We start from the raw sequence: 47,308 nt of genomic DNA, 5'->3' as shown, positions 1-47,308 counted from the left end.
GGTCAGTTCGGCGGTGATCAGGTCGTGCAGGGGCGCGGCGGCGGGGCCCAGGGCGGCCGAGGCCTGGTCGGAGGAACTGCGCGGTCACCTGGAACAGGCGGACCGCGCCGGGCTGCGCCCCGTGCTCGACATGGCGCACGTCCAGCTGGGCGGCGCCGCCGTGCTGCGCACGCTCAGCGAGACCACCCGGGCCCGCACCGGACGCCCGGACCTGATCATCGTCCGCGCCCGGCCCGGCGTCCGCGAGGCGGTGCACCTGGCCCGCCTCGACGGCGTCCGGCTGTACGCCACGCTCGACGAGGCGCTGCGCGAGCTGGCCCGCGCCGCCGCCCGGGTGGAGGAGCTGCCCGCCTGGCACTCCCAGATGGCGGACCCGCTGCGCCCCTCGTACGACGACCTGCACAAGGAGGTCCGCGCGCTGCGGGCCCGGGTGCGCACCGCCCCGGTGATCGGCATGGCGCAGGGCACGCTCATGGTCCGGTACGGCCTGCCGGACTCCGGCAGCGCCTTCCGGGCGCTGCGCGAGGCCTCGCAGCGGTTCAACGTGCCGCTGCGGGTCCTGGTCTCGGCCGTCGTGGTGGCCCGGCCACCGGACGGCGAGGTGTGGTTCCCCGGGCGCCGCGCCCTGCCGGTGCCCCGGCTGCGGATCCTGGCCCGGAGCGGCCGGGACCCCCGGTGCCGGCGGCAGATGATCGACGCCGTGCTGCACGAGGCGCTGGCCATCGGCCAGGCACCCGCCGGTTACGTGCAGTTCGTGGACCCGGCCGTGCACGCCCTGATGCTGGAGACCCACCACGGCTGTGCGGAAACGTTCCTGGACCACCTCGTGGGCGGCCGGGGCGACGGCACGGCCGACGCGGCGGCCCGCGTCCGGGGCCGCCAGGTGAGCGTGCCCGACGTCACCGCCGACCCGCGGCTCTCCGACGACAGCCGGCACGCCCTGCTGGCCACCGGCGCCCACGCCGTGCACAGCGTCCCGGTGCTCTCCTCCGCCGGCTCGTGCACCGGCGTGATCACCCTGCTCCGGCCCGACGCCGGCCACCGGCCGACCGCCGCGCAGGCCGAGGCGTTCGCCCTGCTGGCCGCGGACACCTCGGCGTGGCTGAACTGGTACCACCGCTCGGTGCTCCTGGACGCCCTCGAACATCTGCACCAGGCGCTGACCCGCCCCGCCCCCTGAGCCGTCCGCGGACGGCGTGCGTCACCCGCGCAGCCCTGGGAACCCGGACCCCGCACGGAAACACGCACCACCGGAGGGAGTCCGGCGCATGAGCAATCCGCAGCAGCCCGAACAGCGCCGCAGCGACAAGGGCGGCGCCACCCCGCAGGACGTCGGCGAGCTCAAGGCCCGTCAGCAGGCCCGCCGTGACACGGGCGGCCGCCCGCACGGCACGGACAAGGGCGCCAAGGGCGGGGGAGAGGGCGGCGGCGTGCCCCCGGCACAGCAGCCCGACCACCCCTGACCTCCCCTCGCTCCGCCCGGTTGAACGGCCCCCAGCGGGCCGTTCGGCATGTCCGGCGACGGGCAGGCGTTACCCTCCGTGGTATGCGGATCTCCGTCTCCTCCGACATGGACGAACCCGTGGCCCGGCTGCTGGTCGCGGAGCTGCGCCGGCGCGGTCACGACGTCCGGGAGCACGGCGCGCTGCGGCCCGGCGCCGACGCGCAGTGGGCGGCCTGCACCGAGGCCGCCGCCCGGGAGGTGGCCGACGGCGACGCCGACCAGGCGGTGGTGTGCTGCTGGACCGGCACCGGCGCGTCCATCGCGGCCAACAAGGTGCCGGGCGTGCGTGCCGCGCTGTGCACGGACGCCGCCACGGCCGACGGCGCGCGCCGCTGGAACGACGCCAACGTCCTCGCGCTCAGCCTGCGGCTGACCTCCGAACCCGTCCTCAAGGAGATCCTCGACGCCTGGTTCCGGGCCGAGCCCAGCCAGGATCCGGAGGACCGGCAGAACGTGGCCCGCGTCGGCCGCCTGGACGCCGCCCGGACGACGACCTAGGTCCGGGGGCGTACGGCGGTCCGGCGCGGGCCGGGGTGCCGGAGGCTGTGCGGCGGGGGCCGTGCGGCGGGGCTTTTCAGTGGGCGCCGAGTCCGCCGCCGCCGAAGGAGCCGCTGGAGCCCTTGCTCCAGCGCGGACGCTCCTCGGACTCGCTCGGCCTGCTGTCCATGTTGCTCAGCTCGTACGGGGTGAGCGGGCGGTCGCCCTTGGCCGTCCGGGGAACCTCCGCGGACTCCCTGTTCTGCCGGATCTCGCGCACCGGACCGTCCTCCGGCAGCTTCGGCTGCTCATCGGGGCGCGGGCGCGGGGACTCGTTGGACCTGACGCGGGAGGTCATCCAGAAGCCGCCGGCGAGCAGCGCGAGCACGCCCACGGCCACGATGAACATGAAGAGGCTCATCAGGCCGCTCGCCGCGGCCAGCTGCATCGATGCGGTGTTCATAGAACAGGAATACCCCACTCGGAACCGGACGAACCCGGACACTATGGGTTACGGCGGGGAGTGTGCGTGGCCGTTTTCCGGTGTTTGCCGCCGCCCGCCCCGGCTACCCGCACGGTGTGACATCCCCGACTTCACAGCAGCAGCTCTACCGGTTCCTGGAGGACCGCTTCACCTGCGCCCAGGCCTGCACGGAGTGCGCCCGGGCCTGCGCCGTGCGCGCGAGCCTCGTCGACCCTGACGGCACCGAGCGGCAGGAGCGGGTGCGCCGGCTGGGCATCATGTGCGCCGAGGTGTGCGACGCGACCTGCCGGGTGCTGTGCGAGGAGGGCCGGCAGGACGAGGAGACGATCCGGGTCCGGGTGGACTGGTGCCGCTCGGTGTGCCTGGAGTGCGCCCGCGCCTTCGACGAACACCCCGGCGCCGAATCGGCCGCGGCCACCTGCCGGGCCTGCGCCGCCGCCTGTACCGACTTCCTGGAGACCCTCAAGTAAGGACCCGCAGCGCGATTCGCCCGGGCCCCGGCATTCCCAATTTCTGGAACACGTTCTACGGTGTGCGCCGTCAGGACCGCCTTGGGGAGCCTGGAGGCGCCGTGCACCTCGACCACACGCCCGAGCAGCAGCGGCTGCGCACCGAGCTGCGCGCCTACTTCGCCGAGCTGGTTCCGGACAACGCCTACGCCCGGTACGCGGACCCGGCCGCGCAGAAGCGGTTCTACCGCGAGACCATCCGCCGCCTCGGCACGGACGGCTGGCTCGGTGTCGGCTGGCCCGAGGAGTACGGCGGGCGCGGAATGACGGCGATGGAGCAGTTCATCTTCTTCGACGAGGCCGCCCAGGCCGGCGTACCCCTGCCGCTGATGGCGCTGAACACGGTCGGGCCGACCCTCATGCGGTACGGCACCGACGAGCAGAAGGCGTACTTCCTGCCCCGCATCCTCTCCGGCGAGATCGACTTCGCGATCGGCTACAGCGAGCCCGGCGCCGGCACCGACCTCGCCTCGCTCAGGACCCGCGCCGTACGCGACGGCGACGCCTACGTCGTCAACGGGCAGAAGATCTGGACCACGAACGGCGACACCGCGGACTGGGTGTGGCTGGCCGTGCGCACCGACCCCGCGGCCCCGCCGCACAAGGGCATCACCATGCTGCTGGTGCCGACCTCCGACCCCGGCTACTCCTGCACCCTCATCCGCACCCTCGCCTCCCACGACACCACCGCCAGCTACTACGAGAACGTCCGCGTCCCCGTCTCCCGCCGCGTCGGCGCGGAGAACGAGGGCTGGCGGCTGATCACCAACCAGCTCAACCACGAACGCGTCACCCTCGCCGCCCACGGCACCATGGCGATCCGCGCCCTGCACGACGTACAGCGCTGGGCGATGGAGACCAAGCTCGGCGACGGCCGGCGGGTCGCCGACTTGCCCTGGGTGCGCCGGCTGCTGGCCCGCACGCACACCCGGCTCGACGCGCTCAAGCTCCTCAACCGGCAGATGGTCTCGGCCGTCCAGGACGGCACCCTCACCCCGCAGGACGCCTCCGCGGTCAAGGTCTACGGCTCCGAGGCCCGCCGGGACGCCTACGCCTGGCTCATGGAGATCCTCGCCGCCGCCGGCCCGCTGAAGGAGGGCTCGGCGAGCGCCGTCCTGCACGGCGAACTGGAGCGCGGCTACCGCTCGGCGGTCATCTTCACCTTCGGCGGCGGCAACAACGAGATCCAGCGCGAGATCATCTCCTGGATCGGCCTGGGGATGCCCCGGGTGCGGCGCTAGGGTCTCCCTTCCGGATCAGGCCGGCCCCGAGCGACCGCGCCAACTGGCCGACCGAGCCCCGCGACACCGGCAAGATCCGGAAGAGAGGCAACGTCGACGCGATGGGCTCCCGGCGCACGCACGACGAGCGCCTGTGTCTGCTCGGCGAGGCGGGCGTCTCCGCGGACCGGCCGGCCCGGCTGCACTTGCCGGGACACGGCATGATCCAGGCCGGCCTGGGCAGGGATGCTCCACAGACCCGTGTGGCGACAAGAGGTGACGTCCAGTGGCTGTGGTCCCACCCGCGGGCCGGGGCGACCCCGGGCTGTTCACCCCCGCGTCCGTCACCTGGCAGCTGCACGGCGACCCCATGATGTGGGTCGCCGGCATCCGCGCGCTTTACCTCCAGGCCCTGCACCCGCGCGCGGTCCGCGGTGTCACGCAGAACTCCGACTTCCGGCGGGACGCCTGGGGGCGGCTGCTGCGGACCGCGGACTTCGTCGGCACGACGACCTACGGCACGACCGAGGCCGCCGAACGGGCCGGCGCCCGCGTCCGGAAGATCCACGGCATGCTCACCGCCACCGACCCGGACAGCGGTGAGCGGTACGGCGTCGACGAGCCCGAACTGCTGCTCTGGGTGCACTGCGCGGAGATCGACTCCTACCTGCACGTCCTGCGCCGCTCCGGCGTCCCGCTCACCGACGCCCAGGCCGACCGGTACATCGCCGAACACCGGGCCGCCGCCCGGCTGGTGGGGCTCGACCCGGAGACCGTACCGGCCGGCCGGGCGGAGCTGGCCGCCTACTTCGACCGGGTCCGCCCGCACCTGGCCGCCGGACCCGAGGCGCGCGAGGTGGACGACTTCCTGCTCCGCCCGCCGGTGCACCCCCTCCTCGTCCCGGCACGCGCACTGCTGTGGCGGCGGGTGGCCCTGCTGGCGTACGCCGCGCTGCCGCCGTACGCCCACGAGCTGTACGGCAGACCGGCCCCCGCGCCCGCCGCCGTCACCCGGAGGCTGCGCGCCACCGGCGCCCTGCTGCGCCGCATCCCGGCCCGGCTGCGCTGGCAGCTCCCGCCGAAGCACATCCTGCGCGCCATGGCACGCCTCGGCCCGGACGCCCGCCCGGCACCGGCGAGACTGCGCCCGTGACCGGCGCCGGGCCCGCCTCTGGCCGTCGCCGATCACCGCGTGCTACGAAGGACCATGTCCGCGAACGAGACACCCCGCGCGTACGACGCCGTCATCGTCGGCGCCGGCCACAACGGCCTGGTCGCCGCCGCCTACCTGGCCCGGGCCGGCCGCTCCGTGCTGGTGCTGGAACGGCTGGACCACACCGGCGGCGCGGCCGTCTCCACCCGCCCGTTCGCCGGGGTGGAGGCCCGGCTGTCCCGCTACTCCTACCTGGTCAGCCTGCTGCCCGAGAAGATCGTGCGCGACCTCGGGCTGGACTTCCGCGTCCGCACCCGCACCATCTCCTCGTACACCCCCGTGGAGCGGGCGGGGCGGCCCACCGGCCTCCTGGTCGGCGGGGGAGAGCAGCGCACCCGGGAGGCGTTCGCCCGGCTCACCGGCGGTGACCGCGAGTACGAGGCCTGGCAGCGTTTCTACGGCATGACGGGCCGCGTCGCCCAGCGCGTCTTCCCGACCCTCACCGAACCGCTGCCCACCCGCGACGCCCTGCGCCGCCGCATCGACGACGAGACCGCCTGGCGGACCCTGTTCGAGGAGCCGCTCGGCGTGGCCGTCGAGGAGACCTTCGCCGACGACCTGGTGCGGGGCGTCGTCCTCACCGACGCGCTCATCGGCACCTTCGCCGACGCCCACGACCCCTCCCTCGCCCAGAACCGCTGCTTCCTGTACCACGTCATCGGCGGCGGCACCGGCGCCTGGGACGTGCCCGTCGGCGGCATGGGCGCCCTCACCGACGCGCTGGCCGCCGCCGCGCGCACGGCGGGGGCGCGCATCGCCACCGGGCACGAGGCGATCCGGATCGACACCGACGGGCACACCGCCGAGGTCGCCTACCGCACGGCCGACGGCGAGGGCGTCGCCGCCGCCCGGCACGTCCTGGTGAACGCCTCCCCCCACGAACTGGCCGCCCTCACCGGCGATGCGGCGCCCGAACCCGCCGAGGGCGCCCAGCTCAAGGTCAACATGCTGCTGGAGCGGCTGCCCCGGCTGCGCGACCCCGACGCCGACCCGCGGGAGGCGTTCGCGGGCACCTTCCACATCGCCGAGGGCTACGCGGAACTGGCCGCCGCCCACGCCCAGGCCGCCGCCGGCGAACTGCCCACCGCACCGCCGTCGGAGATCTACTGCCACTCCCTGACCGATCCCTCCATCCTCGGCGCCGACCTCGCCGAGCGCGGCTACCACACCCTCACCCTGTTCGGCCTGCACACCCCGGCCCGGCTCTTCGACCGGGACAACGACGCCGTACGCGAGGAACTGCTCGGCTCCACCCTCGCCCAGCTCGACGCCCACCTGGCCGAACCCCTCGCCGACTGCCTGGCCACCGACGCCGACGGCCGCCCCTGCATCGAGGCGAAGACCCCGCTCGACCTCGAACGGGACCTGCGGCTGCCCGGCGGCAACATCTTCCACCGGGCCCTGTCCTGGCCCTACGCCCAGGAGGACAGCGGCCGTTGGGGCGTGGAGACGCGGCACGCGAACGTCCTGCTGTGCGGGGCGGGCGCGGTGCGCGGGGGCGGGGTGAGCGGGGTGCCGGGGCACAACGCGGCGATGGCGGTGCTGGAGCGCGGCTGACCGCCCGGCCCGGGCCCGCCAGGACGGCGTACCGTCCGGCCCGGCCCGGCGCCGACGCCGTACCGGCCGTCTCAGTCCGCCGAGGTCTGCCAGCCCGTCGCCGTGATCCGTGCCGCGTCCGCCGGGCGTGCCCCGTCGAACAGCACCGCCCCGCCGGTCCCGACCCGCAGCGCGTCGACGTACACGCCCCGGCCGACGTACCGCCGGTCGGTGGTGTACCGCCAGCGCAGGACCAGCCGCGGGCCGGCCGGCAGGGCCGCGGTCACCCGGTGCCAGGCCCGGCCCGACCAGCCGGTGACCGTGCCCGCCGGGTGGTGCTCGGGATCCCTGCCGTGCCGGGTGGTGGTGAAGGGCACCGGCTGCCAGGTGGTGCCGTCGTCCGTCGTGGCCTCCAGCACCACCGTGTCGGAGCGGGGCTCGGTGTCCCACCACAGGGCACAGCGCAGGCGGGCCGGGCCGGCGGAGGTGTCCAGCGCCGGCAGGGTCAGGGTCGCGGTCGTGGCGTCGGCCATGCCCGAGAACCAGGCCGCGCGGCCGCGCGCCGGGCGGACCGGCACCGCGCGGGCGAGCCGGTTGCCGGCGGCGACCCGGGGCGCGGAACCGGACCGCCAGGTGCGCACCGGGTGGACGGAGTTGCCGAGGACCACCAGGAACGAGTCGGTCGAGGGATCGAGCACGAGCGAGGTGCCGGTGAAGCCGGTGTGGCCGGCCGTGCGCGGGGTGGCCATCGCCCCCATGTACCAGTGCTGGTACAGCTCGAAGCCGAGTCCGTGCTCGTCGCCGGGAAAGGCGGTGTTGAAGTCGGTGAACATCAGCTCCACCGACTCCGGGCGCAGGATGCGCGCCCGGCCGTGGCGGCCGCCGTCGAGCAGCGTCCGGCCGAGCACCGCGAGGTCCCACGCGTTCGCGAAGACACCCGCGTGCCCGGCCACACCGCCCAGGCTGTACGCGTTCTCGTCGTGCACCTCGCCCCACACCAGCCCCCGGTCCAGCCCGGACCAGGGTCTGCGCGCGTCCTCGGTGGCCGCGATCCGCGGCCGCCAGGAGGCGGGCGGGTTGTAGCGGGTGCTGTCCAGGCCGAGCGGTCCGGTGATCTCCTCGCGCAGCAGGGTGTCCAGGGTGCGGCCGGTGACCTCCTCCAGGACGAGTTGCAGGGAGATCAGGTTCAGGTCGGAGTAGAGGTAGGCGGTGCCCGGCGGGGCGAGGAGTGCCTCGTTCCAGATGAGCTGGAGCTTCTCCTCGTACGTCGGCGCGTTGTACAGCGGGATCCAGGAACGGAAACCCGAGGTGTGGGTCAGGAGCTGACGGATGGTCACGTACTGCTTGCCCGCGCGCCCGAAGTCGGGAAGGTGGACGGCGACCTCGCCCTCCAGCTCCAGCGCGCCCCGCTCGATCTGCTGGACGGCGAGGATCGAGGTGAACAGCTTGGAGACCGAGGCCAGGTCGAACACGGTGTCCCGGGTCATGGGGAGCTGCCGCTCCGGAGGCAGTTCGATGCCGGTGTCGGTCTTCTCGTCGTAACCGGCGTAGCGCACCGCCATGCCGATCGGCTCGTGCAGCGCCACGGTGTGGCCGCGCCCGGCGAGCAGGACGGCGCCCGCGTACCAGGGGTGCCGGGGCGAGGGGGCGAGGAACGCCTCGGCGTCCGTGACGAGTTGCCGCAGGTGGGCGGGGAGCAGCCCGGCGCGTTCCGGCGAGCCGTGGCGCAGGGCGGGGTGGCGGCCGGCGGCGGGTGCGGCGGCGGCCGGGCCCGCCGGGAGCGCACCGAGGGCCAGCGCGCCGCCCGTGGCCAGGGAGCCCACCACGAGCCGCCGGCGGGTCGGTCCGCCCGTTCGTCCGCCTGCCACGTCGTCCGTCATGCTGCGGCCCTCCCGCCTGAAAGAATCTTTCCGGGCTTGCCCTGCGTCGTGAAACTTTCCTGTCAGGCGGGGGGTGTGTCAACGGGGCGCGAGACCTTCCGAGGAATCTGACGGAGTATCAGAAAATGTCTTCCGTCGTCCGGCCCGCTGCGGCATCCTGCGCCCATGCAGACGGAGCTGAGCAGGAAACTGGGAATCGAGCACGCCGTCTTCGGCTTCACGCCGTTCCCCGCCGTCGCCGCGGCCCTCAGCCGGGCCGGCGGCTTCGGCGTGCTCGGCGCGGTCCGCTACACCACCCCCGACGACCTCAAGCGCGACCTCGACTGGCTCGACGCACACGCCGACGGCCGGCCCTACGGGCTGGACGTGGTCATGCCCGCCAAGAAGGTCGAAGGCGTGACCGAGGCGGACGTCGAGGCGATGATCCCCGAGGAGCACCGGCGGTTCGTACGGGACACCCTCGCCGCGCACGGGGTGCCGGAACTGGCCGACGGCGAGGCCTCCGGGTGGCGCATCACCGGCTGGATGGAACAGGTCGCCCGCACCCAGCTCGACGTCGCCTTCGACTACCCGATCCGGCTGCTGGCCAACGCTCTCGGCTCCCCGCCCGCCGACGTCGTCGCGCGCGCCCACGACCGGGACGTCCTCGTCGCCGCCCTCGCCGGCAGCGCCCGGCACGCCCGCAAACACCGGGAGGCGGGCATCGACGTCGTCGTGGCCCAGGGCTACGAGGCCGGCGGCCACACCGGGGAGATCGCCACCATGGTCCTCACGCCCGAGATCGTGGATGCCGTCGACCCGCTGCCCGTCCTGGCCGCCGGGGGCATCGGCAGCGGCCGGCAGGTGGCGGCCGCGCTGGCTCTGGGCGCCCAAGGTGTATGGCTGGGCTCTCTATGGCTGACCACCACGGAAGCGGACCTCCACTCGCCCGCCCTCACCCGCAAGCTGCTCGCCGCCGGCTCCGGGGACACCGTCCGCTCCCGCGCCCTCACCGGGAAACCCGCCCGCCAGCTCCGTACCGGGTGGACCGACGCCTGGGACGACCCGGCCGGCCCCGGCACCCTGCCCATGCCGCTGCAGGGACTGCTGGTCGCCGAGGCCGTCTCCCGCATCCAGAAGTACGAGGTCGAGCCGCTGCTCGGCACCCCCGTCGGCCAGATCGTCGGCCGGATGACCGCCGAACGCAGCGTCCAGGAGGTCTTCGACGACCTCACCCGCGGCTTCGAGGAGGCCGTGGACCGCGTCAACCGCATCGCCGGAAGGAGCGGCCAGTCGTGAGCGCCCCCGCGAACACACCCCCCGCCGGTTTCTGGGCCCAGGCCACCCGGGACCCCGGCCGAACGGTCCTGATCGCACCGGACGGCGAGGAGTGGACGGCCGGACGGCTGCACGCCGCCGCCAACCGCCTCGTCCACGGCCTGCGCGCCGCCGGCCTCCGGCGCGGGGACGCCTTCGCGGTCGTCCTGCCCAACGGCGCCGAGTTCGTCACCGCCTACCTCGCCGCCAGCCAGGCCGGCCTCTACCTCGTCCCCGTCAACCACCACTTCGTGGGCCCGGAGATCGCCTGGATCGTCACCGACTCCGGCGCCAAGGTGCTCATCGCCCACGAACGGTTCGCCGGCCCGGCCCGCGGGGCGGCCGACGAGGCCGGGCTGCCGGCGAGCCACCGGTACGCCGTCGGCACCGTCGAGGGCTTCCGGCCGTACGCCGAACTCCTCGACGGCCGGCCCGGCTCGGCGCCGGAGGACCGGGAACTGGGCTGGGTCATGAACTACACCTCGGGCACGACCGGACGCCCGCGCGGCATCCGCCGCCCGCTGCCCGGCAAGCGCCCCGAGGAGGCCTACCTCGGCGGCTTCCTCGGCATCTTCGGCATCACGCCGTACGACGACAACGTGCACCTCGTCTGCTCTCCGCTGTACCACACCGCCGTCCTCCAGTTCGCGGGCGCCTCCCTGCACATCGGGCACCGCCTGGTGCTGATGGACAAGTGGACGCCCGAGGAGATGCTCCGTGTCATCGACGCACACAAGTGCACACACACCCATATGGTCCCCACCCAGTTCCACCGGCTGCTGGCCCTGCCCGAGGAGGTGCGGCGGTCGTACGACGTCTCGTCCATGCGGCACGCCATCCATGGGGCCGCGCCCTGCCCCGACCACGTGAAACGCGCGATGATCGACTGGTGGGGCGACTGTGTGGAGGAGTACTACGCCGCCAGCGAGGGCGGTGGGGCGTTCGCCACCGCCGAGGACTGGCTGAAGAAGCCCGGCACGGTCGGCAAGGCCTGGCCCATCAGCGAACTGGCGATCTTCGACGAGGACGGCAGGCGGCTGCCGCCCGGTGAACTCGGCACCGTGTACCTGAAGATGAACACCGGCGGCTTCTCGTACCACAAGGACCAGGCCAAGACGAGGAAGAACCGCATCGGCGACTTCTTCACCGTCGGCGACCTCGGCTACCTGGACGAGGACGGCTACCTCTTCCTCCGCGACCGCAAGATCGACATGATCATCTCCGGCGGGGTGAACATCTACCCGGCCGAGATCGAGTCCGCCCTGCTCGCCCATCCCGCCGTCGCCGACGCCGCCGTCTTCGGCATCCCGCACGACGACTGGGGCGAGGAGGTCAAGGCCGTGGTCGAACCGGCCCCCGGTCACGAGCCCGGCCCCGAACTGGCCGCCGCGCTCCTGGACCACTGCGCCGGGCGGCTCGCCGGCTACAAGCGGCCCAGGAGCGTCGACTTCACCGCCGAGATGCCCCGCGACCCCAACGGCAAGCTGTACAAACGGCGGTTGCGGGACCCCTACTGGGAGGGACGTACACGTCCCGTGTGAGACGGGTGTGGTCCCGCCCCGTGGGGGACGGGACCACGGGTTCAGCGTTCCCGCACGTGGACGACCTCGAGCGCGGGGGAGGACAGGATGTCCTTCTCACAGAAGCGCGGGGTGACCCACTGCTGCCGGGAGAACAACCGGGTCTGGTCGCTGTAGTGCGGCGAGTTCGGGTCGGAGGACTGGGAGTAGGTCAGCAGCGTGCGCGCCACCGGACACCGGCTGCCGTCCCAGCCCACCGCCTGGATGTGGCTGGACCCCATCACCACCTCCGTGTACCCGCCGTGCGCCGGGTCCCACACCGGCTCGACCTTGTTCCACACGCCCAGCGCCTCCGTGCCGCCCGGCACGGGCATCCGCTCACCGTTGCGCACGACGAACTGGTGCTCGCCGAGCGGGGCGTCGAGCGGAATGCCGGCCCCCCGCAGCTCCGTCACCGCGTCCGCGAGGGCCGTGGCGAAACCCGGCGCACCGGTGTCGAGCGTGTTCGGGGTGTGCACCGGGTCCGCCGCCGAGAACGGCACCTTCCACCGCTGGGCGTTCGGCACCAGCGCGCCGATCCGCCGCCAGAGGCGGTCGAAGAGCAGTGCTCCCCGGCTGCCGGTGCCGGCGGTGCGGTCCCAGCCGGCGAGCACCGGGCACGCCGCGGAGACGTCGACCTCCTTGCCGTCCTTGGTCCTGGCGAGACCACCGGGCAGCGCGGCGCACGCCCGTGCCGCGTCCCCGGCCGCCAGAGCGCCCACGGTCACCCGGTTCGCGAACTGCTGCCGCTGCAGGTCCCGCACGGTCAGACCGCCCCGCCGCGCCATCGCCGCCACGGCGTCGAGCGCGCCCCGGGTGCGCGGCGAGCGCGGGGTGCCGACGGTGCCGAAGATCCGCTCGTACCCGGTGAGCGGCCGGTCGGCGTTGGCCAGCCAGGCGCTGTCGTTGGAGTTCTCCGCGTACGGGGCGTCCTTCAGCGTCGGCATGCGGGCGGGCCCGAACGTCCCCGGCTGCACGGCGTCGGCGTCGCGGCCCGGGGCGCAGGCGCCGCGGGAGCCGTCGAGGACCGCGAGCCCCGCCGCCGGGTAGGTGGCCCTGCCGAGATCCGTGGAGCAGCGCGCCGCCAGGTCGTCGGTGATCCGGGGCAGCACCTGCGACTGGGTGAACAGCGAGTGCCCCGAGGAGTCCGCGGCGATCGTGTTCACCCAGGGCAGGCCCTGGTGCCGGGCGAGGGACGCCAGGACGTCCGCCGTGTTCCGTGCCTTCCCGAAGCCGAGCGAGGTGTCGGCGAACCGCATGTTCGCGGCGTTGGGGTCGTTCAGCGCGAACGCCGTCGTGGTGGTCCAGGGCAGCGGGAGGTCGCCGTCGCCGGAGGCCACGACCGGCCCGTACCGGGTCCACCACTGGGTGCGGGTCACCGGCGGGCCGTCCTTGACCGGCACGGTCACGGTCCGCCGCGTCATCCGCTCCGGCCGGCCGTCGACCAGGTAGACCGTCGGGTCGGCCGGATCCAGCGCCAGCTGCGTCAGGTTGAAGGGCACACCGGTGGAGACGGTGTGGCTCCACGCCACCCGGGAGTTGTAGCCGATGGAGACGGTGGGCGAGCCGAGCAGCGCGGCGCCGGCCACGTCCAGCTCGCCCGGGATGGTCTGCTGTACCTGCCAGAACCGGCGTCCGCCCTGCCAGGGGTAGTGCGGGTTGCCCAGCAGCAGGCCGCGGCCGTCGGCCGTGGTGCCGCCGGCGAAGGCGACCGCGTTCGACCCCATGTCCGCGTCGGCGGCCCGCCGGTCCAGGCCCCGTATCAGGGCCCGGGCGTCCGGCGCGGTCCCGGCGCCCCGGGCCCGGGCGGTGGCGGTGGGCGGCCGGGCCCCGGTGATGCCGTCCACGGCGTCGCCCTGGCCGCCGATCACGGCGAGGGCGTAGAAACGGGCCGCCACGTCCACGGTGCTGATCGGGCGCACCCAGGCGGCGCCCTTGCAGGCCGGGTCGGTGGTGCGGTGCTGCCGCAGCCAGGCGTCGTACCCCGCCGCGTAGCCCCGCATCAGGTCCTTGATCTGCCGGCTCGGGCCCAGCGGGGCCGGCTCGGCGAGCAGCTTCTCCACCGTGCCCGCCTCCCGGACGCCCCGGAAGTACAGATCGCTGGAGAGGTTGTCGCCGGCCGAGGACAGCGAGCCGTCGGGCGCCGCGTGCGGCCCGAAGTACCGCGAGCGTTCACCGCGCACGGTCACGAAGCCGTCGGCGAGGACGCACACCTGGTCGGCGGCCTGCGCCCAGCCGGTGCCGAAGCCGAGGTCCGCGTAGCTCCTCGCGCGGATGTGCGGAATGCCGTACTCGGTGTAGCGGATGACGGCCGACAGACCGCCGTGCGAGGGGTGTTCCTGGCGGCTCGGCCGCTCGGCCGCGGCGGCCGGCAGTGCGGCCGAGGCGGTGAGCAGGGCGACGGCCGCGACGGCCAGTCGTCTGAAGCGGTAACGCAAGTGGTGCCTCCCAACATCATTGAGGGAAGGTGCGGTTGAGCGTACCAACCGGTATGTGTCCGAGGCCCCCGGGTGCTTGACCCGCACCGCTGACGGACCGAGGATCATGAGTCATGACGCAGGGACAGGGCAGCACGGTTGACGGGGTGCTGCGGCGCAGCGCCCGGCGCACCCCGGCGCGGACCGCGGTCGAGTACGGCGACCGCGCCTGGACGTACGGGGAACTGGACGAGGCCGTCTCCCGTGCGGCGAGCGTCCTGCTCGGACAGGGCCTCACCGCCGGCGACCGGGTCGGCTCCTACGGCCACAACTCGGACGCCTACCTGATCGGCTTCCTGGCCTGCGCCCGCGCCGGCCTCGTGCACGTGCCGGTCAACCAGAACCTGACCGGTGACGACCTCGCGTACCTCGTCGGCCAGTCCGGCAGCTCCCTGGTCCTCACCGACCCCTCCCTCGCCGACCGGCTCCCCGACGGCGTCCGCACGCTGCCGCTGCGCGACGCCGAGGACTCGCTCCTGTCCCGGCTCGCGACGGCACCCGTGTACGACGGGCCGGAACCGCGCACCGAGGACCTGGTGCAGCTGCTCTACACCTCGGGCACCACCGCGCTCCCCAAGGGCGCGATGATGACGCACCGCGCCCTGGTGCACGAGTACCTGAGCGCGATCACCGCCCTCGACCTGAGCGCCGGCGACCGCCCCGCGCACTCCCTGCCGCTGTACCACTCCGCGCAGCTGCACGTGTTCCTGCTGCCGTACCTGGCGGTCGGCGCCACCAACCTGATCCTCGACGGGCCCGACGGGGACCGGCTGCTCGACCTGATCGAGGCGGGGCGCGTGGACAGCCTGTTCGCGCCGCCGACGGTGTGGATCGGCCTGGCGGGCCGCCCGGACTTCGCGACCCGGGACCTGTCCGGGCTGCGCAAGGCCTACTACGGCGCCTCGGTCATGCCGGTGCCGGTCCTGGAGCGCCTGCGTGAGCGGCTGCCGGGGCTCGGCTTCTACAACTGCTTCGGCCAGAGCGAGATCGGCCCGCTGGCCACCGTCCTGGCGCCCGACGAGCACGAGGGACGGATGGACTCCTGCGGCCGTCCCGTCCTGTTCGTGGACGCCCGGGTGGTCGACGAGGACGGCAAGGAGGTCCCCGCCGGCACGCCCGGTGAGATCGTCTACCGCTCACCGCAGTTGTGCGAGGGCTACTGGGACAAGCCCGAGGAGACCGCCGAGGCCTTCCGCGACGGCTGGTTCCGCTCCGGGGACCTCGCGGTGCGGGACGCCGAGGGCTACTTCACCATCGTGGACCGGGTGAAGGACGTCATCAACTCCGGTGGCGTGCTGGTCGCTTCACGCCAGGTCGAGGACGCCCTGTACACCCACGAGGCGGTCGCGGAGGCCGCGGTGATCGCCCTGCCCGACGAACGGTGGATCGAGGCCGTCACCGCGGTCGTCGTCCCGCGCGGCGAGGTGACGGAGGAACAGCTCATCGCGCACGTGAAGGAGCGGCTCGCACCGTTCAAGGCGCCCAAACGGGTGCTGTTCGTGGACGAGTTGCCCCGCAACGCCAGCGGCAAGATCCTCAAGCGCGAGCTGCGCGACCGCTTCAGCGACTAGCCGGGGTCCGCTCCGGCAGCAGCACGTCGGCGGGCAACCGCCGGCGCCGGAGCAAGGCGCCGCCGACGTGTCGGAGTACGTCGATACGACCGCGCACGCGGGCCCGCGGGAACGGCGCCGGGACCGGTCGGGGCCGCCCCGGGCTCGCTATCCCTGTGCGCCGTCCCGTGGCCGCAGGTCCACGATGCGGCGGATCTTGCCCACCGACCGCTCCAGCGACTCCGGCTCCACGATCTCCACGCCGACCGACACGCCGATGCCGTCCTTGACCGCCGCGACGATGGCCCGGGCCGCCGCGTCCCGCACCTCCGGCGGCGCGTCCGGGCGGGCCTCGGCCCGGACGGTCAGCGCGTCCAGGCGGCCCTCCCGGGTCAGCCGCAGCTGGAAGTGCGGCGCCACCCCGGGCGTGCGCAGCACGATCTCCTCGATCTGGGTCGGGAACAGGTTGACCCCGCGCAGGATCACCATGTCGTCACTGCGCCCGGTGATCTTCTCCATCCTCCGGAACGCCCGGGCCGTGCCGGGCAGCAGCCGCGTCAGGTCCCGCGTCCGGTACCGCACGACCGGCATGGCCTCCTTGGTCAGCGAGGTGAACACCAGTTCCCCCCGCTCGCCCTCCGGCAGCACCTCGCCCGTGAGGGGGTCCACGACCTCGGGGTAGAAGTGGTCCTCCCACACATGGAGGCCGTCCTTGGTCTCCGCGCACTCCTGGGCGACGCCGGGACCGATCACCTCGGACAGCCCGTAGATGTCGACGGCGTCGATCGCGAACCGCTCCTCGATCTCCCGCCGCATCTGCTCGGTCCAGGGCTCGGCCCCGAAGACGCCGACCCGCAGCGAGGTGCCTCGCGGGTCCACGCCCTGCCGTTCGAACTCGTCCAGCAGGGTGAGCATGTAGGAGGGGGTCACCATGATGACGGACGGTTCCAGGTCCTGGATCAGCTGCACCTGGCGGGCCGTCATGCCGCCGGACGCGGGGACGACCGTACAGCCGAGGCGCTCGGCACCGTAGTGGGCGCCCAGGCCGCCGGTGAACAGTCCATAGCCGTACGCCACATGGACGACGTCTCCCGGCCGGCCGCCGGCCGCTCTGATCGACCGCGCCACCATGTCGGCCCACAGGGAAAGGTCGTTGTCCGTGTAGCCCACCACCGTGGGGCGTCCCGTGGTGCCGCTGGAGGCGTGCAGCCGGCGGATCCGCTCCCGGGGTACGGCGAACATGCCGTAGGGGTAGTTCTCCCGCAGGTCGGCCTTGGTGGTGAAGGGGAAGCGGGCGAGGTCGGCGAGCGAACGGCAGTCCTCCGGGCGGACGCCGGCCTTGTCGAAGGACTCCCGGTAGAACGGCACGTGCGCGTACGCGTGCCGCAGGGTGGCGCGCAGCCGCTCCAGTTGCAGCGCCCGCAGCTCCTCGGGCCCGAGCCGTTCGCCCGCGTCGAGCAGGTCCGTCACATCGGCCATCGCGACGTCTCCCTCACCAGCAGCACCTTCCGGCCGACCGATCATTCGGTCGATCTGTTCGGGGCCAGTAATACAGGCCACGCGGCCCCGGGCAAGAGGGCGGCGCGGATTTTCCGCACCGCGAAGGCGTTGCGGGCCGGCGGGGCCGGCCCCGATGATCACCTGCATGCCGACCTTCACCACCGCCGACGGCACCCGGCTCGCCTACCACCTGCGGGGCACGGGGGAGCCGCTCGCCGTGCTGCCCGGCGGCCCCATGCGGGCCTCCGCCTACCTGGGAGACCTCGGCGGGCTGACCGCCCACCGGCGGCTGGCCCTGCTCGACCTGCGGGGCACCGGTGACTCGGAGGTGCCGGCGGACCCGGCGACGTACCGCTGCGACCGGATGGTCGCGGACGTGGAGGTGTGGCGGGCCCACATGGGTCTGGAACACATGGATCTGGTCGCCCACTCGGCGGGCGCCGCCCTGGCGGTGCTCTACGCGGCCCGCCACCCGCACCGGATACGGCGGCTGCTCCTGGTCACCCCCAACCCGTCCGCCCTGGGCCTGCGGGCCACGCCCGAGGACCGGCTGGCCGCGGCCCGGCTGCGCGCCGACGAGCCGTGGTTCGCCCGGGCGTTCCCCGCCTTCCGGGCCTGGCTCGCCGGCGAGGCGGAGTTCGACGACGTCTTCCTGCCGTTCTTTTACGGCCGCTGGGACGACACCGCCCGGGCGCACGCGGACGCCGAGCTGCACCAGACCAACGACGAGGCGGGCGAGCGCTACTTCGCCGAGGGAGCCTTCACCCCGGACGCGACCCGCGCCGCCCTCGCCGCCCTGACCGCGCCGGTCCTCGTGTACGCGGGCGGACTCGACGGCGGTCCCCGCCCCGGCCTCGCCCGCCGCACCGCCGAGGCCTTCCCGCACGCCGAGTGCACCGTGCAGCCAGGTGCCGCCCACTACCCCTGGCTGGACGACCCGGAGCGGTTCGTGAGCCGTACGCTCGCCTTCCTCGACCGGTGAGCGTCCTCAGCCCGGCTGCGGGCCGTACGCCGTGAGGAACCGGTCCCGGAACGCGTCCATCGCCCAGACGGGGGCGTCCGCGGCCGGTGCGAGACCCTCGGTCCAGCCCCAGCCGGAGATCCGCTCCAGCACCTTCGGGTCGTGGGCGACGATCGTCACGGGCACGTCCTTGCGGGGGCCGGCCCCGGTGACCGCCGGGACGGGCTGGTGGTCGCCGAGGAAGACCAGGACGGTGCGCTCGTCGCCGTAGCGCCGCAGGTAGCCGATGAGGCTGCGCAGCGAGTACGTGATCGCGTCCCGGTACCCTGCGCGCAGCCGCTGCGGGTCCTTCCACACCTCCTCGGCGTCCCTGTCCTCGCTGCCCTCCCTGCCGTCCCCGCCGGGGCGGCGGAAGACGGAGCCGTCGCCCAGGCCGCGCCAGTCGGCCATGGGGGGCACCGGCGCCCACGGATGATGGCTGGACGTCAGGACGATCTCCGCCATCAGCGGCCCCCGGCCCCGCCGCCCGGACTCCAGCCGCCGGAACGCCTCCAGGGTGAACTGGTCGGGCACCTGCGACCAGCCGAAGCCCGGGCCGTGGTAGCCGAGGCGGGCCCGGTCGTGGACGTGGTCCAGGCCGAAGAACCCGCCCTCCGGCCACGCCCGGTCGATCCCGGGCATGACGCCGGCCGTCCGCCAGCCACCCGCCCTGCGGAAGGCGCCGGTGAGTGTGGTCCGGTCGCTGGTGGTGAGGGTGTGGAACCGCTGCTGGTTGCTGATCCACAGCCCGGACAGGAAGGTCGCGTGCGCCAGCCAGCTGCCGCCGCCGGTCACCGGCGAGCGCAGCCAGCCGCTGCGCGCCCGGAAGCCGGCCGCCCGCAGAGCGGCGGTGCCCTCGCCCAGGACCGCGCCGACCCGCGGGGCGACGGCCGGGTCCTCCAGGGCCGTACGGCCGTAGCTCTCGACGAAGGTGATCAGCACGTCCTTGCCGCGCAGCCCGGTCAGCAGCCGGCCGGGCGGGGTGTGCGCGAAGGCGTCGCGGGCGGCCTGGCGCCGGAAGACCCGCGCGTCGGCGAGGGACGTACGGACCTGCCGGACGCGGTCGCCGACGAGGTCCGCGTCGATCGTGGCGGCGACCGGTGCCCCGCCGGAGCGCAGTCCGAGCGTGACGCAGGTGGTCCAGGCGAGCGCCAGCACCAGGGTGACGCGGACGGCGTGCCGCCGGTGACGGGCCGTCACGGTCACCAGGCGCACCGCCGCCAGCGTGGTCAGGGCGAGGACGACGAGCGCGAGAGCGAGGACTCCGGCCGCGGCCAGCAGCGCGCCGGTCCGGCCGGACGTCTCCCGCAGGTAGTCGGCCGCGTTGCCCAGCAGGGTCCAGTCCAGCACCGGGTCGAACGGGCGCAGCAGCACCTCCTGGAAGCCCATGTCGACGCCCTTGAGCAGGGCGAGCAGCCCGGTCAGGAGGCCGCCGGCGGCGGCGCCGGCCCGCCTCGCCCGGGGCGGCAGCACGAGCAGCACCGCGGCGAGCGCGATGCCCTCGACCGGCAGGCGCAGGAACGCGGACGGGGTGAGGCCGTCGAGCCGGTCGGGCAGGAGCAGCGCGCCCAGCAGGACGACGGCCGCGAGCACGGTCGCCCCGACGGCCGCGCAGCGCGCCGGCCGCCCGGTCCGGCGGCGCCCGGCACCCGCCGGCGCCGCCCGCGCGGCACCGTACCCGGCCGCCGCCGCGCCGCTGTCCGGCGCCGCTGTGCCGTCCGGCAGGCGACCAGGCGTGAGGTGAGACACCCGAAGGTCCTTCCGTGCGGTCGTCACCATCCGTCAGCGAACGGCTCGACTGTGTGCACAGAGTAGTCGTCGGAGTGGTGCCGGCGGTGCGGGACACCCGGCCTACGGCCGCTCCGCCGCGACCGCCACCTCCCGCGCCCACCGGTAGTCGGCCTTGCCGCTCGGCGACCGCTGGACGGTGTCCGTGACCACCAGTTGCCTGGGGACCTTGTAACCGGCCAGGCGGGTACGGCAGTGGCGCTGGATGTCGGCGAGCGAGGGGCGCGGCGCCCCCGGGCGCAGCTGCACCACGGCCGCCACATGGCTGCCCCATCGGGCGTCCGGCACCCCGGCGACCAGCGCGTCGTACACGTCCGGATGCGCCTTGAGGGCCTGCTCGACCTCCTCCGGGTACACCTTCTCGCCGCCGGTGTTGATGCACTGCGAGCCCCGGCCGAGGACGGTGACCACGCCGTCCGCGTCGACCGTCGCCATGTCGCCGAGCAGCACCCAGCGCCGTCCGTCCTTCTCGAAGAACGTCTCGGCGGTCTTCGCCGGGTCGTTGTAGTAGCCGAGCGGCACGTGGCCGCACTGCGCGACCCGGCCCACCTCGCCGGGTGCCACGGGTTCGCGGGTCGCCGGATCCACCACGCGGGTGCGGGAGTTGACCCGGATGCGGAAGCCGCGCTCGGGGCCCGCGTCCTCGGTCGCGGTGCCGTTGAAGCCGGACTCGGAGGAGCCGAAGTTGTTCAGCAGCACCGCGTTCGGGAGCAGCTCGCGGAACTGCTGGCGCACCGTCTCCGACATGATCGCGCCCGAGGAGGAGACGCTGAACAGCGCCGAGCAGTCCGTGCCCTTGAGCGGCCCGGCGAGCGCGTCGATCAGCGGCCGGAGCATCGCGTCCCCGACCAGCGACATGCTGGTGACCCGCTCCCGCTCGACGGTCCGCAGCACCTCCTCCGGCACGAACCTGCGGTGCAGCACGACCCGTTGGCCGAAGTTGAAGCCGATGAAGGCGGTGAGCGTCGACGTGCCGTGCATCAGCGGGGGAGTGGGGAAGAAGGTGATCCCGGAACCGCCGGCGGCGACCCGCTCGGCCAGCTCCTGCGGCGCCTTCACCGGCTCCCCGGTGGGCGCCCCGCCGCCCAGCCCGGCGAAGAACAGGTCCTCCTGGCGCCACATCACCCCCTTGGGCATGCCCGTCGTGCCGCCGGTGTAGATGATGAACTGGTCGTCCCCGGAGCGCGGGGGAAAGCTCCGCCCGGCCGACCCGGCGGCCTCCGCGGCGGCGAACGGCACCGCCCCGCGCACCGCCTCCACGGCCGGGGTGCCCACCCGCAGCAGGTGCCGCAGCTTCGGCGCCCGCGGCAGCGCCCCCGCGACCCGGTCCTCGAACTCCGCGTCGAAGACCAGCGCGACCAGGTCCGCGTCCTGGTAGAGGTACACCAACTCGTCTTCTACATAGCGGTAGTTGACGTTGACCGGGACGATCCTGGCCTTCAGGCAGGCCAGGACCGTCTGCAGGTACTCGACGCCGTTGTACAGGTGGAGGCCGAGGTGCTCGCCGGGCCGTACGCCGCTGTCGGCCAGGTGGTGCGCGACGCGGTTGGCGGCGGCGTCCAGTTCGGCGTACGTCAGCCGGCGCTCCGCACCCGTGCCGGGATGGTCGAGGTAGACGAGCGCCTCGCGGTCCGCGGCCACGTCGACGACCGACTCGAACAGGTCGGCAAGGTTGTACTCCACCGCTTCCTCCTGACCCCGGCACGTCCCGGCGACGACAGGCGCATCCGTCGGCTCGCCGGTCATCAGAGCAAAGGGGGCGGCAAGTGGGAAGGGCCCGCACCAAGAAATCTGACTGTCTGTCAGAAAACCCTTGAAGTGCCCCCTCCGCTCCTGCAACCTGTTCTCGTTCCGACCGAGGGGAGATGGCCCATGGGTGGGACGGAACACCTCGCCGTGCAGCGGGAAGGCGCCACACTGGTGCTCACGCTCAACCGGCCCGACGCCAGGAACGCGCTCTCCCTGGCGATGCTGGTCGGCCTGTACGACGGCTGGCTGGAGGCCGACGCGGACGACTCGGTCCGCTCGATCGTCCTCACCGGGGCCGGCGGCGCGTTCTGCGCCGGCATGGACCTCAAGGCGCTGGCCGGCGGCGGCATGCAGGGCCAGGGGTACCGCGACCGGCTGAAGGCCGATCCCGACCTGCACTGGAAGGCGATGCTGCGCCACCATCGCCCCCGCAAACCGGTGATCGCCGCCGTCGAGGGCCACTGCGTCGCGGGCGGCACCGAGATCCTCCAGGGCACGGACATCCGGGTCGCGGGCGAGTCCGCGACCTTCGGCCTGTTCGAGGTCAGGCGCGGCCTGTTCCCGATCGGCGGCTCCACCGTCCGTCTCCCGCGCCAGATCCCGCGCACCCATGCCCTGGAGATGCTGCTCACCGGACGCCCCTACAGCGCCCGGGAAGCCGCCGGTATCGGCCTGATCGGGCATGTCGTCCCCGACGGCACCGCCCTCGCCAGGGCCCTGGAGATCGCCGAGCGGATCAACGCCTGCGGCCCGCTCGCCGTCGAGGCCGTCAAGGCGTCCGTGTACGAGACCGCGGAGATGACCGAGGCCGAGGGTCTGGCCGCCGAACTCGCCCGCGGCCGGCCGGTCTTCGACACCGCCGACGCGAAGGAGGGCGCCCGCGCCTTCGCGGAGAAACGGCCGCCTGTCTACAAGCGTGCGTGACGCTCCGCGGGAGGTGGGCGCACGCCGTTCGCAGGCTGCGGGCCGTCGTGGGCCGGACGCGCAGTCCCCGCGCCCCTACGGGGTGCGCCTTCACCGCCGATCTCCAAGGAGGCAGCCGATGCCCGAAGTCCTCGAAGCCCCCCTCGTCGTCGAGTTCCCCTTCACCCGCTCCGTCGGCCCCGTCCAGAGCGCCTTCCTCACCGGCCTGCGCGAACGGGTCGTCCTCGGCGTGCGCACCACCGACGGGCGCACCCTCGTGCCGCCCGTCGAGTACGACCCCGTCACCGCCGAGGAGATCCACGACCTCGTCGAGGTCGCCCCCACCGGCACGGTCACCACCTGGGCCTGGAACCACGCACCCCGTCGCGGCCAGCCCCTCGGCACGCCCTTCGCCTGGGTCCTGGTCCGGCTGGACGGCGCCGACACCGCCCTGCTGCACGCCCTCGACGCCCCCGGCCCCGACGCCGTCCGCACCGGCATGCGGGTGCGCGTCCGCTGGGCCGCGGAACGCACCGGCGCCATCACCGACATCGCCTGCTTCGAACCGTACGACGGCGAGGCGGACCGGCCCACGGGCCGCAGCCGCGAGTTCGCGGACGCGGTCAGCGGCATCGTCGCCCCCGCCCGGCTCGACTACACCTACTCCCCGGGACGCGCCCAGTCCGCCTACATCCATGCCCTCTCCGAGCGGCGCACCGTCGGCGAACGGTGTCCCTCCTGCCGCAAGGTGTACGTCCCGCCGAGGGGTGCGTGCCCCACATGTGGCGTCGCCACAGCCGAACAGGTCGAAGTGGGTCCCCGCGGCACGGTCACCACCTTCTGCATCGTCAACATCAAGGCGAAGAACCTCGACATCGAGGTGCCCTACGTCTACGCCCACATCGCCCTGGACGGCGCCGACCTCGCCCTGCACGCCCGCATCGGCGGCATCCCCTACGACCGGGTGCGCATGGGCCTGCGCGTCGAGCCGGTGTGGACCGAGGGCGCCCGCTACCCCGACCACTACCGGCCCACCGGCGAACCCGACGCGGACTACGAGACGTACAAGGAGCTGCTGTGACCAGCGCGGAAGCCCCCGGCCCCCGGGACATCGCCGTCGTCGCCTTCGCGCAGACCGACCACCGGCGCTCCACCGCCGAGTCCTCCGAGGTCGAGATGCTCATGCCCGTCCTGCACGACGTCCTGGCGCAGACCGGCCTGCGGACCGCCGACATCGGCTTCACCTGCTCCGGCTCCAGCGACTACCTCGCCGGCCGCGCCTTCTCCTTCACCCTCGCCCTCGACGGCGTCGGCGCCTGGCCGCCGATCTCCGAGTCGCACGTCGAGATGGACGGCGCCTGGGCCCTGTACGAGGCCTGGACCAAGCTGCTCACCGGAGACGCCGACACCGCGCTCGTCTACTCCTACGGCAAGTGCTCACCCGGCTCCGTCCGGGACGTGCTCACCCGCCAGCTCGACCCGTACTACGTCGCCCCCCTGTGGCCCGACGCCATAGCCCTCGCCGCCCTCCAGGCGCAGGCCCTCATGGACGCCGGACACACCGACGAACGCGCGCTCGCCGCCGTCGGCGCCCGTAGCAGGGCCGACGCCACCGCCAACCCGCACGCCCAGCTCACGGGCCGGATCCCGCAGGGCGACCACGTCGTACGGCCCCTGCGCACCGGCGACTGCCCGCCCGTCGGCGACGGCGCCGCCGCCGTGATCCTCGCCGCGGGGGAGCGGGCCCGTCGGCTGTGCGCGCGGCCCGCCTGGATCCGGGGCATCGACCACCGCATCGAGGCCCACGCCCTGGGCGTGCGCGACCTCACCGACTCGCCCTCCACCCGGCTCGCCGCCGAACGCGCGGGCGCCTTCGAACGGCCCGTCGACACCGCCGAACTGCACGCGCCGTTCAGCTCCCAGGAGGTGGTCCTGCGCCGGGCCCTCCGGCTGGACGACGGCGTGCGCGTGAACCCGTCGGGCGGCGCCCTCGCCGCCAATCCCGTCATGGCCGCCGGACTCGTCCGCATCGGCGAGGCCGCCGCCCGCATCCACCGCGGCGCCTCCGACCGCGCCCTCGCCCACGCCACCTCCGGTCCCTGCCTCCAGCAGAACCTGGTCGCCGTACTCGAAGGGGATCCACGATGAGCAAGGAACCCGTCGCCGTCGTCGGTATCGGCCAGACCAAGCACGTGGCCGCCCGCCGGGACGTGTCGATCGCCGGACTCGTCCGGGAGGCCGCCCGGCGCGCGCTGGAGGACGCCGGGTCGACGTGGGCCGACATCGACGCCGTCGTCATCGGGAAGGCACCCGACTTCTTCGAGGGCGTGATGATGCCCGAGCTGTACCTCGCCGACGCGCTCGGCGCCGTCGGCAAACCCATGCTGCGGGTGCACACCGCGGGCTCCGTCGGCGGGTCCACCGCGCTGGTCGCCGCCAACCTGGTCGCCGCCCGCGTCCACGGCACCGTGCTCACCCTCGCCTTCGAAAAACAGTCCGAGTCCAACGCCATGTGGGGCCTGTCCCTGCCCATCCCCTTCCAGCAGCCCCTGCTCGCCGGGGCCGGCGGCTTCTTCGCCCCGCATGTCCGCGCCTACATGCGGCGCAGCGGCGCCCCCGACTCCATCGGCGCCCTCGTCGCCTACAAGGACCGGCGCAACGCCCTGAAGAACCCGTACGCCCACCTCCACGAACACGACATCACGGTCGAGAAGGTGGTGGCGTCACCCATGTTGTGGGACCCCATCCGCTACTCCGAGACCTGCCCGTCCTCCGACGGCGCCTGCGCCATGGTCCTCACCGACCGCGCCGGAGCCGCCCGCGCGCCCCGGCCGCCCGCCTGGCTGCTCGGCGGCGCCATGCGCAGCGAACCCACCCTGTTCGCCGGCAAGGACTTCGTCTCCCCGCAGGCCGGCAGGGACTGCGCCGCCGACGTCTACCGGCAGGCCGGCGTCACCGACCCGCGCCGGGACATCGACGCGGCCGAGATCTACGTGCCGTTCTCCTGGTACGAGCCCATGTGGCTGGAGAACCTGGGCTTCGCCGCGGAGGGCGAGGGCTGGAAGCTCACCGAGTCCGGGGCGACCGCGCTCGACGGCGACCTGCCCGTCAACATGTCGGGCGGGGTGCTGTCCACCAACCCCATCGGCGCCTCCGGCATGATCCGCTTCGCCGAGGCCGCCCTCCAGGTGCGCGGCCAGGCCGGGGAACACCAGGTGGACGGCGCCCGCCGGGTGCTCGGGCACGCGTACGGCGGCGGCTCGCAGTTCTTCTCCATGTGGCTCGTCGGCTCCGAGCCGCCCGACTCCTGACCGGCCGGCCGCAGCGGCCCGGCCGGCCGGGCGGAAAGGTCGTCCCCACGTGCCCTGTCCGCCGTAGCGACCGGTCGCTAGGCTGACCCGCGGACGACGAACCGGGAGGAGCACGGACGTGGCCGAGACCACCACCCAGCAGCACCCGCTCGCGGGCTGGGACAAGCCGGAGCTGGATCTGACCAAGGCGGAGTGGCAGTCCAGCAGCCGAGGTCTGGGCGATGTCCAGATCGCCTTCGTCGAGGGCTTCATCGCGATGCGCAACAGCGGCCGGCCGGAGAGTCCCTCCCTGATCTTCACCCCCGCCGAGTGGGGTGCCTTCGTCTCCGGCGCACGGGAAGGCGAGTTCGACCTCACCTGACGCCGCGCCGGCCGCAGCGGATCTCACCTGAACCGGGGGTGTTGCGAGCGGATTCGCGGACACGCGACCAGCAGCGCCCTGCCGGGGCCCCGCCTGAGCCAGGCTGGCCCCCACAAGGGGAAGGTCGTGTTCCGGAGGTGAGAAGGATGAGCGCTGCGCCGGTCATCGCCGCGGTCGACGGGTCCGCGGACAGCCTGCGCGCCCTGGACTGGGCCGTGGACGCCGCCCGCCGCCGCACGGCACCGCTGCGGGTGGTGCACGTACGGCAGTACGCCGCCTGGGGCCAGGCCGACGTCCTGGTCGCCGGGCCGCCCGAGGCCGAGGGCGACCCCGTGCTGGACGAGGTGCGCACCCGGCTCGCGGACCGCGCCGGGCCACCGGCCCTGGAGTACGTCGCCCTGGAGGGCGTTCCCGGCGCCGTCCTGCCCGAACTGGGCGGCGACGCCCAGCTGTTGGTGCTCGGCTCCCGGGGACGCGGCGGCTTCGCCAGCCTGCTGCTCGGCTCCAACGGCCTCGCCGCCGCCCGGGACGCCGAGTGCCCGGTGGTGGTCGTACCCCGGCCCGGCCGCGAGGTGCACGGGGAGGGGCCCGCCGAGCCCGGGCCCCGGGTGGTCGTCGGCCTGCACGCCGACAGCCCCGACGAGGCCGTCCTCTCCTTCGCCTTCACCGAGGCCGCCCTGCGCGACGCCAGGCTGCAGGTGATCGCCGCCTACCCGTGGCCGGTGCAGACCTGGTCCGCGCCCGGACAGCTGGTGCCGCCCGCGGTGGACCAGGACGCCGTGGCGAACGAGACCCGCGTCCTCGCCGAGGGCTTCCTCGCCCCGCACCGGGAGCGCCACCCCGGGGTCCGCGCCGACGCCGAGGCACTGCCCGGCGACGCGGCCGGCCTCCTCGTCGCCGCCTCCAGGGACGCCGACCTGGTCGTGGTCGGCCGGCACCGGCGGCGGCTGCTCGCCCCGGCCCGCATGATGGGCTCGGTCACCCAGGCCGTGCTGCTGCACGCGGCGAGCCCCGTCGCGGTGGTACCGCCCGCCCCGCCGGAGGAATGAGACCCGGCATCCGGGGCCCTAGCAGACCGCGCAGCGCCGGGCAATCCGCCCGGCCCCGACGGACGTTCCGAAGGCTGTGGGGCACCGCGCCATGGTGCCCGGACACACCCGAACCTATGGTTCCGCCACCCCCGGTCCTCCGGGCGCCACCCGCGCCGGAGCGGCCGGGACCGTGTGTACACCCAAGGAGCCGCCATGCCACCGCCCCCGTTCCGCAGGGCACCCGGAGCACGGCCACGTGCCCGCCTGCTGCCCCGCCTGACAGCCCGCGTCCTGGCCGTACTCGCCGTCGTCCTCGGCACCGCACTCGCCGGCCCCGCACCCGAGGCCCGCGCCGCCGTCACGCTCACCAGGGTGACCGACTTCGGGTCCAACCCGGGCGCCCTCACCATGTACGTGTACCGGCCCGCCACCCTCCCGGCCCACCCGCCGGTGGTCGTGGCCCTGCACGGCTGCACGCAGAGCGCCCAGGTCTACGCCGACAACTCCGGACTGCCCCGACTCGCCGACCAGGACGGCTTCCTGCTCGTGCTCGCCGAGACCGGCACCGCCAACAACCCGAACAAGTGCTTCAACTGGTTCCAGACCGCCGACAACCGGCGCGGCCAGGGCGAGGCCCTGTCCGTCCGGCAGATGGTGAGCCACGCCGTCACCGCCTACGGCGCCGACCCCCGGCGCGCCTACGTCACCGGCCTGTCCGCCGGCGGCGCCATGACCGCGGTCATGCTCGCCGCCTACCCCGACGTGTTCTCGGCGGGCGCGGTCGTCGCCGGCCTGCCCTACGACTGCACCCGGGACAACAGCCCCTACACCTGCATGAACCCCGGCGTCGACCGCAGCCCGGCGGACTGGGCCGGGCGGGTGCGCGACGCCTACCCGTCGTACACCGGGCCGTGGCCGCGCACGGCCGTCTGGTACGGCGACCAGGACACCACCGTCGTACCGCGCAACGCCGGCGAACTGCGCGACCAGTGGACGGCACTGCACGGCCTGTCCCAGACACCCACCCGGACCACCACCATCGGGCCGGACGCCACCCGGCAGGACCAGTACCTGGCCGCCGACGGCACGGTCGCCGTCGAGGTCGACCGGGTCCCCGGCATCGGGCACGGCACCCCGGTCGACCCCGGCACCGGCGGCGAACAGTGCGGCGGCACCGGCGCCCCGTACTTCCTGGACTCCATCTGCTCCAGCCGCTGGATCGCCCGGTTCTTCGGCCTGGACACCAGCACCCCGGGCGAGCCCGACCCGGGTGGCGGCGGCAGCGCGGCCTGCTGGACGGCGAGCAACTACGCCCACGTACAGGCGGGCCGCGCCACCACCAGCGGCGGCTCCACATACGCCAACGGTTCGCACCAGAACATAGGCCTGTACAACACGTTCGTCACCCACACCCTGAAGGAATCACCCACGGGCTACTTCACCGTCACCGACACCGGCTGCCCCTGACCGGGCAGCGGGGACACCCGACCGGGCCGCCATGGTGGCCGACGACCCCTAACGGATCGTCATCATGGCGGCCCCACACATGTCGGGAACCACTACACCGCCCCTAGCCTCCAGCGCGTCCCCAACCCCGCCGGAGGAACCGCATGCTCCCGCACCGCACACCGCACCGCGCCCGGCGCACCGCGCTGGGCGCGCTCTCGCTCACCGCCGTCTGCACGCTCCTGGTCACCCCGGCCACCGCGGCACCCGCCGGCCCGGGGACACCGGACGCCCACTGCGCCGGCCGTGCCCGGCTGCACGTGCCCGGCGCCGCCCGCCAGCAGGCCGACTGCCTGGGCGAGCTGACCACCGCCGGGACCGCGGCCTCCGGCCACACCGACCCCGCCGACTACGCGGGGCTCACCCCCAAGGACCTGCCCACACCCACCGGCGTCCCCGGCATCCAGATCGACGGCTACTTCCCGGACACCTCCGCCACCAACACCAACCACGGCTGGCACCACGACTCCCAGTTCGTCATCCGGCTGCCCGACCACTGGAACGGCGGCCTGGTGGTCGCCGGCACCCCGGGCAACCGCGAGCAGTACGCGAACGACCGGGCGATCGCCGACTGGGTGCTCGCCCGCGGCTACGCCTACGCCGCCACCGACAAGGGCAACACCGGCACGGCCTTCCACCGCGACGGCCGCCGGCCCGGCGACGCCATCGCCGAATGGAACACCCGCCTCACCCAGCTCACCCGCGCCGCCCGCACGGTCGTCACCCAGCGCTACCACCGGCCCCCCGCCCGCACCCTCGCCACCGGCATGTCCAACGGCGGCTACCTGGTGCGCTGGCAATTGGAGAACCATCCGGAGCTGTACGACGGCGGAGTCGACTGGGAGGGCACCCTCTGGCGCTCGGACGGCCCCAACCTGCTCACCTCCCTGCCGGCCGCCCTGCGCCACTACCCCGCCTACGCCGCCGGCGGACCCGGAGCCGCCGAGGCCGCGGCGGCCCTGCACCGGGCCGGCTTCCCGGCCGGCTCCGAGTTCCTGTGGCCGTACCACCACCAGGTCTACTGGGACCTCACCCAGCGGATCTACCGCGAGGAAGTCGACCCCGGCTACGACGGCGCCACCGAGGCCGGCACCCCGTACTGCGCCTCCGGCACCCCCGCCTGCGACGCCGACTACGACTACGCGGCCCGGCCCGCCGCCGTCCACCGGGCGGTCGGCCGCATCGCCCTGACCGGACGCATCGGCAAACCCCTGATCACCCTCCAGGGCACCCTCGACGTGCTGCTGCCGATCAGCCAGGACGCCGACGTCTACGCCCGCATGGTCCACGAGGCCGGCCGCGGTTCCCTGCTGCGCTACTACCGCATCGAGGACGGCACCCACACCGACTCCCTGGCCGACGCCTTCCCCGGCCGGCTCCGCCCGATGGTGCCCTGCCACCGCTCGGCCTTCGAGGCCCTGGAACACTGGATCACGGGGGACGGCGTCCCGCCGGCCGACCACACGGTCCCGCGCCCGCCCGACGCGGCCCGGGCCGCCCTGCTGACCGGCTGCCCCCTGACCGCCGAGCCGGGAACGAGGGGGAGCGAGCGGCCACAACGCACCCGCGGGTGACCGACGACCCCGTCACGGCACTTCCGCCGGAGCCCACGTACCATGGCCGCATGTCGTTCCTCCGCCGCCGCAGCGCGACCCCTGCCGGACCCGACTTCGACGTGCTGGCCATGGACCCGGGCGACTGGCCGGGCAATCTCGGCGCGGGCCTGCTGCCCGCCCCCGACGGCACCTGCCAGGGCGTTTTCCTGCGCTACGACCTGTTCGGCGGACGCGGCCCCGCCATGATCATCGGCAACCTCCCGGAGGGTTCCCCCGCCCGCGAGGTCGACGACGGAGAGATCCCCTTCGAGGTGGGCCAGCTGCTGCTGGCGCTGGAGAACGACGAGGAGGTCACCGTCGTCGGCGTCGAGGACACCCCGGTGCTCCAGGGCGACAACCTGCTCATCGTGCGCCGGCTGAAGCTCTCCGAGAGCCGGATCTCCTGTGTCCAGTTCGACCGCAGCGACGGCGTCCTGGTGACCATCGCCGCCTGGGACCGCCCGATCACCGACGACCTGTACGCCCTGCTGAAGCCGCTCCCGGCGGAGCTTTTCCAGCAGGGCTGAGGCATCCGAGGCACCTCGGACCGGGCTAGCGGGCGGCTGCCTCGAGCGTCACGTCCGCGGCCCGGACGAACCCGACCCGGTGGCCGTACTGGATCTCGTAGTACAGGTCCTCGCCCACCACGACCCGGTGCGAGTCGGGGGTGAAGGTCACCGCGTAGTAGTACTCGCCCGGCACCTCGTCACCCACCACGTACGTCTGTCCGGCGGGGATCGTGTAGGGGAGCGGCACCACGGACTGCGCGGGGACGTCCGCCGGGTAGGCCTCCTTCTCCGGATAGGCCCGGCCGTACACCGGGACGCTCGCCAGGCCGTCCCGCGGCCTCACCACGAGCCCCTTCACCGGTACGGCCGTCGGGTCCTTCACCGGGTTGCGGAACCAGGCCTTCTGGCCCAGGTACCAGATGGCCGTCCAGTCGCCCCAGCGGTCGGCCACCGCGTAACTCTGGCCGGTGGAGACCCGCGAGGACAGATCGTTCACCCCGTCCGTCGGATCCGTCCTCAGGCCGATGTCCTTGACCAGCGGGGCGGTCACGTCGTGGTCCGTGTACAGCCGCACCTCGCTGGAGCCGTGCGCCGTGCACGGCTCGCCCCTGGTGGTGCAGCCGGTGTACACGGGCTGGTTCGAGGCGTAGTCCGGCAGGATCGTCAGCACACCCGAGTGCGGGCCGGCCGTGCGCCGCAACGGCTGTCCCAGCAGCCGGAAGTAGTGCCGCCAGTCCCAGTACGGCCCCGGGTCCGTGTGCATCCCCGGAACGCTGGACGCGGTCGGCCCGGGCACGTTGTCGTGGCCCAGGATGTGCTGCCGGTCCAGCGGGATGCCGTACGTCCTGGCCAGGTACCGCACCAGCCGCGCCGAGGACCGGTACATCGCCTCCGTGTACCAGGCGTCCGGCGAGGCGAGGAAGCCCTCGTGCTCGATGCCGATCGACTTCGCGTTGACGTACCAGTTGCCCGCGTGCCAGGCCACGTCCTTCGCCTTGACGTGCTGGGCGATCAGACCGTCGGTGGAGCGAATCGTGTAGTTCCACGACACATAAGTGGGGTCCTGGATCAGCTTCATGACCCCGTCCCAGGCGCCCTCCGTGTCATGGATGACGATGTACCTGATGCCCTGCGACGCCGGACGGTCGCCGAGGTCGTGATTGCCGTAGTCGTTGTCGCCGAACTCCGCGTAGGGCGCCGGGACCGACTCGCAGGACACCGACCGCGGGCACTCGGTGCCGTCCGCCGGCAGCGTGCGCAGACCGGCCCGCCGCAGCTGGGCGGTGTCGGCGGTGAGCCGCGGCTGGGCGGCCAGGGTCACCAGCTGGCCGTCGTCCGTGGTGCGCTCCTCGCCCGTGCGCAGCACGTCGTACACATCGTCGGCGTACCTGGCGGCCGTCGCCGTGTCGTCGGCGCCGGAGAACAGAGCCACCGCTGCGTACCACTGCGCCGGGTCGGCGCTGAGCGGCTCGCCCAGCTCCTTCTGCGCGGCGGCGAGCAGCGCCGCACCGCCGGCCACGTTCGCCGCCGGGTCGGTGCGCAGTTCCTCGGCCGGGAGGCCGGTCAGCTCTGCGGCCTTCGGCAGCGTCCGCAGGCGGGCCGGGACCGCCGACTCGGCCGGTACCTCGACGGAGGGGTGCAGTGCCGCCCGGGCGGTGTCACCGCGGGCGTCCTCGCTGCCCTCCGCGAAGTGCTCCGCGGCGGCGATCGCGGTCCGGGCGTCCGTGAGGTGCATCGGGCCGTAGCCGCCGGTCACGCTCGGCGCGCCGGCGTGCCGGTCCCAGCGGGACTGGAGGTAGGAGACGGCCAGCAGAACGCTCTGCGGCACGTGGTAGTCGGCCGCCGCGCCGGCGAACGCCTGCTGGAGCCGGTGCGTGGCGGAGTCCGCGGCGGTGGGGGCCGGGGCCGCGCCGAGCAGGGGCAGCAGCAGGGCCGCGGAGGCGAGCGGGACGGCGGTCCGCCGCAGACGTCTGTGGCCGGGTGTGGACGTGGGGTCGGTGGCGGATCCTCGCAATGCGGCCTCCTGTGACGGGCGGAGCGTGGCGGGGCGTGCGGCGCCAGAGCTGGGTCAGTGGTACCGGCTGGCCGACGATCCGTCAATGATGCCGTCAGACGGGCGACTTCCCACGTCACGGAGGGTTTTCGGCGAGTTTCGCGGCGGTGGTGCGCGGGCCTGCGGGGCGTCACTGGCATACACCAGTGGCCGTCGACGCCCCGGCCCCGGACGTACGAAGGTCCGCGGTGCGCCGCCGCTCAGGGCGCACCGCGGACCCGTCGTCCCCGTCAGCGAGTGCCGACCGCCGCACGCACGGCCCGGCGGGCCATCTGGCAGTCGTCGTGCAGCCGCCTGAGCAGCAGCCGCTGTTCCTCGCCGGACGGCGCAGCACCCGGGTGGGCCGTACCCGGTGCCGCCGGGGCCACCTCGTGCATCGAACGCTGCACGGCCGTCTCGTACGTACGGATCTCCCGGGTCAGCAGGAGCATCAGGTTCACCAGGAAGGCGTCCCGGGAGGCCGGGCCCGCCGACTGGGCGATCTGGCTGATCTGCCGCCGGGCGACCTGAGCGGCGTCCCCGAGGACCAGCCACAGCGTCGCCAGGTCGTACCCCGGCAGATACCAGCCCGCGTGCTCCCAGTCCACCAGCACTGGACCGGCCGGGGACAGCAGGATGTTCGAGAGCAGGGCATCGCCGTGGCAGAACTGGAGCATGCCGTGCCGGCCCACCTCGTGCGCGATGCCGTGCAGCAGCTTCTGCAGGTCGCCGAGGTCCCGGTCGGTGAGCAGGCCCAGCTCGTGGTACCGGGACATGCGGGCCGCGTAGTCCAGCGGCATGTCGAACGTCCCCGCCGGGGGCCGCCAGGCGTTCACCCGGCAGATCGCGCCGAGCGCGGCCCGGATGTCCGCGCGGGGCGGCGCCTCCGTGGGGTGCCGCTGGAACGCAGCCGCCCGGCCCGGCATCCGCTCGATCACCAGCGTGCAGTTGTCCGGGTCCGCCGCGATCAGCCTCGGCACCCGGACCGGCGGCCGGTGCCGGACGAACGAGCGGTATGCGGCTATTTCCTGGCGGCTCCGCTCCACCCAGGCGGGGGAGTGGTCCAGGAGACACTTCGCGACGGCCGTGTTGCGTCCCGTCGTCCCCACGAGGAGGACGGAGCGTCCGCTGCGCCGCAGGACCTGCACCGGGGCGAACTCCGGGCAGATCCGGTGCACCGCGGCGAGCGCGGTGCGCAGCTGCGCACCCTGGGGGCCGGACAGGTCGAGTCTCCCGCTGAGCGGTTGGGTCCCGGGCTGCCCCGGGATCCGCCGGGGCCGGCCCGCGCCCAGCACGGGACTCCCCGGACGCGCCGCCGGATCGAGGTACGGCCCGCCGCCCGCCGGGCGGGGTCGCAGCGGCCGGGGCGGGGCGGACACGGAGGACGATGCTGCGTACATGGGAGATACAGATCCCTTCGTGTGCCTGCGGTGCCTGCCTGTGCGTTGCACGCCCCACCCGGCCCGGCCGCCCGGACACACCCTGGGGAATGTGCCCGGCATATGCCGTCGTGTTGCCGTCACGCGTCCTCGCGAGGAGGGCGGCGACCGGGTCGGGGTGGCGCTTTCCTACCTGACACCCGATGACCAGTGGCACACCATCTGGCGGACCCTGGCGAACCGTGGCGAATAGTCGCCCGGCAACCTCCACCGGGCTACTGTCAACTCAGCCGAGAACCTGGGGGCTTAAGTGAGCGGACAACCCAACTCCCGACTGGCGGACCTGTTCGGCCTGGCCGGCTGGTCGAAGGGCGAACTCGCGAGACTGGTCAACCGACAGGCGGCGGCCATGGGCCACCCCCAGCTGTCGACCGACACCTCCCGGGTGCGGCGGTGGATCGACATGGGAGAGATCCCACGCGATCCGGTACCGCGGGTGCTGGCGGCTCTGTTCACCGAGCGTCTCGGCCGTGTCGTGACCATCGAGGACCTCGGTCTGGTACGGCACGGGCGCACGGGGAAACGGCAGGTCGACGGGATCGAGGAACATCCCGAAGGTGTGCCGTGGGCGCCCGAGCGGACCGCCGCGGTCCTCACCGAATTCACGGGAATGGACCTCATGCTCAACCGACGCGGCTTGGTGGGCGCGGGTGCCGCGCTCGCCGCGGGATCCACACTCAGCAGCGCCATGTACGACTGGCTGCACACCGACCCCACCCTGAAGGCCGACGCCCCTGTCCTCGACGACCCCCTGCACGCCGACCCCGCCGGGTTCGACCGCTACGAGGCCGCCCCCATCGGGTCGCAGGAGATCGAGGAACTGGAGCGCTCGGTCGAGGTGTTCCGCGCCTGGGACGCGGCCCGTGGCGGCGGGCTGCAGCGCAAGGCGGTCGTGGGACAGCTCAACGAGGTGGGCGGCATGCTCGCCTACCACCACCCACCCCATCTCCAGCGGCGCTTGTGGGGCGTCGCCGCCAACCTGGCCGTCCTCGCGGGCTGGATGTCGCACGACGTCGGCCTGGAGCCCACGGCGCAGAAGTACTTCGTCATCGCCGCCCACGCCGCCAGAGAGGGCGGGGACCGGCCCCGCGCCGGTGAGGCGCTGTCCCGGGCGGCCCGGCAGATGGTGCACCTCGGCCGGCCCGACGACGCCCTGGACCTGATGAAGCTCGCCCAGTCCGGCGCCGGCGACCGCCTGCAGCCGCGCACGAAGGCGATGTTCCACACCATCGAGGCCTGGGCGCAGGCGTCGATGGGCAAGGGCCAGGCCATGCGCCGCACGCTGGGGCAGGCGGAGGACCTCTTCGTCTCCGACCGCCAGGACGTCGAAACGCCGGACTGGATGCAGACCTTCAAGGACGAGGACCTGTACGGCATGCAGGCCCTCGCCTACCGCACGCTCGCGGAGTTCGACCCCGGTGCCGCCGCGCACGCGCAGCACTACGCGGAGAAGGCCCTCGCCCTGCGCGTCGACGGACGGGAGCGGTCGAAGATCTTCGACCATCTCTCCATGGCCTCGGCCTGCTTCATCGCCGACGACCCCGAACAGGCCGACCGCTACGCACGGCTGGCCCTGATGTCGATGGGTTCGAACTCCTCCCGGCGCACCTGGGACCGGCTGCGGCAGATGTACCGGCTGACCGCGGAGTACGCCGGCTACCCGAAGATCCACCAGTTGCGGGAGGAGATCAGGCTCGCCCTGCCCAAGCCGAGGGGCAAGGCGGACGGCGGGAGCGCACAGGCATAGGGGGCCTGTGCGCCGCCCGACCCGACGGGTCGGTCAGGTTGTCATGCGGTGACCTTGGCGACGAGCACGCACGCGTCGTCCTCGCGCCCCGCTCCGCCGAACTCCTCCACGACGGTTCGCACGCAGTCCTGCGCGGTGCGCGCCGCGCCGAACCGTGGGGCGAGACCGATCAGCCGGTCCGCAGCCGCCGTCCTGCTGTGGCCCGACATCAGTCCGTCGGTGTGCAGGAGGAGCACGTCGCCGGGTTCCAGGGTGACGACGGACTGTCCGTAGACGGCGCCCGAGGAGGCGCCGAGGAGGACGCCGTCCGGTGCGTTCAGCAGGTGCCCCGTCCCGTTGCGGTACAGCAGCGGGGCGGGGTGTCCCGCCTGCGCCCAGACCAGCGTGCGGGTCTCGGGCCGGTAGCGGCAGCAGACGGCGCTGCCGAGGGCGGGCTGCACGGTGGTGTCGAGTAACTGGTTGAGCATGGTGAGCAGGCGGCCGGGGTCGCTGCCGGCCATCGCCATGCCGCGTACGGCGCCGAGCAGCATGGCCATGCCGGAGGCGACGGACACGCCCTGTCCGGTGAGGTCGCCGACGCTCAGCAGGGTCTGGCCGTCGGCCAGTTCCAGCGCGTCGTACCAGTCGCCGCCGATGAGGGTGGGGGTCGCGGCCGGCAGGCGGTGGGTCGCCAGGTCCAGGGCCACCGGGCCCTGGTGCGGGAGCCGCAGGGAGCCGTGCCATGGCGGTAGCACGGCTTCCTGCAGCTCTGCCGCGATCCGGTGCTCGGTCTGCTCCCGCCGTCGCTCGCGGTGCAGCGAGTCACGGGTCTCGCGCACCGTCAGCTGGGTGCGGCGCAGTTCGCTGACGTCGCGCAGCACGGCCCACATGGAGGCCGTACCGCCGTCGGCGCCGAGCACGGGTTCGCCCATCATGTGCACGGTCCGCACGGAGGAGTCGGGCCGTACGACGCGGAACTCGCCGTCGATCGGCCTGGCGTCGACCAGGCAGTCCGTGACCATCGCGGTCAGCTTCGGCCGGTCCTCGTCGAGGACCAGGCTGGGCAGCTCGTCCAGGGTGAGGGCCGGGCGGGCCGGGTCGAGGCCGAGGATCTGGTACAGCTCCCCGGACCAGGTGGCCTCGTCGGTCAGCAGGTTCCACTCGGCGCTGCCCACGCGGCTGAGCAGCGAACCGCCCGGGGCGACGGCGGGGGCGGGCCGGCCGGCGGGCGGCTCGGCGGGCTCGGCCGGGGCGGGGGAGGGGCCGTCCCGCAGCTGCGCCAAGTGGGCGTCCAGGTCGTCCAGTTGGTGCAGGGCGAGGTCGCACAGGGCGCGCTGCCAGCGTTCCTCGGGGTCCGTACCGTCGCTTTGGGTGTCCCGCCGTACGGCGTCCACGTCACCCTTGAGCCGCCGCGCCTGCGTGATCAGCGCTTCGACCGAGCCGCGCCCTGGCGGCTGGGCGGCTGGGCGGTCCGCGGAGACTGGGGACGGCATGACGCACTCCGATGGGATACGGGACGACGGGGGACGACGGGGGGACCGCTACGACTGTGGCACAGCCCACGACGCGCTGTAAGGGATTTGGCAACACACGATACGGTGGTGCTTCCGGCATATGCCAGAGTCTTCCCGGAGGGTTCCGCGGGTACGAATGACGTACGCGCGGCGGCGGTCAAGTCGTAGTGTTACTACGCGAGTTGACGCAGGCGAGCCGCTGTCGGCCGGTGTTCAAGCGGATGTTCGACGCTCCTGTGTTCCATAGTGCCGCGGAGCGGCCGGTACCCGCCGAACTCTGACCGGAATTGACGGCATGTGACGGGGTCGTGCGGACTCCTTAAGGGCATGGACATCACTGTCGAACAGCTCGCCGAAGCCCGGCTCGTCACAGCCGAGGACCGGGAGGTCCCGGTGCCGGCCACCCTGCGCTACACCGCCGACGACCCCCTCGCCGTGTTCGTCGACTTCCCGGCGGAGGCCGCGCTGCACGGCGAGGAAGTGACCTGGACCTTCGCGCGCACCCTGCTCGACCAGGGGCTGCGGGCCCCCGCCGGCCACGGTGACGTGCAGATATGGCCGTACGGCCGGACCCGGACGGTCCTGGAGTTCCACTCGCCGCACGGCATGGCGCTGCTGCTGTTCCAGGCCTCGGCGCTGCGGCGTTTCCTGGTGCGCACCTACACGGTGGTGGCGAGTGGGCAGGAGGACGTGGCGGGCGTGGTGGAGCGGGGGCTCAGCACGCTGTTCGGCGGGGTGTGACGGCGCTCCGGGCCCGCGCCGGCCCGCCTGCTCCCCAGGGCGGCCGACCCGGTCTCCCGCCGGTGCCGTCCACCGTCACCGTGCGGCGTACAGGGCGGGCCGCGGGGCCAGGTCCACGGCCACCCGGCCGCCGGTCTCCAGCGCCCGGACCCCCGCCTCGGCGACCACCGACGCCGCGTAGCCGTCCCAGACGTCCGGGCCGGTGACCTCGCCGCGCCGGGTCGCGTCGACCCAGGCCTGCACCTCGCGGTCGTAGGCGTCGGCGAAGCGGACGAGATAGTCCTGCGCCACCTCCTCGCGGGCGCCGCCCCCGGTGGTGACCACCATGCCGTGCCCGTCGCCGATCCGGGCACTGCCCGCCTCGCACACGGCCTCGCAGCGCACCTGGTAGCCGAACCCGCAGTTCACGAAGACCTCCACGTCCACCAGGGCGCCCCGTTCCGTCTCGAACAGCACGAACTGCGGGTCGAGCAGGCCCCCGGGCGCACCGGCGGACGGCGCGGGCCGCAGCACGGTGACCGCCGTCAGCTCCTGGCCGAGCAGCCAGCGGGCCGCGTCGATCTCGTGCGAGACCGAGCTGTTGATCAGCATGGCGCTGGTGAAGCCGGCGGGGGAGGAGACGTTGCGGTGCGTGCAGTGCAGCATCAGGGGCCGGCCCAGGGCGCCCCCGTCCAGCAGGGCCTTCAGGCGCCGGTACTCGGCGTCGTAGCGGCGCATGAAGCCGATCTGTGCCAGCCGGCGGCCGATTGCCGCCTCGGCCTCCATGACCCGCAGGGCACCGGTGGAGTCCGGCACCATGGGCTTCTCGCACAGCACCGGCAGCCGGCGGGCGAAGGCGGCGAGCAGCGCCTCCTCGTGCGCGGGGCCGGGGGAGGCGATGAGGACCGCCGCCACGCCGGGCGCGTCCAGTGCGGCCACCGGGTCGGTGTGCACGGTGACCCCGTCCAGGCCGGCCACGGCCGCCTCGGCCCGTGCGCGGTCGGGGTCGGCCACCGCGGCGACCCTGGCTCCGCTGACCACCTGGTCGAGCCGACGTATGTGATCGGCCCCCATGTGTCCGGCACCCAGTACCGCCACACCCAGCAGGTCACCCATGCGCGCGCTCCCTTACGCCGACGATCACGCCGTAGCGTACGCCGACGCGGGAGCGCTGCTCTTCCGGTGTTTTCCCGGGCCGGTACCGCAGTCTGTGCCGCCGTGTCAGTACCGCAGCACCCCGGCGATGCCGTCGGCGTCGACGAGCGTGCCGTCGGGCACGAAGCGGACCTCGGCACCGGTCTCCAGGCACTGCTCGACGATCTCGTCCACGATGTCGTCGCGGGCGTCCAGGTCGCCGGGCTCGGCCGGTACCAGGTGCTCGCCGAGCTCCCGGACGGTGGCCCGGCAGTTCTCCTCCACGGCCAGCAGCCGGACCCGGCCCTCGCGGGCGCTCTGCCACAGCTCGTCCAGGCCGGCCGCGTAGGTGCGGTGACCGCGCGCCGAGGTCAGCTCGTCGACCACGGCCGTGGCGTCCTTGCGGGACTCCGCCTCCAGCACCGGCCGCAACGCCTGCCAGACCGCCTCGGGACCGGCGTGCGCGAGGCCGCCGTGCGGGACGTGGACGGCGGACTTGGCGACGCTGCCGACCTCGTCCAGCAGGGACAGCGCCGCCTGCTCGCCGGTGACGTACAGCGGCCGGGGCTGCTCGCGCAGGACCGTGCTCATGGCGGTGTCCGCCTCGCGCAGGAACTGGCGGGTGCCCTCGTCGCTGAAGGTGCTCGGCAGGCCGCCGGTGCGCATCTGGCGCTCGGGGTCGAAGTTCTCCTGCCGGCGCTCCAGCGGGAAGCCGCCCGAGCGGTCCTGCACGACACGGTCCTCGCCGCCGCTCCACAGCGTGGCGCGGTCGGCGGAGACCGACAGCACCCAGAAACGGCGCTCGGAGGCCTGTGCGGCCACCAGGTTGCGGGTCAGGAAGGTGTCGGACAGCACCACCCGCTCGGGGACGGGGCGCGCCAGGGACCACACCTGGTGCTCGCCGGGGGCGGCGAAGATGACCAGGCCGTCCTCGGCGTGCGCCAGGTCCACTTCCGCCAGCGCCCGGTCGAGCTGCGCGACGACCTCGTTGCGCCGCTCACGGGTGACGGCGGGATCGGCCTCCAGACGTCGGCGGGCCTCGGTGACCATGTTGCGCAGCCGGACGGGATCCTGGCCGTTCTCGGGTTCCCGGCGGTGCGTCGGGGTCAGCACGGACACCGCGGGATACGGGCGCGGGCGCCGCAGTTCGGCGAGGGTCGCGGGACTCAGTGCGTGCTCCATGACAGCACGATAGGTCCGATTCACACGTACGGCATTCGGGGTAATCCGGCTGGAAGCCGCTGTGGATCTCCCGGGCGGGACACGGTGACGCGGGGGCCCGGGGCCGGATACCGTACCGGCCGGTAACCAGACCGCAGCACACCCCAGGAGGCCCCCATGCCGCAGCTCGAAGTCGACGGAGCGGCCCTGACGTACGACGACGAAGGGCCCCGCGACGCGGTGGACGTGCCGCTGGTGTTCGTGCACGGCTGGACCGCCAACCGGCACCGCTGGGACCACCAGACGGCCCACTTCTCCGCACGGCGCCGGGTGATCCGGCTCGACCTGCGCGGACACGGGGAGAGCAGCGGTGCCGGGGTGCCCACCATCGCCCACCTGGCGCGGGACGTCGTCGCACTCCTCGACCACCTCGGGGTGGAGCGGTGCGTGCTGGTCGGCCACTCGATGGGCGGCATGATCGCGCAGACCGTCGCCCTCGCGCACCCGGCACGGGTGGAGCGGCTGGTACTGGTCAACTCCATCGGCCGGATGTCCTACAGCCGTGGCCGGGGTCTGCTGATGGCGGCCTCGACCCTCGTGCCGTTCAAACTGTTCGTGGCCGCCAACATCCAGCGGGCCTTCGCGCCCGGCTACCCGCGCGAGGAGATCCGGGCGCACATCCGCGCCTCCGCCGCCACCCCGCGCGAGGTCGTCATGACGCTCTACGGCGCGATGCGGGCCTTCGACGTCCTGGACCGGGCCGGCGAGATCTCCGTACCGACCCTGATGGTGCACGGCTACCACGACGTCCAGCTGCCGGTGCGGCAGATGCTCCGGCTGGCCAAGGCCTACCCCGACGCGATCGTCCGGGTGCTGGACGCGGGTCACGAGCTGCCGCTGGAGAAGCCGGCCGAACTGACCGGGGCGCTCGACTCGTTCCTGACCGCGAAGCCGTAACGCACCGGTGGCTTGAAGAAGTTTTTGCTCGTGGCCGGTTCGTGCCGCCCCCGGCGCGGTAGCGCGCCCGTCCGTGGATTTTGCTGAGGCAAAACGCGGCCGAAACCGAGGGGCGGCCGGCCGTGCCGTGTTGCGGTCGCGTTGACACGCCCGAACGTCTGACGGAGGCTCGCCATATAGGTGCTCAATACAATTGGTTTGCCCGGCCGGTCCTCCCGGGACCGCGAAACCGCAGGTGAGCGCGGGGGCGGCGGGCAGCCGGAGGCGGGAGGCAGCGCATGTGCGGCATCACCGGATGGGTCTCCTTCGACCGTGACCTGACGGCCGAGGCCACCACATTGCATGCGATGACCGAGACGATGGCCTGCCGGGGCCCGGACGACCGCGGCACCTGGGCCGAGGGCCCCGCCGCCCTGGGGCACCGCCGGCTCGCCATCATCGACCTCCCCGGCGGCCGCCAGCCGATGTCCGTGCACACCCCCGAGGGCACGGTCGCCCTCGTCTACTCCGGTGAGACCTACAACTTCACCGAGCTGCGCCGGGAACTCGCGGACCGGGGCCACCGGTTCACCACCGACTCCGACACCGAGGTCGTGCTGCACGGCTACCTGGAATGGGGCGACGCGGTCGCCGAACGGCTCAACGGCATGTACGCGTTCGCCGTGTGGGACGGCCGGCACGGCAAGCTGGTGATGATCCGCGACCGCATGGGCATCAAGCCCTTCTCCTACCACCGGACCCCGGACGGCGTGCTGTTCGGCTCGGAGCCCAAGGCGATTCTCGCCAACCCCCTGGCCCGGCCCCGCGTCACGCTGGACGGCCTGCGCGAACTGTTCGTCATGGTCAAGACGCCCGGACACGCCGTCTGGGACGGCATGCGCGAGGTGGAGCCCGGCACGGTCGTCACCGTCGACCGCTCCGGCCTGTCCACCCGCGTGTACTGGCGCCTGGAGACCCGCCCGCACACCGACGACCGCGACACCACCATCGCCACCGTGCGCTCGCTCCTCGACGACATCGTGCGCCGCCAGCTGGTCGCCGACGTGCCGCGCTGCACCCTGCTCTCCGGCGGCCTCGACTCCTCCGCCATGACCGCGCTCGCCGCCCGCCGGCTCGCCGGACAGGGCGAGAAGGTGCGCAGCTTCGCCGTCGACTTCGTCGGCCAGGCCGACCACTTCGTCGCCGACGAACTGCGCGGCACCCCCGACACCCCGTTCGTGCACGACGTTGCCGAGCTCGCGGGCACCGACCACCAGGACATCGTGCTCGACGCCGAGGCCCTCGCCGACCCCGCCGTGCGCGCCCAGGTGATCCGGGCCCGCGACCTGCCCTCGGGCCTCGGCGACATGGACAGCTCGCTGCTCCTGCTGTTCCGCGCCATCCGGGAGAAGTCCACGGTGGCCCTGTCCGGCGAGTCCGCCGACGAGGTCTTCGGCGGCTACCTCCAGTTCTTCGACGAGGAGGCGCGGCGCGCCCGCACCTTCCCGTGGCTGGCGACCATGGGCCGTCACTTCGGCGAGGACGCCGACGTGGTGCGCGCCGACCTCGCCAAGGCCCTCGACCTGGAGAGCTACGTGGCCGACGGCTACCGCACCGCCGTCGCCGGCATCGACCGGCTCGACGGCGAGAGCGACTTCGAGTACCGGATGCGGCAGATCAGCCACCTGCATCTGACCCGCTTCGTGCGCATGCTGCTCGACCGCAAGGACCGGATGAGCATGGCCGTCGGCCTGGAGGTGCGGGTGCCGTTCTGCGACCACCGGCTGGTCGAGTACGTCTACAACACCCCCTGGGCGCTGAAGTCCTTCGACGGCCGGGAGAAGAGCCTGCTCCGGGAGGCGACGGCGGACGTCCTGCCGCGCTCGGTGTACGACCGTGTGAAGAGCCCGTACCCGTCCACGCAGGACCCCCGGTACGCCCGCGCCCTCCAGGAGCAGGCCAAGGAGCTGCTCGCCCGGCCCGCCCACCCCGTCTTCGACCTGGTCGACCGGGACCGGGTCCGGGCCGCCGCCGAGCGCGAGGCGCCGGTCAGCACCCAGGCGGCCCGGCGCGGTCTGGAACGCACCCTGGACCTGGCGGGATGGCTGGACCTCTACGCGCCGGAACTGGTCCTCAGCTGAGCCCGATCCGCGCCGGAACCGGTCCTCAGCCGAGCCCGATGGCGCGGTCCGCGGCCGCCGCCGACTTCTGCCACCACGTCGTCACCGGCTCCCAGACCAGGACCCGCCGGCCGGTGCCGAGCCGCCCGGCGGTGAAGGAGCGGCCCCAGTGCGCGGCCGACGCCGCCACGGTGACCGCGTCCACCCGGCGGGCCTCAGGGTCCGCCGGGTCCGCGATGGTCCGCACGTCGGCGTGGGCCGTGCCGCGCCCCGCGAGCCGGTAGGTGCCGGCGCCGCCCTCCGGCACGGGCAGCGCCGCCCCGTCCAGGTCACCGAAGGTCACCGTGGGCACGCGGTCGACGACGCACGGGCGCGTGCCCCGGTTGGTGACGCTGACCCGCAGCACGGTCGGGTGGCCGGGCACGGCCTTCGCCCGCAGCGTCAGCGACTTCTCGGCGCAGCGGACGGTCCGGTCGGGGCCGGCGGCGGCCTGGCTCTGCGGCGCGGTGAGCAGCAGGGCCGCCACGGCGGCCGAGGCGGCGGGTGCGGCGATGGTGGCGCGGACGCGCATGACGGTGTCCCCCTGTCGCGGTCGGGTACGGGCTACGGCGGCCTGGGCGCGCCTGCTGAGTGGGACGGCCGGGGCGACCGGAAGGTTGCCCCGGTTCGCGGCTGTCACCCGGTTGCGCCACTTCTGTCACCGGCCGGTAGCGCGCGGCCGTCAGCCGGCGCTGCCCTGGGTGACGCCCCTGCCGGCCGCGCCCGCCGGGCAGGAGCTGCCGCTCGCCGGCAGCGAGCCGTACAGCAGGAAGTCGTTGACCTTGCGGTGCACGCACTTGGAGGAGGAGTAGCCGGTGTGGCCCTCGCCCTTGTTGTCCAGCACCACCGCCGACGGTCCGAGCCGGCGGGCCGTTTCCTCGGTCCACCGGTACGGCGTCGCCGGGTCGCCGCGCGTGCCGATCAGCAGCATCCGCGCCGAGTGCACGTCCCGCACGTGGTCGCGGATGAAGTCGGTGCCCCGGGGCCGGCCGTAGCACATCAGCAGCTGGGTCAGCCGGTAGCGGCCGAACACCGGCGAGGCCTGGTCATAGGCGGCCCGCAGCTCCCGCAGGTCCTTGGTGAGCCGTGCCGCGGTGGGCCGGTCGGGGTCGTCCGCGCAGTTGACCGCCATCAGCGCGGCCGGCAGGTTGTCCGCCGGGACGTCCTGCGCGTCGACCAGCGTGCCGTCGCCGCGGTGCCGGCCGGCGGACAGGCCGATGCCGCCCGTGGAGAAGGCCAGCACACGCCGGGTGTCGCCGTCCTCGATCAGGGACGCCAGCGCACGCTCCAGCGAGGGCCACAGCTCCCTGCTGTACAGCGCCTGCCCGATGGCACCCACCAGGTCCTGGCCGGAGAACCTGCCGCCGAAGTCGGTGGGCACCGGGTTCTCGTCGAGCGAACGCACCAGCCGGACCACCTGGTCGCCGGCCGTGCGCCGGTCCTGCCCGAACGGGCAGGCGAGGTCCGTCGTGCACCAGTCCAGGAAGTCGTCCAGCGCCGTCTGCTGCCCCTCGGCGCCCGCCACCCCCTGCTCGGCCAGTGACTCGGTCAGCGTGTCGACCCCGTCGAGGGTGATCCGGCCGACCTTGCCCGGGAACTGCGCCGCGTACACCGCGCCGAGCCGGGTGCCGTAGGAGAACCCGAGGTAGTTGAGCTTGTCGTCGCCGAGCGCCTGGCGGATGACGTCCAGGTCGCGGGAGGCGTTCACGGTGCCGATGTGGGGGAGCACCGGGCCGGAGGACCGGGCGCACTGGTCGGCGGCCTGCCGCAACCGCTTGAGCAGCGCCTGCGGACGGCTCAGGTCGGTGTCCTTCTCCGCCACGCCCGCGGCCACGTCGCTGCCCTCCCCGCAGCTGACGGGGGAGGACCGGCCCACACCGCGCGGGTCGAAGGAGACCACGTCGTAGCCGTTGGTCAGGTCCATGAACTGCTTGCCGTCGGTGGCCAGCTCGGGGATGCCGGCGACGCCCGGGCCGCCGAAGTTCAGCAGCACCGAGCCCCGGGACGTGCCGGTGGCGCGGTAGCGGGCCAGTGCCAGGTCGAGGGTGCCGGCGTGCGGCCGCGCGTAGTCGAGCGGGACGGTGACCTTCGCGCACTGGAGGTCCTTCGGCATGTCCGGGCCCCGGCAGGCGGCCCAGGCCGGCTTCTGCCGGTAGAACCGGGACAGGTCGGGCTGCGGCCGGTCGGCGGCAGCCGCGGGCAGCCCGGCTCCGAGCAGCGCCAGGGCGAGGGCCGAGGCACCCGCGCAGCGCCGCACGGCGGGCCGTGTGGACAGCTTGGCCAGCATGGTCGCCTCCCGGGGCGCACGCCCGCCACGGACCGGGGGCGATGCCCTCGGATCACCATAAGCGGGCCCCGGACGGCCCGCCTCCCGGCGAGCGGGGTGCCGTCCGCCGGCGTAAACTCCGCGTCCGTCATGCCCCCTTGGTGATCATTCTGCGGCTTTGCATCCCGTTCGATAACAGTGCCGCTCGATGGGGTGAAAGGCCGATAAGCCACACCTCGGATGGTTCGCCTGCGTTTTAAGTGGTGCGGGTACGTACCCGTGATGACGTCTGGAAGGCAGGAACCTATGAGACGGGCTACCCGAAACGGTGTGATCGCCGTCGCCGCCGCGTCCGGTGCGATGGCCGTGGCGCTGCCGGTGTCCGCCGCCTTCGCGGCCGGTGGTGCCGACGCCGACGGCGTGGCGGCCGGCTCGCCGGGGCTGGTCTCCGGCAACGGCATCCAGCTGCCGGTGCACGTGCCGGTGAACGTCTGCGGCAACACGGTGAACGTCGTGGGACTGCTCAACCCGGCCGCGGGCAACGCGTGCGCCAACACCGGCGGCGGGAAGAGCGGCGGCGCGGGCAAGGGGACCGCGTCGGCCACCTCCGGCGGGGCCTCCGCGCACGGCGACACCACCGACTCGCCCGGCGTCCTCTCCGGCAACGGCGTCCAGCTCCCGGTCGACCTGCCGGTGAACGTCAGCGGCAACAGCGTCGACGTGGTCGGCATCGGCAACCCCGCCCACGGCAACCAGTCGGTCAACGGCCCCGCCGAGACCGCCCGACCGGTACCGAAGCCGCGGGCCCCGAAGCCCCCGGCCCACCACACCGCCCCGCACACCCCGCGGACGACCACGTCCACGCTGGCCCACACCGGAGCGGACCTGACGGCCCCGGCCATCGCCGGCAGCGCCGCGCTCCTGCTCACGGGCGCGATCCTCTACCGCCGCTTCCGCCCCGCCGGCCCCTGCTGACCCTCCGCACGGCCCCACCGCCCGTCGGCCCGGTGGGGCGGACGGGCCAGGCGCCCTCGGCAGCACCCCGAACCCTTGGGGGAGGGGAGAGGCAGGCTGTCGTCCGGTCCGCGCAGGACGGCACGCGGGAATCCGGCCGCGCCGCGCTCGGCGAGCGGCGTCGGCTGCCCGAACCGGTCGAGCGGGCCGACGCCCCCGGACGTGGGGGGGCGGGCGCGCGGGCGGCGGGGCCGCGCCGCGGCGGGGCCGGGCGGGGCGCGCGGGGGGGCGCGGGAAGGGGCCCCGCCC

At 73.8% G+C, this 47,308-nt stretch carries 38 protein-coding genes; 25 read left to right on the top strand and 13 right to left on the bottom strand.

The window, feature by feature from the left end; translation table 11 throughout:
- The first annotated feature begins 13 nt into the window (after positions 1 to 13).
- The 3 genes from ABZ923_RS27180 (at position 14) to ABZ923_RS27170 (ending at position 2,002) form a co-directional block, all read left to right on the top strand.
- Complete coding sequence (locus tag ABZ923_RS27180) at positions 14 to 1,180, top strand: ANTAR domain-containing protein (RefSeq protein ID WP_361476397.1); 1,167 nt, start codon at positions 14 to 16, stop codon at positions 1,178 to 1,180.
- Between the two features lie 88 nt (positions 1,181 to 1,268).
- A complete protein-coding gene (locus tag ABZ923_RS27175; protein ID WP_361476393.1) occupies positions 1,269 to 1,463 on the top strand; it encodes a hypothetical protein in 195 nt (64 codons plus the stop codon).
- A gap of 83 nt (positions 1,464 to 1,546) precedes the next feature.
- A complete protein-coding gene (locus tag ABZ923_RS27170) occupies positions 1,547 to 2,002 on the top strand; it encodes an RpiB/LacA/LacB family sugar-phosphate isomerase (RefSeq protein ID WP_361476391.1) in 456 nt (151 codons plus the stop codon).
- A gap of 76 nt (positions 2,003 to 2,078) precedes the next feature.
- On the opposite strand, the gene ABZ923_RS27165 is transcribed toward ABZ923_RS27170, so the two are convergent.
- Positions 2,079 to 2,444: a DUF6479 family protein gene (locus ABZ923_RS27165; RefSeq protein WP_361476389.1), complete on the bottom strand. Its 366-nt coding sequence runs from the start codon at positions 2,442 to 2,444 to the stop codon at positions 2,079 to 2,081.
- Positions 2,445 to 2,560: 116 nt separating this feature from the next.
- On the opposite strand from ABZ923_RS27165, the gene ABZ923_RS27160 reads away from it, so the two are divergent.
- The 4 genes from ABZ923_RS27160 (at position 2,561) to ABZ923_RS27145 (ending at position 6,964) form a co-directional block, all read left to right on the top strand.
- Positions 2,561 to 2,935 carry a ferredoxin gene (locus tag ABZ923_RS27160; RefSeq protein ID WP_361476387.1) on the top strand — a complete coding sequence of 125 codons (375 nt, stop codon included), beginning with the start codon at positions 2,561 to 2,563 and terminating at the stop codon, positions 2,933 to 2,935.
- A 101-nt stretch (positions 2,936 to 3,036) separates the two neighbouring features.
- Entirely contained in the window at positions 3,037 to 4,215 is a 1,179-nt protein-coding gene (locus ABZ923_RS27155; protein WP_361476385.1) for an acyl-CoA dehydrogenase family protein, read from the top strand.
- A 271-nt stretch (positions 4,216 to 4,486) separates the two neighbouring features.
- A complete protein-coding gene (locus ABZ923_RS27150; RefSeq protein ID WP_361476395.1) occupies positions 4,487 to 5,347 on the top strand; it encodes an oxygenase MpaB family protein in 861 nt (286 codons plus the stop codon).
- A gap of 54 nt (positions 5,348 to 5,401) precedes the next feature.
- Entirely contained in the window at positions 5,402 to 6,964 is a 1,563-nt protein-coding gene (locus ABZ923_RS27145) for an NAD(P)/FAD-dependent oxidoreductase (protein WP_361476383.1), read from the top strand.
- Between the two features lie 71 nt (positions 6,965 to 7,035).
- Here ABZ923_RS27145 and ABZ923_RS27140 read toward each other — a convergent pair whose 3' ends face one another.
- The gene (locus ABZ923_RS27140; RefSeq protein WP_361476382.1) at positions 7,036 to 8,823 is read right to left on the bottom strand and encodes a serine hydrolase; all 1,788 of its coding nucleotides are present in this window, start codon (positions 8,821 to 8,823) and stop codon (positions 7,036 to 7,038) included.
- Between the two features lie 165 nt (positions 8,824 to 8,988).
- Here ABZ923_RS27140 and ABZ923_RS27135 point away from each other — a divergent pair, with 165 nt between their 5' ends.
- Entirely contained in the window at positions 8,989 to 10,101 is a 1,113-nt protein-coding gene (locus tag ABZ923_RS27135) for a nitronate monooxygenase family protein (RefSeq protein WP_361476380.1), read from the top strand.
- A complete protein-coding gene (locus ABZ923_RS27130; RefSeq protein WP_361476378.1) occupies positions 10,098 to 11,660 on the top strand; it encodes an acyl-CoA synthetase in 1,563 nt (520 codons plus the stop codon). Before ABZ923_RS27135 ends, ABZ923_RS27130 begins: the two co-directional genes overlap by 4 nt.
- Positions 11,661 to 11,701: 41 nt before the next feature.
- Here ABZ923_RS27130 and ABZ923_RS27125 read toward each other — a convergent pair whose 3' ends face one another.
- Positions 11,702 to 14,116, bottom strand: coding sequence for a penicillin acylase family protein (locus tag ABZ923_RS27125; protein WP_361476376.1), 2,415 nt, complete (start codon positions 14,114 to 14,116; stop codon positions 11,702 to 11,704).
- A 113-nt stretch (positions 14,117 to 14,229) separates the two neighbouring features.
- Here ABZ923_RS27125 and ABZ923_RS27120 point away from each other — a divergent pair, with 113 nt between their 5' ends.
- A complete protein-coding gene (locus tag ABZ923_RS27120) occupies positions 14,230 to 15,726 on the top strand; it encodes an acyl-CoA synthetase (protein WP_361476374.1) in 1,497 nt (498 codons plus the stop codon).
- A 147-nt stretch (positions 15,727 to 15,873) separates the two neighbouring features.
- Here the strand turns inward: ABZ923_RS27120 and paaK are convergent, their stop codons facing one another.
- Positions 15,874 to 17,184: a phenylacetate--CoA ligase PaaK gene (gene paaK / locus ABZ923_RS27115; protein WP_361476372.1), complete on the bottom strand. Its 1,311-nt coding sequence runs from the start codon at positions 17,182 to 17,184 to the stop codon at positions 15,874 to 15,876.
- A 166-nt stretch (positions 17,185 to 17,350) separates the two neighbouring features.
- Between paaK and ABZ923_RS27110 the strand changes: the two genes are divergently transcribed.
- Complete coding sequence (locus ABZ923_RS27110) at positions 17,351 to 18,187, top strand: alpha/beta hydrolase (protein ID WP_361476370.1); 837 nt, start codon at positions 17,351 to 17,353, stop codon at positions 18,185 to 18,187.
- 6 nt (positions 18,188 to 18,193) lie between these two features.
- Here the strand turns inward: ABZ923_RS27110 and ABZ923_RS27105 are convergent, their stop codons facing one another.
- Positions 18,194 to 19,954 (bottom strand): sulfatase, encoded by a 1,761-nt coding sequence (locus tag ABZ923_RS27105; RefSeq protein ID WP_361476369.1) that lies wholly within the window; start codon positions 19,952 to 19,954, stop codon positions 18,194 to 18,196.
- Between the two features lie 102 nt (positions 19,955 to 20,056).
- On the bottom strand, positions 20,057 to 21,676 hold the full coding sequence (locus tag ABZ923_RS27100) for an acyl-CoA synthetase (protein WP_361476367.1): 1,620 nt from the start codon (positions 21,674 to 21,676) through the stop codon (positions 20,057 to 20,059).
- Positions 21,677 to 21,865: 189 nt separating this feature from the next.
- Between ABZ923_RS27100 and ABZ923_RS27095 the strand changes: the two genes are divergently transcribed.
- The 9 genes from ABZ923_RS27095 to ABZ923_RS27055 all read left to right on the top strand — a co-directional run bounded on the left by ABZ923_RS27095 (position 21,866) and on the right by ABZ923_RS27055 (position 30,976).
- On the top strand, positions 21,866 to 22,666 hold the full coding sequence (locus ABZ923_RS27095; RefSeq protein WP_361476365.1) for a crotonase/enoyl-CoA hydratase family protein: 801 nt from the start codon (positions 21,866 to 21,868) through the stop codon (positions 22,664 to 22,666).
- A gap of 118 nt (positions 22,667 to 22,784) precedes the next feature.
- Positions 22,785 to 23,726, top strand: coding sequence for an OB-fold domain-containing protein (locus tag ABZ923_RS27090; protein WP_361476363.1), 942 nt, complete (start codon positions 22,785 to 22,787; stop codon positions 23,724 to 23,726).
- Entirely contained in the window at positions 23,723 to 24,793 is a 1,071-nt protein-coding gene (locus tag ABZ923_RS27085; protein WP_361476361.1) for a thiolase domain-containing protein, read from the top strand. Before ABZ923_RS27090 ends, ABZ923_RS27085 begins: the two co-directional genes overlap by 4 nt.
- Positions 24,790 to 25,956: a thiolase domain-containing protein gene (locus ABZ923_RS27080; RefSeq protein ID WP_361476359.1), complete on the top strand. Its 1,167-nt coding sequence runs from the start codon at positions 24,790 to 24,792 to the stop codon at positions 25,954 to 25,956. Before ABZ923_RS27085 ends, ABZ923_RS27080 begins: the two co-directional genes overlap by 4 nt.
- A gap of 118 nt (positions 25,957 to 26,074) precedes the next feature.
- Entirely contained in the window at positions 26,075 to 26,317 is a 243-nt protein-coding gene (locus ABZ923_RS27075) for a DUF397 domain-containing protein (RefSeq protein WP_030339608.1), read from the top strand.
- A 146-nt stretch (positions 26,318 to 26,463) separates the two neighbouring features.
- Positions 26,464 to 27,366, top strand: coding sequence for a universal stress protein (locus ABZ923_RS27070; RefSeq protein ID WP_361476357.1), 903 nt, complete (start codon positions 26,464 to 26,466; stop codon positions 27,364 to 27,366).
- Between the two features lie 195 nt (positions 27,367 to 27,561).
- A complete protein-coding gene (locus ABZ923_RS27065) occupies positions 27,562 to 28,815 on the top strand; it encodes a PHB depolymerase family esterase (RefSeq protein WP_361476355.1) in 1,254 nt (417 codons plus the stop codon).
- Positions 28,816 to 28,958: 143 nt separating this feature from the next.
- On the top strand, positions 28,959 to 30,428 hold the full coding sequence (locus ABZ923_RS27060; protein WP_361476353.1) for a 3-hydroxybutyrate oligomer hydrolase family protein: 1,470 nt from the start codon (positions 28,959 to 28,961) through the stop codon (positions 30,426 to 30,428).
- A gap of 50 nt (positions 30,429 to 30,478) precedes the next feature.
- Positions 30,479 to 30,976: a hypothetical protein gene (locus ABZ923_RS27055; protein ID WP_361476351.1), complete on the top strand. Its 498-nt coding sequence runs from the start codon at positions 30,479 to 30,481 to the stop codon at positions 30,974 to 30,976.
- 25 nt (positions 30,977 to 31,001) lie between these two features.
- On the opposite strand, the gene ABZ923_RS27050 is transcribed toward ABZ923_RS27055, so the two are convergent.
- Both ABZ923_RS27050 and ABZ923_RS27045 read right to left on the bottom strand, forming a co-directional pair.
- Positions 31,002 to 32,972, bottom strand: coding sequence for a peptidoglycan recognition family protein (locus ABZ923_RS27050; RefSeq protein ID WP_361476349.1), 1,971 nt, complete (start codon positions 32,970 to 32,972; stop codon positions 31,002 to 31,004).
- Positions 32,973 to 33,241: 269 nt separating this feature from the next.
- The gene (locus ABZ923_RS27045) at positions 33,242 to 34,390 is read right to left on the bottom strand and encodes an aminoglycoside phosphotransferase family protein (RefSeq protein ID WP_361476347.1); all 1,149 of its coding nucleotides are present in this window, start codon (positions 34,388 to 34,390) and stop codon (positions 33,242 to 33,244) included.
- 289 nt (positions 34,391 to 34,679) lie between these two features.
- Here ABZ923_RS27045 and ABZ923_RS27040 point away from each other — a divergent pair, with 289 nt between their 5' ends.
- Entirely contained in the window at positions 34,680 to 36,176 is a 1,497-nt protein-coding gene (locus ABZ923_RS27040) for a hypothetical protein (protein WP_361476345.1), read from the top strand.
- Between the two features lie 41 nt (positions 36,177 to 36,217).
- Here ABZ923_RS27040 and ABZ923_RS27035 read toward each other — a convergent pair whose 3' ends face one another.
- Entirely contained in the window at positions 36,218 to 37,648 is a 1,431-nt protein-coding gene (locus ABZ923_RS27035; RefSeq protein WP_361476343.1) for a SpoIIE family protein phosphatase, read from the bottom strand.
- Between the two features lie 348 nt (positions 37,649 to 37,996).
- On the opposite strand from ABZ923_RS27035, the gene ABZ923_RS27030 reads away from it, so the two are divergent.
- Positions 37,997 to 38,410: an SsgA family sporulation/cell division regulator gene (locus ABZ923_RS27030; RefSeq protein ID WP_361476341.1), complete on the top strand. Its 414-nt coding sequence runs from the start codon at positions 37,997 to 37,999 to the stop codon at positions 38,408 to 38,410.
- A 75-nt stretch (positions 38,411 to 38,485) separates the two neighbouring features.
- Here the strand turns inward: ABZ923_RS27030 and ABZ923_RS27025 are convergent, their stop codons facing one another.
- On the bottom strand, positions 38,486 to 39,505 hold the full coding sequence (locus ABZ923_RS27025; protein WP_361476339.1) for a Gfo/Idh/MocA family oxidoreductase: 1,020 nt from the start codon (positions 39,503 to 39,505) through the stop codon (positions 38,486 to 38,488).
- 105 nt (positions 39,506 to 39,610) lie between these two features.
- Positions 39,611 to 40,705 (bottom strand): chemotaxis protein, encoded by a 1,095-nt coding sequence (locus ABZ923_RS27020; RefSeq protein ID WP_361476337.1) that lies wholly within the window; start codon positions 40,703 to 40,705, stop codon positions 39,611 to 39,613.
- Between the two features lie 156 nt (positions 40,706 to 40,861).
- On the opposite strand from ABZ923_RS27020, the gene ABZ923_RS27015 reads away from it, so the two are divergent.
- Both ABZ923_RS27015 and asnB read left to right on the top strand, forming a co-directional pair.
- Complete coding sequence (locus ABZ923_RS27015; protein WP_361476335.1) at positions 40,862 to 41,641, top strand: alpha/beta fold hydrolase; 780 nt, start codon at positions 40,862 to 40,864, stop codon at positions 41,639 to 41,641.
- Between the two features lie 278 nt (positions 41,642 to 41,919).
- Positions 41,920 to 43,761 (top strand): asparagine synthase (glutamine-hydrolyzing), encoded by a 1,842-nt coding sequence (asnB, locus tag ABZ923_RS27010; RefSeq protein ID WP_361476333.1) that lies wholly within the window; start codon positions 41,920 to 41,922, stop codon positions 43,759 to 43,761.
- A gap of 25 nt (positions 43,762 to 43,786) precedes the next feature.
- On the opposite strand, the gene ABZ923_RS27005 is transcribed toward asnB, so the two are convergent.
- Positions 43,787 to 44,311 (bottom strand): DUF4232 domain-containing protein, encoded by a 525-nt coding sequence (locus ABZ923_RS27005; protein WP_361476331.1) that lies wholly within the window; start codon positions 44,309 to 44,311, stop codon positions 43,787 to 43,789.
- Between the two features lie 150 nt (positions 44,312 to 44,461).
- On the bottom strand, positions 44,462 to 46,066 hold the full coding sequence (locus tag ABZ923_RS27000; protein ID WP_361476329.1) for an alpha/beta hydrolase: 1,605 nt from the start codon (positions 46,064 to 46,066) through the stop codon (positions 44,462 to 44,464).
- A gap of 309 nt (positions 46,067 to 46,375) precedes the next feature.
- Here ABZ923_RS27000 and ABZ923_RS26995 point away from each other — a divergent pair, with 309 nt between their 5' ends.
- Positions 46,376 to 47,020, top strand: coding sequence for a chaplin (locus tag ABZ923_RS26995; RefSeq protein WP_361476327.1), 645 nt, complete (start codon positions 46,376 to 46,378; stop codon positions 47,018 to 47,020).
- Positions 47,021 to 47,308 lie beyond the last annotated feature (288 nt).

Source organism: Streptomyces sp. NPDC046881 (assembly GCF_040645015.1).
In the GTDB taxonomy this organism is placed as follows: domain Bacteria; phylum Actinomycetota; class Actinomycetes; order Streptomycetales; family Streptomycetaceae; genus Streptomyces.
The sequence above is the reverse complement of the archived record's forward strand: the minus strand, read 5'-3'. Positions and strand labels throughout refer to the sequence as shown.

Coding starts and splice junctions, on each gene's coding strand:
- ABZ923_RS27030 (WP_361476341.1), top strand. CDS start 37,997: ATGGACATCACTGTCGAACAGCTCGCCGAAGCCCGGCTCGTCACAGCC.
- ABZ923_RS27165 (WP_361476389.1), bottom strand. CDS start 2,444: ATGAACACCGCATCGATGCAGCTGGCCGCGGCGAGCGGCCTGATGAGC.
- ABZ923_RS27145 (WP_361476383.1), top strand. CDS start 5,402: ATGTCCGCGAACGAGACACCCCGCGCGTACGACGCCGTCATCGTCGGC.
- ABZ923_RS27095 (WP_361476365.1), top strand. CDS start 21,866: ATGGGTGGGACGGAACACCTCGCCGTGCAGCGGGAAGGCGCCACACTG.
- ABZ923_RS27015 (WP_361476335.1), top strand. CDS start 40,862: ATGCCGCAGCTCGAAGTCGACGGAGCGGCCCTGACGTACGACGACGAA.
- ABZ923_RS27035 (WP_361476343.1), bottom strand. CDS start 37,648: ATGCCGTCCCCAGTCTCCGCGGACCGCCCAGCCGCCCAGCCGCCAGGG.
- ABZ923_RS27045 (WP_361476347.1), bottom strand. CDS start 34,390: ATGTACGCAGCATCGTCCTCCGTGTCCGCCCCGCCCCGGCCGCTGCGA.
- ABZ923_RS27140 (WP_361476382.1), bottom strand. CDS start 8,823: ATGACGGACGACGTGGCAGGCGGACGAACGGGCGGACCGACCCGCCGG.
- ABZ923_RS27065 (WP_361476355.1), top strand. CDS start 27,562: ATGCCACCGCCCCCGTTCCGCAGGGCACCCGGAGCACGGCCACGTGCC.
- ABZ923_RS27070 (WP_361476357.1), top strand. CDS start 26,464: ATGAGCGCTGCGCCGGTCATCGCCGCGGTCGACGGGTCCGCGGACAGC.
- ABZ923_RS27020 (WP_361476337.1), bottom strand. CDS start 40,705: ATGGAGCACGCACTGAGTCCCGCGACCCTCGCCGAACTGCGGCGCCCG.
- ABZ923_RS27080 (WP_361476359.1), top strand. CDS start 24,790: ATGAGCAAGGAACCCGTCGCCGTCGTCGGTATCGGCCAGACCAAGCAC.
- ABZ923_RS27135 (WP_361476380.1), top strand. CDS start 8,989: ATGCAGACGGAGCTGAGCAGGAAACTGGGAATCGAGCACGCCGTCTTC.
- ABZ923_RS27060 (WP_361476353.1), top strand. CDS start 28,959: ATGCTCCCGCACCGCACACCGCACCGCGCCCGGCGCACCGCGCTGGGC.
- ABZ923_RS27110 (WP_361476370.1), top strand. CDS start 17,351: ATGCCGACCTTCACCACCGCCGACGGCACCCGGCTCGCCTACCACCTG.
- paaK (WP_361476372.1), bottom strand. CDS start 17,184: ATGGCCGATGTGACGGACCTGCTCGACGCGGGCGAACGGCTCGGGCCC.
- ABZ923_RS27000 (WP_361476329.1), bottom strand. CDS start 46,066: ATGCTGGCCAAGCTGTCCACACGGCCCGCCGTGCGGCGCTGCGCGGGT.
- asnB (WP_361476333.1), top strand. CDS start 41,920: ATGTGCGGCATCACCGGATGGGTCTCCTTCGACCGTGACCTGACGGCC.
- ABZ923_RS27175 (WP_361476393.1), top strand. CDS start 1,269: ATGAGCAATCCGCAGCAGCCCGAACAGCGCCGCAGCGACAAGGGCGGC.
- ABZ923_RS27120 (WP_361476374.1), top strand. CDS start 14,230: ATGACGCAGGGACAGGGCAGCACGGTTGACGGGGTGCTGCGGCGCAGC.
- ABZ923_RS27005 (WP_361476331.1), bottom strand. CDS start 44,311: ATGCGCGTCCGCGCCACCATCGCCGCACCCGCCGCCTCGGCCGCCGTG.
- ABZ923_RS27025 (WP_361476339.1), bottom strand. CDS start 39,505: ATGGGTGACCTGCTGGGTGTGGCGGTACTGGGTGCCGGACACATGGGG.
- ABZ923_RS27170 (WP_361476391.1), top strand. CDS start 1,547: ATGCGGATCTCCGTCTCCTCCGACATGGACGAACCCGTGGCCCGGCTG.
- ABZ923_RS27090 (WP_361476363.1), top strand. CDS start 22,785: ATGCCCGAAGTCCTCGAAGCCCCCCTCGTCGTCGAGTTCCCCTTCACC.
- ABZ923_RS27055 (WP_361476351.1), top strand. CDS start 30,479: ATGTCGTTCCTCCGCCGCCGCAGCGCGACCCCTGCCGGACCCGACTTC.